This is a genomic window from Enterococcus aquimarinus, from assembly GCF_001885765.1.
Lineage (GTDB): Bacteria > Bacillota > Bacilli > Lactobacillales > Enterococcaceae > Enterococcus_I > Enterococcus_I aquimarinus.
Genome location: NZ_JXKD01000005.1, coordinates 1 through 57,671, shown reverse-complemented (window position 1 = coordinate 57,671; position 57,671 = coordinate 1). Strand labels below are relative to the sequence as shown.

Below are 57,671 nucleotides of genomic sequence, written 5' to 3'. Positions count from 1 at the left end.
CCACACGAATCGGCATAAATAAGTTTTTCCCTTTAATGCCTGTTTCTTTTTGAACGGCTTTAATCGCTGCCTTCACTGTTGGTGCATCAACGACTTCCATCGTTTCTAATTGCGCTTTAAACGCTTCTAAAACCACAGGAACACTCTCACCTGCTAACACTTCTTTCGCCGCCTCATCTAACACAGGATGATCCGTAAAGAATAAGTTTGATAATTCAACAATCTCAGCTGCAAAACTCATTTGTGGTTGGTACAACGCCACAATTTTTTGAATCCAAGCAAAACGTTCTGGACTTAATTCTGCTTCCAAACGACCTTCAGTAACGAGATAAGGAATCGCCATCTTCGTTAAGTCTTCAAGATCCATTTGTTTAATATAATGATTGTTAATCCATTCTAATTTCTTCGCATCAAAAGCAGCTGGTGATTTGCTGAGGCGATTAGCGTCAAACATTTCAATTAATTGCGCAGGTGAGAAAATTTCTTCTTCACCAACTGGCGACCAACCTAGTAACGTAATGAAGTTAAACATCGCTTCTGGTAAGTAACCTAGTTCACGGTATTGTTCGATGAATTGTAAAATCCCACCATCACGTTTACTTAGTTTTTTACCTGTTTCTGAGTTAATAATTAACGTCATATGACCAAATTGGGGATAATCCCACCCAAATGCTTCATAAATCATCATTTGTTTTGGCGTATTGGCAATATGATCATCGCCACGTAAAACGTGTGTAATTTGCATTTCATGATCGTCCACTGTTACTGCAAAATTGTATGTTGGCATGCCGTCACGTTTCAAGATGACAAAATCACCACCGACATTATCCGATTCAAAAACAATTTCACCTTTTACAAGATCATCAAAACGGTATTCTGCGTTTCTTGGTACGCGGAAACGAACAACAGGCTGAATGCCTTCTGCTTCTTTTGCCATTTGTTCTTCGACTGACAACTGGCTGCAAGTACCACTGTAACGAGGAATTTCGCCGCGGCTACGTTGTGCTTCGCGTTCTTCTTCTAATTCTTCTTCCGTACAGTAACATTTATAGGCACGGTTACTCGCTAATAGTTGATCAATCAGTGGTTGATAAATTTCCTTACGCTCAGATTGACGGTAAGGTGCGTACTTGCCAGGTTTTTCCGGTGATTCATCCCACTCAATACCTAACCATGCTAAGTTTTCTAATTGGCTTTTTTCACCTTCGTCAATATTACGTTTTAAATCTGTATCTTCAATGCGAATAATAAACTCTCCACCATGACGACGAGCAAATAAATAATTAAATAGAGCTGTCCGAGCATTACCAATATGTAAGTGTCCCGTTGGACTTGGTGCGTAACGCACACGAATTTTTTTCATTTTCTTCATCCTTTGTCTAACAATTTGTGTGATACGTTTGATTGATCACTACTTGACTGAATTGTACATTTTATCTGGCCATTAGTAAAGGCACAAGACTAGAATTCCACGCGAGATTAGGCGTTTTGAGCGCTATTTTATCCTTCAAATAACCGCTTTTTGTTATTTACTCTCTTCGCTCGGATTCGTTATTCCCCGTCTAGAGTGCGCGGGACGAGCAAAAATCATCCGCCCTGCGGCTGTTTGGAGAGCACTTGTGACGATTACTTGAATTTGTTCATTCATGTAATGTTGCCCGTCTTCTACCACAATCATCGTCCCATCATCTAAATAAGCGACTCCTTGTTGTCTTTCCGTTCCCGCTTTGACAACGACGACTTCCATCGTTTCGCCCGGAATCACGACCGGTTTCACTGCGTTCGCTAAGACATTAATATTTAAGACCGGAACATTTTGGAATTCGGCTACTTTATTTAAATTGTAATCGTTCGTGACCACGACGCCATCAAGTAGTTTCGCTAGTTTTAATAACTTACTATCGACTTCCGTAATCTCTTCAAAATCACCTTCATACATTTCCACGGTAATGCCTTCTTCTTTTTGCAATGCATTTAAAATATCTAACCCTCGACGGCCACGTACCCGTTTTAAGTTATCGCCAGAATCAGCAATGTATTGTAGTTCATATAAAACGAAATTCGGAATTAACAGTGTTCCTTCTAAAAAACCTGTTTTCGCGATATCATAAATCCGACCATCAATAATGACACTCGTATCTAAAATTTTGTACTTGCGAAAATGATCATCCACTTTGCGATCCAACATCTGATGATCGACATCTTGTTCCGCTTTTTTGTTCTTTGTCGTGAAAATCTTGAGCCACTCTTCCATCCGAGTCGTTCCCACTTGAAAACCTAAATAACCAAACAACAACATCAAAACGACCGGAATGACGCCATTAATAAATGGTACTTTCCAGGCAAAGAAAGGAATAGACAAGGTGACCGCTAAGACTAGCCCGATAATAGAACCGATTACTCCAAATAATAAGTAAGTCAGACTTAACTCACTTAGTCTTTTTTCAATTTTGTTAATACTGGCTGTAATATAGTTAACGACGAGTAGAGAAAATAAAAAAGAAATAAGTGCACCGATGATACTATTCGTTATCGTATTATTCAGCCATTCATTTTGGGCATAACCTAAAGCTAACCATGCCGTTGGTAGTAATGAAATCCCTAAACTCGCTCCTGCTACAATCAGCAAGGCACGAATGACGCGTTTTTGCATACTCAAACCTCCTATAATTTTATTTTATCTTTATAACTAACGCTAAAGAGCAAGAGAGTGTGTTCGCTTTCTTTGCTTGCTCTTTAGACGAGTATACCATGACTATTTAAATACTTTTCTTAAGGCTTCTTCTAATGTTGCCACCCCAACCACTTCAATATCTTTAGGTGGTTTCCAACTTGCGAGATTGTTTTTAGGCAAATAGACTTTCTTAAACCCTAATTTTTGAACTTCTTTGACGCGTTGTTCGATTGAAGTCACGCGCCGGATTTCTCCCGTCAAACCGATTTCTCCAATAAAACATTCGGTCGCACTCGTCCCTTTTTCTTTATAGCTCGAAGCAATACTAATCGCGGTAGCTAAATCGATTGCCGGCTCATTCAATTTCACACCACCAGCAGCTTTTAAATAAGCATCTTGATTTTGTAATAATAAGCCCGCTCGTTTTTCGAGCACTGCCATAATCAGCGATACGCGATTAAAATCGAGCCCGGTCGTGGTCCGCTTGGCATTACCAAACATGGTAGGTGTAATCAAAGCCTGAATTTCAACTAAAATGGGCCTTGTGCCTTCCATTGCGACGACAATCGCCGAGCCAGTTGCACCTGCTAATCGTTCTTCTAGAAAGACTTGGGAAGGATTCGAAACTTCGACTAAACCACCGCCGTGCATTTCAAAAATACCAATCTCATTTGTCGAACCAAAACGATTTTTAACGGCTCGTAAAATCCGAAAGTTTTGATGCTGTTCCCCTTCAAAATACAAAACGGTATCCACCATATGCTCGAGCATCCGAGGTCCGGCAATAGACCCTTCTTTGGTGACATGACCTACAATAAAAATAGCAATGCCATTGGTTTTTGCAATTTTTAATAGTTCCGCCGTTGTTTCGCGTACTTGACTGACACTGCCTGCCGCACTCGTAATATCCGGTTGGGTCATCGTTTGAATCGAATCAATCACCACGTAATTCGGTTGAATGTTCTCAATCGCTTGTCGAATATCATGCATATCCGTTTCACCATACAAATAAAATTCATCCTTAATCGCGCCCAAACGCTCCGCCCGCATTTTGATTTGTTCCGCACTTTCCTCTCCCGAAACATACAAAACCGTGCCTCCCGTTTCCGCCAACTGTTGTGAAACTTGAAGCAAGAGCGTCGACTTCCCAATTCCAGGATCACCGCCAAGTAGCACCATTGATCCTGGAACGACGCCGCCACCTAGAACCCGATTAAGTTCTTCCATTTTTGTCTTCACTCGTGGTTCTTTGCGAGGAACCACTTCGTTTAGCTTCATCGGTTGCATTTTTTGTCCCGTTAACGTAGTCCGGCTCCGACGATCACTTTTATTTTCAACTTTTTCCTCTACCAAAGAGTTCCAACTGTTACATTGCGGACATTTCCCCAAATAACGAGGAGAGATATAGCCGCAATGTTGACACTCAAATTGCGTCTTTACTTTTTTTGACAAATTGACTCCTCCTATTCTTGATTAGATGAGCCAAATCCGCCTGTCCGTTCACCAAGACTCTCATCTTGATCGGCTTTTAAAAATGGTAAGAAAATGCCTTGACCAATTTTCTCTCCTTTTTTAATTTGGACATCTTTTAGACCAACGTTCGTAAATTGAAACATAATATGTCCTTCATTTGCGGGGTTATTGTAGTAATCACTATCAATCACGCCTACACCATTACTTAAAACCAAGAAGCGTTTCAAAGGATTACTTGATCGATTGGCTAATTGCAAGAATTCTTCTTCTCCCATATACGCTTTAATTCCCGTAGGAACGAGAACGGGTTTGATAGCTTTTTCTATTTTTTGTTCCGCGCCAATGCGTCGACTAAACCATTGTTTCCAAATACTGGGAATCACCATATCTTCAGCAGCTGCAAAATCATATCCAGCTGCTTGATGCGTTGCTCTTTTTGGTACTTCAATTTCTTTATTTTGATAAGCGGTAACCACTTCAAATCCACGTTTTTTCATGTCTTTCCTCCAATAAAATAGTACTCCTTATTTTACCATAACTTCGTTCGAATTTAGACAATCCCTTCAAATAGTCTAAATTTTTACTAATATTTAGATAATTTGAAAGTGAGATGAATAAAACATGACGAAATGATAAATTACGAGTACAATAGGAAAAAGGATTTTACTATCAAATTCGTATGAGGTGAAGAAATGCGTCAATCGTTACAATCTGCTAAACGAATCGTCATCAAAGTCGGAACCAGCTCTTTAATTCATCCTAATGGCATGATTAACTTAGCTGCCATTGATGAATTAGCTTTTGTGCTAACCGACTTAAGAAATAAAGGAAAAGAAATTATTTTAGTCTCTTCCGGCGCTGTTGGCGTTGGGATGCACCAATTAAACTTGTCAAAACGGCCAACTTCTATTCCCGAACAACAAGCGGTCGCGGCTGTGGGGCAAGCGGCCTTAATGAATATTTATAACCATCGCTTCATCAGCTACAGCCAACAAACGGCCCAGATTCTCTTAACTCGGGACGTCATCGAATTTCCTGAAAGTCGCCAAAACGTTATCAACACACTTGAACAACTGCTTGCCATGGGAATCATCCCCATTATTAACGAAAACGATACAGTCGCTGTTGATGAATTAGATCATTCAACGAAGTTTGGTGATAATGATCAACTCTCTGCTATTGTTGCGCAACTGATCTATGCCGATGTCTTAATCATGTTATCTGACATTGATGGCTTTTATTCTGATAATCCTTCCACTAATCCGGATGCCGTCCTTTATCCACATGTTCCCGCGATTACACAAGAAATCATGGAAAAAGCCGGTGGATCGGGTAGTATTTTTGGTACAGGTGGAATGAATAGTAAATTAAAAGCCGCGCAACGTATTTTTGATATCAATCGTGCAATGGTGCTCGCCAATGGAAAACAACCAAAAATTATTTTTAATATTTTAAATGGGGATGAAATTGGCACACTCTTTAAAAAGGGGGAAAAATAAAATGACCGATTTAATCCAATTAGGGAAACAAGCAAAAAGCGCAAGTTCACAACTTGCCTTACTTGAAACGAGTCGAAAAAATGATTTACTTGAAAAAATGGCAACTGCGTTAGAAGAACATATTCCAGCCATTTTAGAGGCGAATGAAAAAGACTTATCACGGGCTGCTGATTATGGGATTAGTGACACGATGCAAGACCGCTTGCGTTTAACTAAACAACGTATTATGGATATGTCCGCCGGGATTCGTCAAATCGCGACATTGCCTGATCCGATTGGTGAAGTTGACAAAATGTGGAAAACCGTTGATGGTTTAATGATTGGGCAACAACGCGTACCCTTAGGTGTGATCGGAATTATTTATGAATCACGTCCAAATGTCACAACCGATGCTGCGAGCCTTTGTTTTAAATCAGGAAATAGTGTGATTCTACGCGGAGGAAAAGAAGCCATTCATTCGAACCAAAAATTAGTGGCTATTCTGCAAGACTCCTTGATAGAAAATGATTTCTCGCCGTACGCTATCCAACTCATTACTGATTCTTCTTATGAAGTTGCCAATGAATTTATGCGTTTAAATGACTATTTAGACGTACTCATTCCACGTGGAGGAGCGAATTTAATTCGTCGCGTCAAAGAAAATGCGACTGTCCCCGTCATTGAAACAGGAACAGGCAATAATCATATTTACATTGATTCCGATATTGATTTACAAATGGCTTTAAATATCGTAGTAAATGCGAAAGTCCAACGACCTTCTGTTTGTAATGCCATCGAAACGATTTTAGTCCATGAAGCGATTGCTCCTACTTTTTTACCGGCTATTGAAACAGTCTTACTAGCAGAAAATGTGGCCTTACGAGGCGATGAAAAAGCCCTCACGTATTTAACGAACGCGACACTTGCGACACAAGAAGATTTTGAAACAGAATATTTAGAGTTAATCTTAGCAATCAAAGTCGTGTCTTCGTTAGATGAAGCACTGAATCATATTAATCAATACAGCACTAGACACTCTGAAGCGATTATTACTAATAACTACTTTGCTTCCCAACGCTTTTTAAATGAAGTCGATGCAGCAGCCGTTTACGTCAATGCTTCCACACGCTTTACCGATGGCTTTATGTTTGGCTTTGGAGCAGAAATTGGTATTTCGACGCAGAAACTTCATGCCAGAGGACCGATGGGCTTGAATGAACTTACTTCCACAAAATATATTGTTTACGGTAATGGACAAGTCCGTTCTTAAAATAAAAAACGACAAGTATGATTCCGTTCAGAATCATACTTGTCGTTTTTGGATTACCCTAATGCGACATCCAAAATCATCATCACGATAAAACCGAGCATCGTGCCAAAAACACCAAAGTGACGGTGTCCTTCAGTTGAAATTCGCGCTTCCGGGATCAACTCTTCGACTACCACATAAATCATCGCGCCTGCCGCAAACGCCAAGGCATACGGTAAAATAGATGTCATTTGTGTCACTAGTAGCGCACCCAATACTCCTGCAATCGGTTCAACTAGTCCTGAAGCTTGTCCATGAAAGAATGCTTTTTCTCGACTAAGTCCTTCTTGTTGTAAAGGAATTGAAACCGCTGCGCCTTCTGGGAAATTTTGAATACCCACACCAATTGCGAGTGCTACCGCTCCGAAAACGGCTACGCGTGGATCATCCGCACTCGCTGCAGCTCCAAATGCTACTCCTACAGCTAATCCTTCAGGAATATTATGTAGCGTAATCGAGAAAACCAATAGAATGGTTCGTTTAAAGTGACTCGGGATTCCTTCTTCTTCATGATTTGAGCCAAAATGAATATGTGGTAAAATTTTATCTGCCGCATATAAGAACAAACCGCCTAACCCAAAACCAATCGCCACCACTAACCAAGCAATATCGCCATTTTGCTCAGCCTGCACAATGGCTGGATCTAACAACGACCAAAAACTCGCTGCGATCATGACGCCAGAAGCAAAACCTAACATGAGGCTTAAGACATTCCGATTTAACGTACGAAATAAAAAAACTAACCCCGCTCCCGCAGCCGTCATCAAATAAGTAAACCCCGTCCCTACTAATGCTTGCTGCCAAGGCAGTAATCCCATCAACCAATCCATGATTTTCTAACACTCCTTTTTGACTTTCCATCATTTTCTTCTATCATATCATAATTTCTAGAAATCGCATTCTTTTTTTAGGTAGTCCGAATTCTTAAGTAAATTCAAGTATCTTTCCGTCATTTACTTGAAAGTTTCAACTATTACTACTATAATGCAAAGAGACCTTTGGCAATGAAAAGGCAATAAAAATTAAAGTGAGGAAAAAAATTGATTACAGTAAGTGATGTTAGTTTGCATTTTTCAGATCGCAAACTTTTTGATGATGTAAATATTAAATTTATCCCTGGAAACTGTTATGGTTTGATTGGTGCAAATGGTGCTGGTAAGTCAACTTTTTTAAAAATTTTATCTGGAGAAATTCAACCTTCAACCGGGAACGTGATTCTTGGTCCAGATGAACGTTTAACGGTATTAAAACAAGACCATTATAATTATGATGACTATAGTGTAATGGAAACCGTAATTATGGGGCATAAAACGCTCTATAATGTCATGAAAGAAAAAGATGCTATTTATATGAAAGAAGATTTTAGTGATGCCGATGGTCTGCGTGCCGCAGAACTAGAAGGCGAATTTGCCGAACTCGATGGTTGGGAAGCAGAACCAGAAGCTGCAGTCTTATTACAAGGATTGAATATCCCTGAAGATTTACACCATCTTCAAATGAAAGAATTAAATGCGGGCCAAAAAATTAAAGTGCTCTTAGCGCAAGCGCTCTTTGGTAAACCCGATGTGCTATTACTCGATGAGCCGACTAACGGCCTTGATATCCAATCAATCGCTTGGTTAGAAGAATTTTTAATTAACTTTGAGAACACCGTTATCGTCGTTTCCCATGACCGTTACTTCTTAAACAAAGTATGTACGCACATGGCGGACTTAGATTTTGGAAAAATTCAACTATTTGCTGGTAACTATGACTTTTGGTTAGAATCCAGTCAATTAGCACAAAAATTACAATCACAACAAAATGCTAAAAAAGAAGATCAAATCAAAGAATTACAAGAATTTATTGCTCGTTTTAGCGCTAACGCTTCAAAATCAAAACAAGCAACGTCTCGTAAAAAAACCTTAGAAAAAATCACCTTAGATGATATTAAACCTTCGTCCAGACGTTACCCGTTCGTTGGCTTTAAACCAGAAAGAGAAATCGGCAATGACTTACTCCAAGTCGATAATCTCAGTGTGACAATTGAAGGCAAAAAAATCTTAGACAACATCAGCTTTACGCTGAACAAAGATGATAAAGTTGCTTTCTTAGCAAATGACGACATTACGACAACAACCTTATTTAAAGTACTCATGGGTGAAATCACTCCCGACTCGGGTACGGTTCGTTGGGGTGTCACAACAAGCCAAACCTATTTACCGAAAGATCCAAGTGCTGAATTTGATAATGACTTGACGATTGTTGATTGGTTACGTCAATACGCAAGTAAGGAAGAAGACGACAATACGTTCTTACGTAGCTTCTTAGGACGCATGTTGTTTTCTGGTGATGAAGTCTTGAAGAAAGTCAATGTATTGTCTGGGGGAGAAAAAGTTCGTTGTATGTTATCTAAAAACATGTTATCAAAAGCGAATGTCCTTGTTTTAGATGATCCAACGAATCACTTAGACTTAGAATCGATTACTGCCCTAAATGATGGCTTAATTGCATTCTCAGGTTCGATTTTATTCGCTTCTCATGACCATCAATTTATCCAAACGATTGCGAACCGTATTATTATGGTTTCAGATAACGGCGTAGTCGATCGCGCTGATACAACATATGATGAATTTTTGGAAAATAAAGATGTTCAACAACGTGTCGCAGCCTTATATGCCTAATAAAAACCCATTGAAGTTGTCACTTCAATGGGTTTTTGCTTACTATTTATATCCATCACATCAACATACGATGAACTCACTTGCTGCTTACCTTTATTCAGTGCTTAAGAATAGTCATCACGAGGAGATAAAGAAGAAAATTTGTTGTACTCTTTAATAAAGAGTAACTCAACCGTTCCACGTGCTCCACTCCGGTTTTTCTCAATAATCACTTCAATCACATTATTATTACTTTGTTCCTCTTCTTCTTCATCACCTTCGCGTTGATAATAATCGTCACGATATAAAAATGCAACAATATCCGCATCTTGCTCAATCGAACCCGATTCTCGGATATCACTTAAGACTGGGCGCTTATCTTGACGTTGTTCAACACCACGCGATAATTGAGACAAAGCAATTACAGGAACTTTTAGTTCTTTGGCTAACGTTTTTAACTGCCGAGAAATTTCAGAGACTTCTTGTTGGCGGTTTTCGCGTCCCGTTCCTTCAATCAATTGTAAGTAATCAATTAAAATAAGCCCTAGATTGCCTGTTTCTTGTGCTAATTTCCGACATCTAGCACGGATTTCTGAAATTTTAATCCCCGGTGTATCATCAATATAAATACTTGCACGCGATAAACTCCCCATCGCAACAATTAAATTACGCCATTCTTCTTCGTTCAATTGGCCCGTTCTTAGATGGCTTGCTTCAATTGAACCTTCCGCACAAAGCATCCGATTCACTAAAGATTCCGCACCCATTTCTAGACTGAATATCGCAACCGTTTTATCTGTTTTTGTGCCAACGTTTTGTGCAATATTCAGTGCAAAGGCCGTCTTACCTACGGCCGGACGCGCTGCTAAAATAATCAACTCTTCTTTTTGTAACCCCGCTGTCATTTTATCGAGTGCCTGATAACCAGTAGGTAGACCTGTAATTTCTTCATTATTTTGTGCTAACCGATCGATTGTTTCTATTGATTGATTCAACACATCTGCAATGGACTGAAAACCCGTACTGTTCCGTTTTTCAGATACTTCTAAAATACTACGCTCTGCTTCATCAACAATCGCTTGAACTTCTTCTCCTTGTTCAAAACTTTTCACCACAATCTGATTAGCCGTTTGGATTAACTGACGTAAAAGAGACTTATCATCAACGATTTTAGCATAATAACTAACACTCGCAGAAGAAGGTGTTGATTGACTCAACTCACTTAGATAGCTAATGCCACCAATATCTTCCAAAGCATTACTTTTCTCAATTTCTGCTTTTAGCGTCACTAAATCGATGGCTTCTCCCCGATTGCTTAATTGAATCATGCTTTGAAAAATAATTTGATGACTTCTGCGATAAAAAGAGCGCGGAGTAACAATTTCCATCGCATCAATTAATGTATCACTATCAAGAAAAATGGCACCTAATACGGCTTGTTCTGCTTCAATATCTTGTGGTGGAATCTTATCTTGCCAAACTTCATTCATGCTTTTCTCTCCTAATTTCCTTGCTACTATTTCTTTACTGTCGAGGATTGCGGCAAATAAATACGGATGACAAAGAAAAAGCGATTTTATTCCCTTAAAAGAGCAGGAAATTTATCGCCCTCTTCGTATCTCGTCGATTGTTACCCTTGTACCACATGAACGTTAATAATCGCCGTTACTTCATGATGCAATTTAGCTGGTACTTTCGTATAACCTAAACTACGAATTGGTTGTTTTAAATCTAATTTGCGTTTATCAATTTTAATTTGATATTGTTTTTGCAAAGCATCGGCAATTTGTTTCGACGGAATTGAACCAAATAAGCGACTGTCTTCCCCCGCTTTTGCTTTAATTTCAACAACCGTTCCTTCTTTTTCTAACATTTCTTTCAAAACTTGAGCTTCTTTTAAAATTTCAGCTTCTTGTTTCGCTTTTGCTTTATTTTGACCCGCTACTTGAGCTAAACTTTCTTTTGTCGCTTCAACCGCTAATTTATTTTTAATTAAATAATTTTGCGCATAGCCTGTTGGAACTTCTTTTACGTCCCCTTTTTTGCCTTTTCCTTTAACATCTTCTAAAAAAATAACTCGCATATTATCGCTCCTATTCTATCATTCATGTATACTTTATATTTCAGAAGGAAAAAACCTTCATTTAGCTCTCCATTTTCAGTCAGATGACCAATGATATCTTCTAGCTTTTTTATTTTATAAAGAAAGAATACATTCATTTTAGCACATTTTTATGAATTCTGGGATACTGTCTTTTTTTGTTTCACGTGAAACAAAAAAAGACCTCACCTATTGTGAGATCTTCGTGATTAATTTTCTTCGCCTACGAATGGAAGTAATCCCATAATACGTGCACGTTTAATTGCAACAGTTAATTTGCGTTGGTTTTTCGCTCCTGTACCTGTTACACGACGTGGTAAAATTTTTCCACGCTCAGAAATAAATCTTTTTAATAGTTCAATGTCTTTATAATCGACATGTTCGATATGGTTTGCTGCAAGATAGTCGACTTTACGACGTTTGCGCCCGCCTCTTCTTTGTTGTGCCATCCTTATTTCCCTCCTATCAATTTCTTAGAATGGTAAATCATCGTCTGAAATGTCAATTGACGAGCCACCAAATGGATCTGATGTGTCTCGATCAAAATTCGGCATTCCGGTTGTTTTTTGATTCGATTGGTTTTGATTGTTACTGTTCCCAAAGCTCGGTTGATTTTGACTAAAATCTTCACTATGTGCTGAACGACGTTGTTCATTGGCTGCGCGAGATTCTAATAACTGGAAGTTTTCTGCTACGACTTCTGTAACATAGACTCTTTGACCTTGTTGATTTTCGTAATTTCTTGTTTGAATACGACCTGTTACACCAATCAGAGAACCTTTTTTAGCATAGTTCGCTAAAATCTCTGCAGATTTCCGCCAGATCACACAATTAATGAAGTCTGTTTCTTTCTCACCATTTTGGCTTGAAAAATTACGGTTTACTGCAAGAGTAAAAGTTGCTACTGCCGTGCCGCTTGAAGTATAACGCAAATCAGGGTCTTTGGTTAATCTACCTACTAATACAACATTATTAATCAAAACTGATCATCCTCTCATCGTTTTGTTTCACATGAAACAATTTTATGCTTCTTCTCTGACAATCATGTGACGAACGATATCGTCGTTGATTTTAGCAAGACGATCAAATTCATTGATTGCACTTGCGTTTGATGGAGCAGAAACTTTAACGATGTGATAAATACCTTCACGGAATCCGTTAATTTCATACGCTAGACGGCGTTTTTCCCAATCTTTTGACTCGATAACTTCAGCTCCGTTATCTGTTAAGATTGAATTGAAACGGTCGATTAATACAGTTTTTGCTTCTTCATCAATGTTTGGTCGAATAATATATAAGATTTCATATTTCGCATTTTCCATTGATTTCACCTCCCTATGGACTTAGGCTCCTTCTTTTTGAAAGAGCAGAGAAAGTGGTCATAAATGACTACTCACGGAAAATAATTATACACGTTTGTTTTGCCATATGCAAGTGTTTCAACTGATATCCCTCGAAAATAATTGTCATTATAGCTAATTTACGCTAAATCAAAGCAAAAATTTCTCATTCGGACGTGAATGAGAAATTTTTTGCTATCATTTATTCTTCGACAATTGGATTTTCCTCTACTTCTACCACAACTTCGGGTTCACTTTCAACCGTCGCCATAGTAATGACTTTCGCATCGTCTTCCATCTTAATTAGACGAACACCTAATGTCGCACGTCCTGTTTGTGAAACAGAAGCTGCATGGAAACGAATCATAATCCCTTTATCGGTAATTAATAAAATATCTTCTTTCCCTGAAACCGTCGTTAAACCTGCTAATGGACCATTTTTTTCAGTGATATTAGCGGTCTTGATTCCTTTACCACCACGACCTTTAATCGGATAAGCTGAACCTAACGTCCGCTTACCATAGCCATTTTCGGTAATTACTAGGACTTCGTCCCCTTCTCGGATAATCGCAGCACCAATCACATAGTCATCCGCTCTTAAACGCACACCACGCACGCCTGCTGCCGTCCTCCCCATATCCCTTACAGCTTCTTCTTGGAAAGTCACACTATAGCCTGTATGCGTTCCGATGATCATCACATCTGAGCCGGTTGTTTTCAAAACGTTGACTAATTCATCGTCTTCTTTAAGACCAATGGCAATCAGTCCGTTACTGCGAATATTCGCAAACGCGGTAACAGAAGTCCGTTTGACCACACCTAGACGTGTTGTAAAGAATAAGTACCCTGTCCCAGCTTGGTCTTCTTTTGTTACAGGAACGATTGTTTGGATTTGCTCGTTGGAGTCAATTCCTAATAAGTTGATGACTGGAATTCCTTTTGCCATCCGACCATATTCTGGAATTTCATATCCTTTTGCTCGATAAACCTTCCCTGCATTCGTAAAGAATAAGAGCGTATCGTGTGTGGAGCAAGAAATTAAGGTTTGAACATAATCTTCTTCGTGAACACCCATTCCTTGGACGCCACGACCACCCCGACGCTGTGCTCGGAATTCCGTATTGGCTACACGTTTAATATAGCCGTTGTTCGTTAACGTAATCACGATTTCTTCTTCTTCAATTAAATCCTCATCTTCTAGACTCAAGACTTCTCCTACGAGTAGCTCCGTTCGACGAGCATCGCCGAAACGCTCACCAACTTCATGAAGTTCGGTTTGAATGATTTCAAGTACCCGTTCTGGTTTCGCTAAAATATCGGCTAAATCAGCAATTAATAATAATAATTCTTGGTATTCATTTTCAATTTTATCCCGTTCTAAGCCTGTTAAACGACGCAAACGCATGTCTAAAATCGCTTGGGCTTGACGATCTGAGAATGAAAAACGGGTAATTAAAGTTTCCTTTGCAATCGCATCGGTATTCGAACCACGAATGATCGCAATAATCTCATCGATATGGTCTAAAGCAATACGTAAAGCTTCCAAAATATGAGCCTTATCTTCTGCACGTTGTTTATCAAAAGCAGTTCGGCGAGTCACGACTTCTTTTTGGTGTTCAATATAATTTTCTAAAATCCGTTTGACACTTAAGACTTTCGGAACACCATTTTCGATTGCTAACATATTAAAACCAAATGATGTTTGTAACGAAGTCATTTTATATAAATTATTTAAAATAACGGAAGCACTCACATCGCGACGAACATCAATGACAATCCGCATACCTTCTCTTGAAGACTCGTCTCTTAAATCCGTGATACCTTCGATACGTTTCTCCCGGTGTAATTCCGAAATCCGTTCGATTAATTTAGCCTTATTCACCATGTAAGGTAATTCCGTCACTAAAATTCGTTCACGACCATTCGCTTTTTCGATAATATCCACTTTCGCACGAATAATAATGGATCCACGACCGGTTTCATAAGCGCGACGAATTCCTGATTTCCCCATGACAAGACCTGCTGTTGGAAAATCTGGCCCAGGTAATACTTCCATGATTTCAGCTGTCGTAGCATCCGGGTTAGCCATTAAGACATCAATCGCTGCAATCACTTCATTCAAGTTGTGCGGCGGAATATTAGTTGCCATTCCTACGGCAATTCCCGTTGTACCGTTAACTAAAAGATTGGGAAAACGAGCGGGTAAAACTTCTGGTTCACGCTCGGAATCATCATAGTTACTCTTAAAGTCGACCGTTTTTTTGTTGATATCACGCAACATTTCAAGCGCTAATTTACTCATCCGCGCTTCGGTGTAACGCATCGCAGCCGCGCCGTCTCCATCAACTGAACCAAAGTTTCCGTGTCCATCCACTAACATGTAGCGGTAACTAAACGGTTGCGCCATCCGAACCATCGATTCATAAATCGCACTATCACCATGGGGATGATATTTCCCCATAACGTCTCCCACAATCCGGGCAGACTTTTTATGAGGCTTATCAGGCGTTACGCCTAGTTCATGCATACCGTATAAAATACGACGATGCACAGGTTTTAAACCGTCTCGGACATCCGGTAAGGCACGAGAAACAATAACACTCATGGCATAATCGATGAAGGATTCTTTCATTTCACTTGTTAGATTAATTTCCTGAACATTTTTTTGATTATCTTCCAAAACTCTTTCCTCCTCGATTCATTAAATATCTAAGTTCTTCACGTAATGTGCATTTTCTTCAATAAAAGCACGACGAGGCTCTACTTTGTCTCCCATTAACATTTCAAACACTTGATCCGCTTCAATCGCGTCATCAACTGTTACTTGTAACATTAGTCGTCTTTCAGGATCCATCGTCGTTTCCCATAATTGATGATCATCCATTTCTCCTAGCCCTTTGTAGCGTTGCACACTGATTTTGGGAGAAGCTGGTAGCGCATCGACTACGGCTTGTAAACGTTCTTCTGCATCTTTTCCGGGTTGAATATACGTAATGTTTTTCCCTTGCTTGACACCGTATAGAGGCGGTTGGGCAATATAAACGTAACCGGCTTCGACGACTGGACGCATATAACGGTAGAACAACGTCAGTAATAATGTTCGAATATGCGCACCATCGACGTCCGCATCGGTCATAATGACTAATTTATGATAACGAGCTTTTGCGACATCAAAATCGGAGCCAAAGCCCGTTCCCATTGCTGTAAACAACGCTCGAATTTCTTCATTGGCTAATATTTTATCCATTGACGCTTTTTCGACGTTTAAAATTTTCCCACGAATCGGTAAAATGGCTTGATATTCTCGGCTGCGACCTTGTTTTGCAGATCCACCGGCCGAATCTCCTTCGACGATGAATAATTCGCTTTTTACTGGATCTTTACTCGAACAATCCGCTAATTTCCCAGGTAAATTACTAATTTCTAACGCGCCTTTACGACGGGTCACTTCCCGCGCTCTTTTCGCAGCTAAACGAGCTTTAGACGCAAGAATTCCTTTTTCGACAATTTGACGACCGACTGTTGGATTTTCCATTAGGAATTTTGAAAAATGTTCAGAAAAAAGACGATCCGTAACGGTTCTAGCTTCAGAATTTCCTAATTTTGTTTTGGTTTGTCCCTCAAATTGAGGATCTGGATGTTTAATCGAAATCACGACTGTTAACCCTTCACGGACATCTTCTCCCGTTAAGTTTTCGTCGTTATCTTTCATTATTTTTTGCTTCCGCGCATAATCATTCACGACACGAGTTAACGCCGTTTTAAAGCCTGACTCATGCGTTCCACCTTCGTAAGTATGAATATTATTCGCAAAGCTAAGTAAATTCGTATGGTAACCATCGGTATATTGTAAAGCGACTTCAACAATAATTCCTTGTTGTTCCCCTTCTACAAAAACGGGTTCTGGGAATAAAACTGTTTTGTGGCCGTTTAAATGCTCCACGTAACTTTTAATTCCGCCTTCAAAATAAAATTCTTTTAAAATAGGTTCATCAGGACGGCAATCTTTAATCGAAATATTTAATCCCCGATTCAAAAAGGCTAATTCTCGAATACGAGTCGCTAACTTATCAAAATTGAATTCAGTTGTTTCGGTAAAGATTTCTGAATCCGGTAAGAAGTGAACCTCTGTTCCGTGAAGCGTTGTGTCACCAATGATGGTTAAATCAGAATCTACCGCTCCTCGATTAAATTTTTGATAATGGATTTTTCCGTCTTTGTAGACTTTTACTTCCAGTATCTCAGATAAGGCATTGACGACAGAAGATCCAACCCCGTGGAGTCCTCCGGAAACTTTATATCCGCCACCACCGAATTTTCCTCCTGCATGAAGAACGGTAAAGACCGTTTCTACCGCGGGACGTCCCGTTTTTTCTTGAATCCCTACAGGAATTCCACGACCATCATCAATCACCGTAATACTATTATCTTTTTCGATTATGACTTCGATTTTAGTCGCAAAACCGGCTAGTGCCTCATCGATAGAGTTATCGACGATTTCCCAAACTAAATGATGTAATCCTTCTGAACTGGTAGAACCAATATACATTCCTGGACGTTTTCTTACTGCTTCTAAACCTTCTAGCACTTGAATCTGACTTGCATCATATTCTTTGGCGCGCTCGGCTAAATTTTTTTCTTCTTCAGTCACTCAGTCTTCTCTCCTTTAATGAAACCTTGTTGAACATAATAAATTTCTGGTTCAAGCGTCATTTTATGTTTTAGATGTTCTAAAGTTGTCGTCGTTAAAAAAGTCTGAACTTTCCCTTCGATTGTTTTTAGTAGATGGAGTTGACGTGAATCGTCTAATTCACTCATCACATCATCTAGTAAAAGAATCGGGTACTCGCCAGTCTCTTCGTAAATCAAATCAATTTCTGCTAACCGAACACTTAAGGCGGTTGTTCTTTGTTGTCCTTGTGAACCAAAAGTTTGGACATTTTTCCCATTAATCAAAAAAAATAAATCATCACGATGAGGACCGACCGTTGTCATTTGACGAAACCGTTCCTTTTCACGATTTTTAGCTAATATCTCTGTAAATTGCTGTTGAATCGCACCTAAATCCATTTGGTCCACCAACGGGATACTCGCAACATACTCCAATTGAAGTTGCTCTTTCCCTTGACTAATTTGGCTGTGTAATTGATTCGCCCAATGTTGCAATCGTTCAACAAAGTGTTTCCTAGCGATAAAAATCTTACTGCCAAATTCCACCAGTTGCTCAGTTAAAATATCTAAATATAATTCGTCAGTCTGTTTCTTTTCTGCTAATTGTTTTAAATAGTGGTTCCGCTGTTTTAAAATTTTTTGATATTGCACCAAATCATATAAGTAAATCGGATTGATTTGGCCAATTTCCATATCTAAAAAACGGCGCCGTAGTTGTGGACTGCCTTTTACTAAAGACAAATCTTCTGGCGCAAATAAAATGACATTCATTTGGCCAATATAACTACTCAACTTCTTTTGCTCAATATGATTAACTTTTGTTTTACGTCCTTTTTTCGTTAATAAAATTTCTAAAGGCAAATTCGCATGTTTTTTTTGAAGCTCGCCTTTGATGTAGGCACTTTCTTGATTCCAACCAATCAATTCTTGTTCCTGAGACGTTCGATGGCTACGCGTCATGGCTAAAACAAAAATACTTTCAAGTAAGTTTGTCTTTCCTTGAGCATTTTCTCCTAAAAAAATAACCAATCCTTTACGAAAGGTTAGATGGACATCTTCGTAATTACGAAAATTCTTCACATGGAGTTCATTCAGTCTCATCGTTTTGACCGTATTGTTTCATAAAAAATATACCCTCTCCAGGTATCTCAACTGTCATGCCTGCATATAATTTTCGACCTCGACGATTCTCAGGCTCTCCATCGACAAAAACAGTATTTTCAGCTAAGTACCATTTTCCTTGCCCACCGCTGCTAATGATATTGGCTTCTTTCAGCATTTGCGTAAGTGTCATATATTCGGTTTTTAAAAAGATATTCATTTTCATTATTAACCCTCAATTCTCTACGGAGTACATGATTCTATTATACTCCTAAAATGGAAATAAAACAAATTTCGCCTGTTAAATATGCTTTTTAGCAACTTTAGATTCTTTTAGAGAAATTCATTAAAAAACGAAAAAACGGCTTAAAATCGATTTTAAGCCGTTTTTTCATTTTCAGTTGCTGTTTCAAAAATTTTCTAGAACCTTGAAAATAACTCTTAATTCGTGCGAACTGGTGTAATTAATTGGACAAATTCGCCTTGACCTTCAGACGGTTCTAAAATAAATGGACGGATCGCTGAAATAAATTGGATTTTAATCGTCGTATCGCCAAATGCTCGTAAAGCAGCCTTCATATAGTCTGGATTGAAAGAAATATCTAATGGTTCTCCTGAAACATGATTATAATTGAGACTTTCTTCTACCTTACCGATTTCCGGTGAATTTCCATATAAAATGACACCATCGCTTGCAATATGGAGACGAACAATGTTATTGCGACCTTCATGTGACAATAAAGATGCCCGATCAATGGCCGATAAAAATTCTTTGCCTTCAAATTCAATGACTGTATTAAAGTTCGTTGGGATCAAGCGATTCGTATCAGGATAAGCTCCTTCTAATAATCGGGAATAAAATTTCATTGTTTTCGTTTCAAATAATACTTGGTTATCCATAATACGAATTGTAATGACTTCTTCCTCATCCGTGAGTGAACGTGAAAGTTCGGTTAAACTTTTTCCAGGAATCACAATATCAAAAGCATCGTTCGTATTTTCTAGCGGAATTTTTCGTTGACTTAAACGATGTGAGTCGGTTGCAACAGCTAGTAATGTTTGATTGCTTAAGACAAAATGAACACCTGTTAAAATAGGGCGACTTTCATGTTGCGAAACTGAAAAAACTGTTTCACTAATAAGTTTATTTAAGACGTGTACGGGAATTTGAATTTGGTTTTGCGTATCAATGACTGGTAAATGTGGATAATTATCGGCATCTAAACCATTTACTGTAAAGTTTGCTTTACCAGATGTAATTTCAACTTGATTTTGTTCAATTACTTCTAAGGTAAATTCATCTTCAGGTAAACGACGAATAATTTCACTAAAGAAACGCGCTTGTAAAACGATTGAACCGACTTCTTCAATTTTCATTTGTGCTTGTTCATTTTCAACACTTAAAAAAGATTCAATAGAAATTTCAGCATTACTTCCAGTTAACGTAAGTCCTTGATGACTTAAATCAATTTTAACTCCTGTTAGGATATTAATTGTTGTTTTAGCAGCGATCGCTCGTTGTACGGTTTGTAACTCTTGAATAAACGTTCCTCGATGAATCGTAAGTTTCATGATGGTATCTCCTTTTAGTTATATATTAGTAATAAAAAATTAGTAGTAGTAGTAGGTCAGTGAATATTGTGGATAACATCCGATTAGACTAGGGAGACAAAGTTTTCCACCTGTGCATAAGGTGTGGAAAACTTTGTCTCATTTAGTAGAGTTATTCACATTAGCTAAAAATGATTTCTTTGATTTCTGCAATCTCATTTTGAATCGTGAGGTCTTGTTTCATCAAGCGTTGAATTTTTTCATGCGCATGAATCACCGTTGTATGATCTTTGCCACCAAATTCTGCCCCAATTTTAGGTAAAGAATTATCAGTGAGTTCTCTTGAGAGATACATGGCAATTTGTCTTGGAACAACGATATTTTTAACCCGTTTTTTGCCTTTTAAATCTTTAATTTGAAGATGATAATATTTGGCAACATCTTCTTGAATTTTTAAAATCGAAACTTGACTTAAATGTTGACTTGATTTGAGTGCTTTTAAGGCTTCTGCGGCTAGACTTGTTGTAATATCAACACTTTGAATGGCTGCAAAGGCTTGAACACGCACTAATGCTCCTTCTAATTCACGAATATTTGAATCAATTTGTCCCGCAATGTAACTCAATGTATCATCAGGGATTTCTAGGTTCTCTGCTTCGGCTTTTTTTCTTAAAATAGCGGTTCTTGTTTCTAAATCAGGTGGCGTGATGTCAACCGATAAGCCCCAGGCAAAACGTGAAACGAGTCGTTGAGGAAGTGTAGGGATTTCATTAGGTAAACGATCACTCGTTAAGACAATTTGCTTGTTGTTACGATAAAGTTCTTCAAACGTATTAAAGAATTCTTCTTGAGTTCCTTCTTTGTTGACCAAGAATTGAATATCATCGACTAATAATAAATCGACGGTACGGTATTCATTACGGAATTCTTCCATGCGATTTTTTTGAATCGAAGTAATAAAATCATTGGTAAAATTCTCACTACTGACATATTTAATTTTAGCATGAGGACGTTTTAACAGCATTTGATGACCAATCGCGTGCATCAAATGCGTTTTTCCTAATCCTACTCCGCCATAGAAAAATAGTGGATTATAAATGGAACCCGGATCTTCTGCGACGACTAGCGCTGCAGCATGGGCCATTTGGTTCCCTTTTCCAATAACAAAAGTATCAAAGGTGTACTTATTATTCAACAAGGCTTTACTATGATTGCTTTCTTCGATGACTTCAGGTTGTTTTTCTTTCTGCCCTTTCATAAGGGATTCCGCTTCATCTGGTGTGACGAAAATGGGAAGAATTTCTTCCCCACTCATCATATAGAAGGTTTCTAAGATTTTGCTTGCTAGATTTTTTTCCCAGTAATTTTTTTGAATCATGGTTGGTACTTCAATAATGAGTTGTTTATTTTGAAAGGATAGAGGTTTTGCAGGTTCAATCCAAGTATTATAGCTAACTGGATTCATCTCTTTGCGATAACTATCCTGCAATTCTCTCCAGATTGTTTCAAGAGATGGCATATTTTGTCCTCCTGTACGAATTAGATAAAGATAGATAGTACTAATTTAGCATGAATGACAAAAGTTTTCCACAGAAACAAGAAAATAAAAATAAATTTCTCATAGTATCCACAGTGTGCAAAAAAACCAAAGAAAGTTATACACACGCAAGATAACTACTTTTCCACAAAGCAATATTTTTGTGCATAACTACCGATTGTAAAAAGTTGTTAACAGGCGTAACGGGAAAAATGAAGCTGGTATAACAAGTTTTTTGGATAGTTATGCACAAATAAAAACAGGGATGTGCATAACTTATTTAGGCTTGTGGAGATGTTGATAACTACCAAAGAAGTCCAGGATAACTAGTAGACTATTTTTGTGTCACGCACAGGCTGATGAACGCCTATCCCAGCGTATGTGGATAACTGAAGAAGGGTATTCTATCAATAGAATCCATTTTTTTATTGACAAAAGGTTACTCCGTTCGTTATAATATCAAGGTATGTCGAAAAGTATCGATAGCAATTCCTTTTTGGAGGTGAAAAGTATGAAAAGAACATATCAACCAAGTAAACGTAAACATTCAAAAGTTCACGGTTTCCGTAAACGTATGAGTACTAAAAACGGCCGTCGTGTGATCGCTAGCCGTCGTCGTAAAGGCAGAAAGGTTCTTTCTGCATAAGCCACTGCAAAACAGTGGTTTTTTTTATACACTTTTTTAAGGAAAAGGTCCTACCTTTTCCTTAATTATGGTATGATTGACAAGTGAGTATCAAAGTAGAAGGAAATGATGAAAAGGCATGAGAAAGTCATACCGAGTAAAGAAAGAAAAAGAATTCCAAAAGGTTTTTACGACGGGAAAATCATCAGCAAATCGTAATTTTATCGTCTATGTGCTGCCAAAAGAAAATCAACCTCATTTTCGAATTGGGATTTCTGTTGGAAAGAAAGTCGGCAATGCGGTAAAACGTAATGATGTGAAAAGAAAAATTCGGGCGAGTATTTTTGAGTTGCGGGAAGAGATTCAACCGGACCTCGATTTTATTGTGATTGCTAGGCCATCTGTTTCGACATTAACCTCTCAAGAAGTATACTCGAATTTAAAACATGTATTAAAGCTTGCAAAAGTCATGAAATAGCTTAAGGAAGGAATTATTCGTGTGAAGAAAAAAAAGCAACTATTATTGATGACAACAATGCTCGTTTTTGTTGTGGTGTTATCTGCTTGTGGAACAAGTGAAATTTCGGCTTCGAGTACTGGCGTATGGGAAAAAATTGTTTACCTGTTTGCTCAAGCGGTCAAAGGACTTTCGATTGGCGGGAGTCGCGGAATCGGAATTATTTTATTTACGCTTATCATCCGTATCATTTTATTACCATTAATGCATTTCCAAACAAAAAGTATGCGTAAGACGCAAGAGCTACAACCAAAAATTAAACAATTACAGCAACAATATGCGTCTAAAGATGTTGAAACGCAACAAAAATTCCGTGAAGAACAACAAAAATTGTACGCGGAATATGGCGTAAATCCTTATGCAGGTTGTTTACCATTACTCGTTCAAATGCCAATTTTAATGGCCATTTATCAAGCGATTTCTCGGGTACCTGAATTGCGTGAAGGAAGCTTTTTATGGTTAAAAATATTAGGGGAGCCAGATCCTTATTTTATTTTACCGGTTTTAGCAGCTATTTTAACGTTTGCTAGTACTTATTTATCAAGTATGAGTCAAGTAGAATCAAATGCGAGTTTGAAAGTAATGAATTATGTTATGCCTATCATGATTTTCGTGATGGCGGTTAATTTACCAAGTGCGTTATCTTTATATTGGGTTGTCTCCAATGCTTTCCAAGTCGTTCAAACGCTCTTAATTAATAATCCTTTTAAGATTATGAAAGAGCGAGAAGAAATGGCTAGAAAAGAAAGAGAACGTGTGAGAGCTTTAGAAAGAGCACAAAATCCAAAGAAAAAAAGAAAAAAGTAAGATAGTCAAAATAGTCATTGAGGTAGAGGGGAGTTAAAGAGATGCCAGTTTATGAAGGAACGACCATTGAAGCTGCAATTCAACATGGTTTAAAGCTTTTAGGAGTAACGAAAGAGCAAGTTACGATCAAAATCTTAGATCAAGGTAAAAAAGGATTTTTAGGAATTGGGAAAAAAGAAGCTCAAGTTTCTTTAGAATTAAAGGAAGTCGAGCAACAAACAACTGAAATATCCCAAACAATCGTCGAAGAAGAAAAGCCAGCAAACGAAGTCTCGCCTGTCACAAGAACTCAAACACTTGAATCCTTAGACAATGAGGAAGCCTTAAAACAATTAGCGATTTATTTAGCGGAAATAACGAAACAAATGGATGCCCCCGCAACGGTGACCATGAGCCATGAAGATCATTTAATTGTTTTTCAATTAGATACGGAAAAACAAGGCTTATTGATCGGAAAACATGGAAAAATGTTAAATGCGATTCAATATCTAGCACAAGTCTTTATTCACCGGGTAGCAAAAAACAAGTTATCGATTGTGGTGAATGTCGGGAATTATCGCGAGAAACGTCAAGCTATCTTACAACGTTTAGCAGAACGTACAGCAGAAAAAGTGGATCGTACTGGTCGTCCAATTTTTCTAGAACCAATGCCTGCTTTTGAGCGCAAACAAATCCATGCGGCATTAAGTAAGAAAGATTACGTTAAAACACATTCGGAAGGTGAAGAACCTTATCGTTATTTAGTCGTTGAACCAGCTAAAAAATACTATTAAAATAAGAAACAATAAAAAGGCAGCAAATACCTCACGTATCTGCTGCCTTTTTTGTTTGGAAGAATTGTCGACGACTTAGCCTCCGATGGTCGCGGGTTTAAATTGAACGATAGTACCATAGGCAAAAATTTGCAGTGATGCCGCTTCTCTGGTTCCTACTTGTTCATAGGAAAAATGACAATTAATAATCGCATCGGCACCGTATTCATGTGCTTTTTCTTTTAGTTTGATGATAATGTCGTGGAAAAGAGTATCCGTGTCAGTGTCACTTGCAAATAAATGGATTTTTTTTTCATCCGTCGCAAAAACAAGATCGCGGACGAGATAAGAACGATTGACGTTTCCAGTAGATAATAAAATATGATCGAGTGGATTTTGATCCGTAGATGAATAACGTTGTTTCATGAAGATCCCTTCTTTCTCTATTACTCCCTTCATTCTACTGTTTTTTTATCATTTTCGCAAAAAATAAAAAAGAAGGCTTACTTGTAAAGATAAAAAAAATATGCTAATCTATGACAAGAATTCAATCAGACTAGCAGTCAAAGTGCAACGTCTACTTCTTAATTCGTTAAGGGGTGGAGTGGGCACTTTTTTTGTGCAAAAAATGAGGAGGAGTTTTCATTGGCAAAGTTTACCCAAGAATTTGATACGATTGCAGCGATTTCTACGCCACCTGGTGAGGGAGCCATCAGTATTGTTCGTTTGAGTGGCGATGAGGCGATACAGATTGCGGATCGTATTTATCGTCAAGGACAAAAACGGCTGCAAGAAGCGCCGACACACACGATTCACTATGGTCACTTAGTAGATCCTGTAAATGAACAATTAATCGATGAAGTCATGGTTTCAGTGATGCGTGAACCTAAGACGTTTACGAGAGAAGATGTCGTCGAAATTAACTGTCACGGTGGGATTGTTGTTGTAAACCAAATCTTACAACTCCTTTTGCGACAAGGTGCTCGTTTAGCAGAGCCGGGTGAGTTTACGAAGCGCGCCTTTTTAAATGGCCGGATGGATTTATCTCAAGCAGAAGCGGTGATGGATCTGATTCGTGCGAAAACCGATCGTGCGATGCATTTAGCCTTAAATCAATTAGATGGACGATTATCGACGTTAATTCGTGCCTTACGTCAAGAAATTTTAGCGACCTTAGCCCAAGTGGAAGTCAATATTGACTATCCGGAATACGATGACGTTGAAGAGATGACAACGCAATTGTTAATCGAGAAAACACAGCAGGTTCGCCAGCAAATTGAGACGTTATTAAGGAGTGCACAACAAGGAAAAATATTGCGTGAAGGACTAAGTACGGCAATTATTGGTCGACCAAACGTTGGGAAATCAAGTTTATTAAATTATCTATTACAAGAAGAAAAAGCGATTGTGACTGATATCGCGGGAACGACACGCGATGTCATCGAAGAATATGTCAATGTTCGCGGTGTACCGCTTAAATTAATTGATACTGCAGGAATTCGGGAGACCGAAGATGCCGTTGAAAAAATTGGGGTACAGCGGAGTCGAAAAGCGTTATCGGAAGCGGATTTGATTTTATTAGTTTTAAATCAAAGTGAAGAACTAACGATAGAAGATAAACAAATTATCGAAGCGAGTGCGACCAGTAAACGGATTATTTTATTGAATAAAACGGACTTGCCAGCAAAATTAGATCGAAAAGACCTCAAATCTCTCGTAGGAGAGACTCCTATTTATTCAATTTCTGTTTTAGAAAGTGAAGGACTAGACGCCTTAGAAAACGCTATTGCAATGCTATTTTTTGCTGGAGAAACGGGTGAAAAAGACGCCTCTTATCTATCGAACACTCGCCACATTGCTTTACTAGAAAAGGCAGTTCAAGCTTTAGATGAAGTGATGACTGGGATTGAAGCAGGGATGCCGGTCGATCTTGTACAAATGGATATGACGCGTTGCTGGGATTATTTAGGAGAAGTTGTCGGCGATAGTGTACAAGATGAACTCATCACACAATTATTCAGTCAATTTTGCTTAGGGAAATAAGGAAGGAAGAACCAATTCATGAATTTTTATCAAGGAGAAACATATGATGTTATTGTTGTAGGCGCTGGACATGCAGGTTCTGAAGCCGCACTGGCAGCAAGTCGTATGGGCTTAAAAACGATGCTCATCACATTAAGTTTAGAAATGGTCGCGTTTATGCCTTGCAATCCTTCGCTTGGAGGACCAGCTAAAGGCGTTGTTGTCCGTGAAATTGATGCTTTAGGCGGTGAGATGGGAAAAAACATCGATAAAACCTATATTCAAATGCGGATGCTTAATACGGGTAAAGGTCCGGCCGTTCGTGCGCTCCGTGCACAAGCCGATAAGCATGCCTACGCTACTCAAATGAAAGCAACGATTGAAAAAGAAGACAATTTAACGCTTCGTCAAGGCATTGTGGATCGCCTGATTGTGGAAGATGGGATTTGTCGTGGCGTCATTACTTCTACTGGTGGCATGTATCGTTCAAAAGCAGTGATTATTACTGCAGGAACAGCTTTGCGTGGCGAAATTATTATTGGCGAATTAAAATATTCATCTGGGCCGAATAATTCCCAACCATCGATTGCGTTAGCGGATCATTTAAAAGAACTAGGGTTAGAAATTGAACGCTTTAAGACAGGTACGCCTCCAAGAATAAAAGCGAGCTCAATTGATTATTCCGTAACGGAAATTCAACCGGGAGATGAAGAAGCGAATCACTTTAGTTTTAGTACCCCAGATAGTGCGTACTTACAAAATCAAATTCCATGCTGGTTGACGTATACAAATCCTTCAACACACCAAATTATTCAAGATAATTTACATCGCGCACCGATGTTTACTGGCTTAGTTGAAGGTGTGGGTGCACGTTATTGTCCGTCAATTGAAGATAAAATTGTTCGTTTTGCCGATAAAGACCGTCACCAGATCTTTTTAGAACCTGAAGGCCGTCAAACGGAAGAAGTCTATGTACAAGGACTGTCTTCTTCTCTACCAGAAGATGTCCAAATGGATGTCTTACATTCGATTGCGGGCTTAGAGAACGCACAAATGATGCGCACAGGCTATGCGATTGAATATGACGTTGTCGTCCCTCATCAATTACGCCCTACATTAGAAACGAAGGTTATTGAAAATCTATATACAGCTGGACAAACAAATGGAACAAGTGGTTATGAAGAGGCGGCGAGCCAAGGATTAATGGCGGGGATTAACGCGGCCTTAAAAATCCAAGGAAAAGAACCACTCGTGTTAAAACGTAGCGATGGTTATATCGGCGTGATGATTGATGATCTCGTGACAAAAGGTACGACCGAGCCGTATCGCTTATTAACCTCTCGTGCGGAATACCGTTTGATTTTGCGTCATGACAATGCTGACTTACGTTTAACGGAACTGGGCTACGAGATTGGTCTTGTGAAAGAGGAACAATATGCTGCTTATCGCAAGAAAAAAACAGCGGTTGAAAAAGAAATGCAACGATTGAAAAAAATTCGCATGAAACCGACGAAAGAATTCCAGGCGTTCCTAGCAACGATTGATTCTGCAGCCTTAAAAGATGGTATTTTAGCGAGTGAAATTTTGCGCCGACCTGAAATTCGCTACAATGATTTACTAGCCTTTATTCCAGCAGGAGAAACATTAACGAATCGCGAAATTGAGCAACTTGAGATCCAAATTAAGTACGAAGGCTACATCAAAAAAGCGATGGAAAAAGTGGATAAATTGAAACGAATGGAAGCGAAACGAATTCCAGAACGGATTGATTATGCAGCGATTAATGGTTTAGCAACAGAAGCACGTCAAAAACTACAAAAAATCCAACCAGAAACGATTGCACAAGCGAGTCGTATTAGCGGCGTGAATCCCGCAGATTTGAGTATTTTAATGGTCTATATCGAAAATGGAAAAATTGCGAAAACAGCGGAGTAATGATTCGTTAATGTTATTTTTTGGAGATACTCTTTCGAATAAAATCATTATTTAAATAGCGATTATTTTTTATTTTTTGTACGAAAATCGAACAAGCCACTATTCAACCCATGATGTTGGGAATTGAATAGTGGCTTGTTTCACGTGGAACAACTTTTAGATTTTATCTAATGCTTGAGTCAAATCAGCAATAATGTCATCAATATGTTCTAGTCCAATCGATAAACGAATCGTTTCTGGTTTAATTCCTGCAGCGAGTAACTCCTCTTCAGAGAGTTGAGAATGCGTCGTGGAGGCAGGATGGATAATTAATGATTTAGCATCACCAACGTTGGCCAATAAAGAGAATAATTCAATATGATCAATGAATGCTTTACTTGCTTCACCACCGGCTTTTAAGCCAAAGGTGAAAATAGCACTTGAGCCTTTCGGGAAATATTTTTGAGCCAACTCGTAGTAAGGATTACTTTTCAGTCCTGGATAATTGACCCAAGCCACTTTTGGATGATTTTCCAAAAACTCTGCTGCTTTTTGGGCATTTTCAACATGTCTTTCTAATCGAAGCGAGAGCGTTTCTAACCCTAATAATAATAACCATGAGTTAAAAGGTGAGGCGCAAGCACCTGTATCGCGTAAAAGGACTGTCCGCACACGGGTAATATAAGCAGCAGCACCGACATCTTTGACCCATGAAATCCCATGATAACTTGCGTCTGGTTCCACAAGACGCGGGAATTTACCATTATCCCAGTTAAAGGTTCCGGCATCAATAATCGCGCCACCCATTGCTACGCCGTGGCCGCCGATATATTTGGTCGTGGAATAGACAACGATATCGGCCCCGTATTCAAAAGGTCTAAACAAATAAGCTGTCGCAAACGTATTATCAACAATTAAAGGAATACCCGCTTCATGCGCAATTTGAGCAATGGCTTCAATGTCTGCAATGGTAATATCCGGATTTCCTAAAGACTCGAGGAAAATGGCTTTCGTCTGCTCGGTAATCGCCTCTTTAACATTCGTTGGTTCATCTGCATCAACAAAAGTAGTCGTAATGCCAAATTCTGGTAGGGTATGCGCAAATAAGTTATACGAACCACCGTAAATGCTTTTAGCAGAGACAATATTGTCGCCGGCGGAAGCAATATTTAAAATCGCATACGTAATGGCTGCCGAACCAGAAGCGGTAGCGACTGCCCCAACTCCACCTTCAAGTAAAGCCAGGCGCTCTTCTAAAACAGCAGTCGTGGGATTCGTAATTCGAGTATAAATATTCCCAGCATCACTTAAATTAAACCGATTGGCTGCTTGTTCTGCACTGTCAAAAACGAAAGATGTCGTTTGATAAAGAGGGACACTTCGGCTTCCTGTTTCCTGATCAATTGTTTGGCCACCGTGTAATTGAATTGTTTCGAAATGTTGTTTTGTCATATTGTTTTCCTCCTCAGATAAAAGTTTTTATTTTGATGTCTGACCCCAGACAGTTTCCGTAATGTCGTTGATTAACTGAATTTTTTGCCATTGGGCTTCCTCTGTTAAAATATTGCCTTCTTCGGTAGAGGCAAAGCCACATTGTGGACTAAGATAAATTTGTTCTAATGGAACGTACTGACTGGCTTCGTGAATCCGTGAAATGATGCTTTCTTTTTCTTCTAACTCCCCAGATTTACTTGTCACTAAACCTAAAACAACTTTCTTGCCTTCAGGTAAAAATCGTAACGGTTCAAAATCACCGGCACGTTCGTCATCGAATTCTAAAAAGAACGCATCGACATGTTCATTCGCTAAAAGTGTGTTTCCAATGGGTTCATAACCACCAGCCATCGCCCATGTGGAGTGATAATTTCCCCGACAGACGTGAGTGGTCACAATCAAATCTTCAGGTAAATCTGCGATGGCTCCATTGTTTAGGCGTAAGTAGACTTGTTGTAATGCATCTAAAGCTGATTGATCGAGGTTTAAAATCTCAGCATAAGACGTATCAACAAAAAATCCCCATGTACAATCATCTAATTTAAGATGTCGACAACCAAGTGCATAAAGCTGTAAGATGGTTTCTCGATAAGCTTGAATAATATCTTCGTACAACGCTTCATGATCTGCATAATAACGATCGATTTTAGCGGCATTATCTTCTCTCACAAGTTCGGCGTATAGTTGTGCAGGTGCAGGGATACTTTGTCGTATATGCTTGGCGTCGACTAGTTGCGTGAGGAATGTAAATTCTTCAAAAACAGGATGATTGGGATTGTAACGAATTTGATCGACTAACCACGCAGAGTCTGGTCTTGTTTCTTCCCCGTGAAAAAGATATCCTTGCTCCTTCACTGTATGCTCAACACCATTCAATCCCCAGAAAAAATCTAAATGCCAGTAACTACGACGAAATTCACCATCACTCACATATGTCAATCCAACGTCTTTTTGTTTCGCGACAAGTTCCGTAATGGTTTGATCTTCAATTTTTTTTAAGTCAGAAAGAGAAATCTCGCCTTTTTGGTAGGCATCCCTCGCCACTTTCAATGCTTCTGGGCGTAAAAAGCTCCCGACAATTTCACTACGACTGACAATATTTTGACACATCCGTCATTCCTCCTTTAATTTAAAAAACAAAAAAATCCTTAGAAAAGACAACTGTCTCTTCTAAGGATGTATGAATACATGGTACCACCTTAATTCGTAAAAGTTTCCACTTTTACCTCGATCAATACGGCTCAAATAAGCGATATTGCTGTTTTTTTAACGGGAACCTCCGTGTACTTCTAAAAAAATTCGAAGTACCCACTCAAAAGCCATTTTCAAATGAGGAATGTTTCGCTTCTTCTCAGCTACCGAAGCTTTCTGTTAGAAAATTCTTATCATTTTACTTTCTTTCTCATAGTGTTTTAATATTTGTAAGACCAATCATACCGCAAAAAAATCATTTGTCAATTAAAAAAGGTAAAAAAGTTTTTTAAATCAATCGATTGACAATTCTATTTAAATATTATAACTTGATTAGAAATTCACGAAAAAAATGATTTTTTAATGAAGGAGGAACGATGATGTCGCTAGAAAATGGAGAAATTCAAGTAAAAAAATGCTTGTTGAAGGAGAAAGTCATTCAAATCAACCCTTCAAGTCATCCATCCACTCAGCCTATAAAAATTGGAATTGTTAATTTAATGCCGCAAAAAGAAGTCACGGAAGAACAATTATTTGGATTATTAGAAAAAAGTCAACAATCAATCGCCGTTTATTTAATAAAAATGGGGTCTTACGAGAGTACAACGACTAAAAAAGAACATTTAGAAACCCATTATTATACAATACAAGATCTTAAAGATCAGTCTTTTGATGGCTTTATCATTACCGGAGCACCAATCGAGACCATTCCTTTTGAAGAAGTGGATTATTGGTCTGAGCTAACCGAAATAATCGAGTGGAGTCAAACGCAAAGTCATTCAACGCTTTATATCTGCTGGGGAGCCATGGCAGGCTTGTATTATTCTTATGGTGTCGATAAATACCTGTTGAAAGAGAAGCTTTCAGGTGTCTTTAAGCAAGAAGTGAATCAAGCACATCCTCTCGTTCAAGGATTCCCGACAACGTTTTGTTATCCGCAATCACGCTATACGCAAGTCAAACAAGAGCAACTTGCCCAATGTCCTTTAACAGCGGTCGCTTCAAGTCAGGAACTAGGTCCGACCATTCTAGCTTCTGAAAACTTGAGAGCGATTTACATCTTAGGTCATTTGGAATATGCTAAAGAGACGTTAAAAAACGAGTATATCCGTGATTTATTGAAAGGATTAAATCCGAATGTGCCTGAAAATTATTTTAAAAATAACGATCCAAATGAGAACATTACCCCTTGTTGGCACGCGGAGTCAGTGTTATTTTATCAAAATTGGTTAGCACAACTAGTGAAGAATAAAAGAAAAATATAATACCAGTAGTTAACTTTGAAGACACCCGTTCATGATTCCTTCATCAAGAGAGAGAAATCTATTTTATTAGAGTTTAAAAATATAAAAAGTGAAACGAATGCTTATTAATAGTAAACGTTTCTCTTTTTTATTGGTTAAAGATAAAAATGTATGCGTTTTATATTTTTTTGATTTTTAAAGAAAAGCTATTGACAAATTACCAGGATAATTTATACTTATGTTGTGGTTACTACCAGATAGAAAGGTTTAATGGTCTCAATTTTAAAATAAAAAGGACAAGCAGACTAATCATTTTTTATCGCTTTTATTTTTATTTCTTCAATTGAGTATCAAAAATTATTTTATCTTTAGCAAACGGCATTCTTTTTTTGAATCAAAATGAAATCGTTATCTTTTCTTAAAGGTAAGTAACAGATTAAATTGGTTGCTATCGAGATAGCAAATCAGTCAGGAGGAAAAAGATTATGGCAATTATTGGTGTACGGATTGATGGTCGATTGATTCACGGACAAGTGGCAAATTTATGGACGAACAAATTGAATATTACTCGTATCATGGTGGTGGATGATGAAGTCGCTCAAAACGCAATTGAAAAAAGTGGATTAAAACTAGCGACACCTGCGGGAGTAAAATTGAGTATTTTACCGATTGAAAAAGCTGCACAAAATATTTTAGCAGGGAAATATGATTCACAACGTTTGCTCATTGTTGCTCGTCGTCCAGATCGCTTATTAAAATTAGTCGAACATGGTGTGAAGTTGGAAGAGATTAACGTGGGAAATATGTCTCAAACTCCTGAAACACGCTCGATTACGAAATCGATTAATGTTGTAGACGAGGATGTAGAGGCATTTAAAAAATTAGATGAGAAAGGAGTACGCTTGGTTTCACAAATGGTACCAAATGATCGGATTGAGCAATTTATGAGTCTGTTAAACAAATAAGGAGGGAAAATTACATGGCGATTCAATGGTGGCAGATATTATTATTATCATTATATGCAGGGTATCAAATTCTCGATGAATTACAGTTTTATTCTTCAATCAGTTCTCCCGTTTTTGCAGGTTTCTTTGCAGGGCTTGTGATGGGCGATTTAAAAACAGGATTATTAATTGGGGGTGCCATGCAACTAACCATTTTAGGGGTTGGGACGTTTGGAGGGTCATCACGGATTGATGCCAACTCTGGAACGGTTTTAGCAACAGCATTTTCTGTGTCACTCGGTTGGGATCCTGAACAAGCGATTGCGACAATTGCGGTTCCAGTAGCAGCATTAATGATTCAAATGGATATTTTAGGACGCTTTACGAATACGTATTTTGCGCACCGGATTGATGCTCACGTTGAAAACTTTAACTATAAAGGGATTGAACGAAATTATTTAGCAGGTGCGATTCCATGGTCTCTTTCTCGGATGTTGCCAGTATTTTTAGCATTAGCTTTTGGTGGCGAATTAGTTGAAAGTGTCGTGGCGATTTTAAACGGTGATTTAAAATGGTTAGGAGACGGGTTGTCTGTGGCAGGAGCAGTGTTACCTGCTGTCGGGTTTGCAATTTTATTACGTTATTTACCAGTAAAAAAACACTTCCCTTATCTCGCATTAGGCTTTGTTATCACGGCCTTATTAACGACCGTATTTGGTAATATTCAGTTCTTAGGTGGAAGTGTGGCAACGGTTGTCGAAGAATTTTCAGGTATCTTTAACGGATTGCCAATGTTAGGAATTGCAATTATTGGTTTTGCATTAGCTGCAATTAGTTACAAAAATAATATCGGTGGACCAGTAGCACCACAAGGAGCTTCACAAGCATCTGTTGAGGGGGAAATCGAAGATGACGAAATCTAATTATAAATTAACAAAAGAGGATTTTAAACAAATTAACCTTAGAAATATCCTGACATTCCAATTAGGATGGAACTATGAGCGGATGCAAGGATCTGGTTACTTATACCATATTTTACCGCAGCTTCGTAAGATGTACGGTGACGGGACAGAAGAATTAAAGACAGCAATGAAAGCGCACTCGCAATTCTTCAATACCTCGAACTTTTTGAATACGATTGTAACAGGTATTGACTTAGCGATTGAGGAAAAAGAAGGTATTGATGGCATTGATACGGTTTCAGGGATTAAAGCTGGTTTAATGGGACCTTTTGCGGCAATTGGGGATTCCATTTTTGGGGCATTAATTCCAACTATTTTTGGAGCACTAGCAGCAAATATGGCGATTCAAGGGAATCCTGTCGGCATTTTCATCTGGATTGCGGCTCAATTAGCAGTGATTGTATTCCGTTGGAAGCAATTGGAATTTGCTTACAAAGAAGGTGTGAGTTTGGTAACCACGATGCAACATCGCTTAACTGCTTTAACTGATGCGGCAACGTTAATGGGAGTATTCATGGTAGGAGCCCTTGTGGCAACGATGATTAATGTGAAAATTGCTTGGGCACCAAGTTTAGGGGATGTAACATTAAACATCCAAAATAACTTAGATATGATTTTACCGCGTTTATTCCCAGCAGCAATCGTTGGCTGTGTGTACTGGTTACTAGGTAGAAAAAATATGACAGCAACACGTGCGATTTTCATCGTATTATTTGTTTGTATTGCTTTATCGGCATTAGGTGTGATTTCGAAATAAATAATAGTAGGAGCGTAATATAAATGAGCCAATTAGTTTTAATCAGTCATGGGACGTTTAGTGAACATTTAAAACAGAGTACTGAAATGATTATGGGACCACAAAGTAATATCCATTCAGTCTGTTTATTACCTGCAGAAGGGCCCAAAGAATTTCAAGAAAAATTGGAATCCGTGCTTCATAACCTGGATGATTTTACCATTTTTTGTGATTTAGCAGGAGGAACGCCATGCAATGTGGCAACCCAATTGTTAATGACAGGGTGGTCATTTGAATTATATTCAGGAATGAATATGCCAATGATCATCAGTTATATTAATGGTGAGATGATTGGCTCAAAAGGCGACATTGTCGAAGAATCAAAGGCAGGGATTTCACTTATAAATGATCGCTTAGCTGCGATGACGGATGATGAAGACGAAGACGAATAGTAACAAAGAGACAACCACTTGCTGAGCGTTCTTTCTTAGCAGGTGGTTTCTTTCATAATATTTTTATGAATAAATAAAAATAAGAGAGAACCGCGATAATAAACCTTTTTAAAGTTGACTATCATTTTTTAATATAGTAAACTCATATTGTGGTAGTAACCAGTTAATTTTTAAAAAGGATGACGATGGAGGGATAAAAATGTATCAATTAACGAAAGAAGAACTAGCGAGGTTGGGCGCTGAAATTACGACTAGCGAGATTCATCAACAGCCCAAATTATGGCAAGAAACGTTAGAAAATTATGAAAAGGCCTACGAACGAGTAACGTCATTTTTAGCGAGCGTGAAAAAAAATACAACGAGTCGTGTGCGAGTTATTTTTACCGGTGCAGGCACTTCTCAGTATGTGGGTGATATTTTAGTACCTTATTTGAATGAATACGGCGATCACGAGAACTTTTTATTTCAAAGTGCTGGAACGACCGATATTGTTGCCGCACCGTTACAATATCTCAATCCCGATGATACGACGATTCTAGTTTCATTTGCACGTAGTGGGAATAGCCCGGAAAGTGTCGCAGCGGTCAAACTAGCCAATCAACTCATTAAAAATAGTTATCATATTACGATTACTTGTGCGAAAGAAGGTGCATTGGCAAAAGCTGCTCTTGGAGATGAACGCAACTTATTATTACTGATGCCAGAAGACTCCAATGACAAAGGGTTTGCCATGACGGGGAGCTTTTCATGTATGACATTAACCGCACTACTCGTCTTTGATTCCCGTTATTCATTACTCGAAAAAAGTAAACATGTACAAAATATGCTGACGCTAGGTCAAGAAGTCTTGCAGCGCGAAGCTGAGATTAAATCATTTGTCGATCGTGAATTTGATCGGATTGTGTATCTAGGATCTGGGAGCTTAGCAGGACTTGCGCGCGAAGCTCAATTAAAAGTATTAGAGTTGACCGCAGGAAAAATCACGACCGTGTTTGACTCTTCGCTCGGATTTCGTCATGGCCCCAAATCGTTTGTGAATGAGAAAACCTTAATTTTTGTTTTTATGAGTAATCAACCCTACACGCGTCAATATGACTGCGACATCTTAGAAGAAGTGAGTGGCGATCAGATTGCTGCTGGAGTAATCGGTATCGGTCAACCAGGAACAATCGACTTTTCAGGGGAATGTTTTGAAGTTGTAACAGGGACTGACTTGTTACCCGATGGCTATCTTGCTTTAGTAGATGTTCTGTTTGCCCAAACGATTTCGCTATTGTCATCCGTAAAAGTTGGCAATACACCAGATACGCCTTCACCGACTGGAACGGTGAATCGAGTCGTTAAAGGTGTTACGATTCATCCATATGAACAATAAAAAAACAAATGAGATAGGAGAGACAAGATGTTATATTTAACGCAAGGAAAAAAAGCAGCAATGGACCGACTATCCACAAAAGACGGACGTATTGGCGCCCTCGCAATCGATCAACGAGGTGCGATGAAGAAAATGATTCAAGCTTTTGGGGAAGAAGCGACAGGGGAGCAAATCGAGGCATTTAAGACGCTTGTCTCAGAAGAACTAACGCCTTATGCATCATCGATTTTGTTAGACCCTGAATATGGTTTACCAGCTACCCGTGCACGTCATGAAGAAGCAGGGTTGTTGTTAGCCTATGAAAAAACAGGTTATGATGCTACGACTCCTGGAAGACTCCCTGATTTACTAGAAGATTGGTCTGTTATTCGTTTGAAAGAACAAGGAGCAGATGCGATAAAGTTCTTACTTTATTATGATGTCGATGAAGATCCGGCGATTAACCATAAAAAACATGTGTTTATTGAGCGTCTAGGAAGTGAATGTTTAGCAGAAGACTTACCCTTTTATTTGGAACTGTTATCTTATGATGCGACCATTTCCGACAATCAATCCGTCGCATTTGCTCGAGTGAAAGGACACAAAGTCAATGCGATGATGCGTGAATTTTCGAAACCACAATATAAAGTTGATGTCTTAAAAGTGGAAGTTCCGGTGAATATGAATTACGTCGAAGGCTTCGCTGAGGGTGAGGTTGTTTATACCCGTGAAGAAGCACTGCGCTTATTTAAAGAACAAAGCGATGCTACGAACTTACCATTCATTTTCTTGAGTGCGGGCGTTTCGGCAGCGTTATTCCAAGAGACACTAAGATTTGCGAAAGAAGCCGGTTCGACTTTTAATGGAGTATTATGCGGTCGTGCAACGTGGAAAAATGGCGTAGAGCCGTTCATTAAAGAAGGAGAAGCAGCAACTCGAGAATGGTTACAAACACAAGGACGAGAGAATATTGAGTCTTTAAATCGCGTCGTCGCACAAACGGCGAGTTCGTGGCATGATAAAGTGAAAATATGTGATTAGTGAAAAAGAAGGGGATGAAAACAGTCGCTGTTATCATTCCCTTTTACTAACGAGAGGAGCCTAAAAATGACGACTTTTGAAATAAAAGAAGAATTTATGTTAGATGGAGAGCCATTTAAAATCTTATCGGGAGCCATTCATTATTTTCGAATTCATCCTGATGAGTGGTATCATTCCTTATACAATTTAAAAGCGTTGGGATTTAATACGGTTGAGACGTATGTTCCTTGGAATATGCATGAAAAAGAAGAGGGAACCTTTACATTCACTGGATTTAGTGATGTGGTCTCTTTTATTCAATTAGCGCAAGAAGTTGGGCTATATGTTATTTTACGACCGACTCCGTATATTTGTGCCGAATGGGAATTTGGTGGATTACCGGCATGGTTGCTAGAAAAAAACTGCCGTATTCGTTCCAGTGATCCGGTATTTTTAACCTATGTACGTCGTTATTACGAGGAATTGTTAGAAAAGGTCGTTCCCTTACAAGTGACTCATGGCGGTCCGATTTTGATGATGCAAATTGAAAATGAATATGGTTCATATGGGGAAGATAAGGACTATTTAAAAGCGATTAAGCAAATCATGGAAGATTGTGGTGTCAATGTCCCATTCTTCACTTCAGATGGTTCTTGGCTAGCAACATTACGCGCAGGTAGTATGGTCGAAGAAGGCGTGTTACCAACTGGGAATTTTGGCTCAAAAGGCAAAGCTAATTTTGCAGAATTAAAGAAATTTCACGAATCTTATCACAAAAAATGGCCACTGATGTGTATGGAATTTTGGGATGGGTGGTTTAACCGCTGGGGAGAACCCATTGTGACGAGAGAAACCGATGAATTGGTCGAAGCATTAAAAGAAGTGTTGGAAATCGGTAGTGTGAATCTGTATATGTTTCATGGAGGAACAAACTTTGGCTTTATGAATGGCTGTTCAGCTCGTGGAACAAGAGATCTCCCACAGATTACCTCGTATGATTACGGGGCGCCACTGGACGAGCAGGGGAATCCGACTGAAAAATATTATGCGATTCAAAAAATGGTTCATGAGATGTTTCCTGAAATCGTTCAGATGGAGCCACTCATTAAAACGAGTTTCGCTTTAGAGAATGTCCCATTGACGAACAAAGTGAGTCTCGTATCCGTGATTGATGAGATCAGTCAAAAAGTAACATCGAAGTATCCGCAAACGATGGAAGAGTTGGGACAAGCATATGGCTATCTTTTTTATCGAACGACCTTGCAAAAAGAGATGGATAATCAGCGATTACGTATCATTGATGGGCGTGACCGTGCGCAAGTTTTTGTAAATGGTGAGCATATTGCGACCCAATACCAAGAACAGATTGGGGAAGATCTCTTTGTTTCTTTGATAGACGAAGAAAATCAATTAGATATTTTAGTTGAGAATATGAGTCGCGTCAATTACGGACATAAATTGTTGGCCGAGACGCAGCGCAAAGGGATTCGCCAAGGGGTGATGAGTGATTTGCATTTTATGTTAGAGTGGGATCACTATTGTTTGTCATTTGATAAACCGTTCACGATTGATTTTTCACAAGAGTGGCAAGCGGGGCAACCAGCTTTTTATCAATATCGTTTCACATTAGAAGAATTAGCGGATACGTTTATTAACCTACAAGAGTTTGGTAAAGGGATTGTACTAGTAAATGGCCATCATATTGGACGTTTTTGGCATAAAGGTGCCCAGCAGTCATTGTATATTCCAAAAGGGTTTTTACAGAAAGAAAATGAAGTGATTATTTTTGAAACGGAAGGCAAGTTTGCTGAAACATTACGTTTTACAAAAACGCCGCAATACGACTTAGTAGAAACGTCTTTATATGAAAGATAATGTCTGATAAAACAATCAATCGTCCGCTGTCGATTGATTGTTTTTGTTTCACGTGAAACAATAAAAAAGTCGCGAAATCATCAATAGAAATCGGACTTTCTCTTGCATGATTGCTAAATTTACGTTAAAGTAAGAACGAATCTGTGAAACATTCCCTGTTTCACGAAAAAGAAAGGAAAAAGCGATGCTACCTGAAGAATTTAAACAACAATTACACGAACAAGGCATCGAATTAAGTGCGCAACAAATGCACCAATTCGAAAGCTATTATGAACTACTCGTATCTTGGAACGAAAAAATGAATTTGACGGCAATTACAGAAAAAAAAGAAGTCTATTTAAAGCATTTTTATGATTCCATTACACTAGCACTCGCAGTCGATTTTAATCCCAAAGCCTCTTTATGTGATGTTGGTTCAGGAGCGGGCTTCCCGAGTATTCCGTTAAAAATCATTTTCCCTGACTTAAAAGTCACGATTGTGGACTCTTTGAACAAGCGGATAACCTTTTTAACACACTTAGTGCAATCATTGCAGCTAGAAGGGGTCTCTTTGTTCCATGATCGGGCTGAAACCTTTGGCCAGTCAAAAGAGCAACGGGCTAGCTATGATTACGTGACGGCGCGTGCAGTCGCTCGTTTGAATGTCCTTGCAGAGCTCTGTTTGCCTCTCGTTAAAAAATCAGGCTATTTCTATGCACTAAAAGCGACGAAGAGTGATGAGGAGCTGCAAGAGGCGCAGTCAGCCATTGCTTTATTAGGCGGGAAATTTGTAGAAGATAAAGTGATTCATTTACCCTTAATTGGCGATGAACGTCATATCTTAATGATTGAAAAGAAAAAAGAGACACCAAATAAATACCCAAGAAAACCAGGAATACCAAATAAGCAACCACTAAAATAGGAGGCGTATCCATGGCACGTATTATTTCTGTTGCAAATCAAAAAGGTGGCGTAGGAAAAACGACGACTACTGTTAATCTAGGCGCGAGTCTTGCGTTTGTTGGAAAGAAAATTCTTTTAGTTGATAGTGATGCTCAAGGAAATGCGACGAGTGGAATGGGCATTCGCAAACCAGACGTGACACATGATATTTATGATGTATTAGTCAATGAAGTACCAATTCAAGATGCGATTTACCCAACGTCTCGAGAAAACTTAGATATTGTACCTGCGACGTTACAATTAGCCGGAGCAGAAATTGAATTAACCTCGATGATGGCACGAGAATCCCGTTTAAAGATGGCGTTAAACGAAGTGAAAGATCAATATGACTTTATTCTTATCGATTGTCCACCTTCTTTAGGTCACTTAACCATCAATGCTTTTACAGCAAGTGATTCGATTTTAATTCCCGTCCAATGTGAATATTACGCCTTAGAAGGGTTGAGTCAATTATTAAATACCGTTCGCTTAGTCCAAAAACACTTTAATCCTGAGTTAGAAATCGAAGGTGTTTTATTAACAATGTATGATGCCCGCACGAACTTAGGGGCAGAAGTGGTGGAAGAAGTTCGCCGTTATTTCCAAGAAAAAGTATATGATACGATTATTCCCCGCAATATTCGTTTATCAGAAGCTCCAAGTCATGGGATGTCGATTATTGATTATGATATCCGTTCAAAAGGAGCCGAAGTGTATCAAGCGCTAGCAAAGGAAGTGTTAACTCGTGAAAAATAAAGGGAAAATTTTAGGCAAAGGAATTGACGCTTTATTTCAAGATTTAGCGAGTTTAGAAGAAGTCGATGTCAAAAAAGAATCCGTAATTGAAATTTCATTAAATGAGTTGCGTCCCAATCCTTACCAACCCAGAAAAACATTTGATGAAAACTCCTTAAAGGAATTAGCAAGTTCGATTGCTCATTCAGGAGTGTTTCAACCGATTATTGTGCGTGAATCAGCCGTTAAGGGGTATGAAATTATTGCGGGTGAACGTCGTTTCCGTGCATCTAAATTAGCACAAAAAGAAACGATCCCGGCCATTATTCGTGACTTTGATGAAGAAGCGATGATGCAAGTAGCCGTTTTAGAAAATTTGCAACGAGAAGATTTAAATGCGTTAGAAGAAGCAGAAGCTTACGAAATGCTCATGACGAACTTAAAGTTAACTCAAGCAGAAGTGGCGGCTCGTTTAGGGAAAAGTCGGCCGTATGTCGCAAACTATTTACGGTTGTTGACCTTGCCGAAATTGGTCAAAGAAATGCTACAAGATGATCGGTTATCAATGGGACAAGCACGAACACTTCTAGGTTTAAAAAACAAAGAACAAATGTTAAAATTAGCTAATCGTTGCGTCAAAGAAAATCTAACCGTGCGTCAACTTGAACAGCTAGTTTCTGCGATGAATGATGATAAGTCGAAAAAGAAAGTTTCGCGTATTATTCAAGAAAAACCTTATTATTTACGTGAGAGCGAAGAACAGTTGATGGACAAATTTGGAACAAATGTCGAAATTCATGAGAAAAAAGGCAAAGGGAAGATTGAAATTGAGTATCTTTCCCAAAGTGATTTAACGCGAATTCTCGATTTGTTGAACATTTCTTTTGACGAAGCATAAGCAATAAAGGAGTCGTTTAGAATGTATGATTTTGGCGATATTGTAGAAATGAAAAAACCGCACGCGTGTCAGACGAATCGGTGGGAAATTATTCGAATGGGTGCTGATATCAAAATTAAGTGCGTCAAATGCGGCCAAATGGTCATGATGCCTCGGCGTGAGTTTGAGAAAAAAATGAAGAAGATTTTAGAAAAAGCATAGGAAAGAGTGAAGAAGAGATGGCATTAACAGCAGGAATTGTCGGCTTACCAAATGTAGGGAAATCGACGTTATTCAATGCAATTACGAAAGCAGGAGTCGAAGCAGCAAATTATCCATTTGCGACGATTGATCCCAATGTAGGAATGGTAGAAGTGCCAGATAGCCGCCTACAACGTTTAACAGAATTAGTGAAACCAAAGAAGACAGTCCCAACAACATTTGAATTTACGGATATTGCCGGAATTGTGAAGGGTGCGAGTAAAGGGGAAGGACTAGGAAATCAATTTCTTAGCCATATTCGCCAAGTCGATGCGATTTGTCATGTCGTTCGCTGTTTTGATGATGACAATATTACGCACGTTGAAGGACGGGTTAATCCATTAGAAGACATTGATACGATTAATTTAGAATTAGTCTTAGCCGATTTAGATTCTATTACGAAACGGCATCAACGAGTTGCTAAAATGGCGAAAGCCAGAGACAAAGATATTTTAGCAGAGCTTGCGGTTTTAGAAAAAATCAAACCTGTTTTGGAAGAAGGACACTCTGCGCGCTCCATTGAATTTACCGAAGACGAAGAAAAAATTGTCAGAGGGTTGTTTTTATTAACGACAAAACCTGTTTTGTACGTAGCAAACGTTGGGGAAGATGAAGTGGCAGATGCAGACAGCAATCCATACGTTCAACAAGTCCGTGAATTTGCAGCGAGCGAAAATGCGGAAGTCATTGTTGTTTGTGCCCGTGCGGAAGAAGAAATTGCTGAACTTGATGAAGAAGACAAAGCCGATTTCTTAGAAGCCCTAGGGATTGAAGAATCTGGCTTAGATCAATTGATTCGTGCAGCCTATGATTTACTAGGATTGGCAACATACTTTACGGCAGGTGAGCAAGAAGTTCGTGCTTGGACGTTTACCAAAGGCATCAAAGCACCTCAAGCAGCCGGTATTATTCACTCCGATTTTGAAAAAGGATTCATTCGTGCCGAAACTGTTTCTTTTGAAGACTTAAGTGAGTATGGTTCAATGCAAGCAGCGAAAGAAGCCGGACGTGTTCGTTTAGAAGGAAAAGAGTACATCGTGAAAGACGGCGATGTTATGCTGTTTCGTTTTAACGTCTAATCATAAAACAAGAATCAACTAAGCGTCAAAGGCAAAGAAGGGGGCAATCGAGAATGGATCCAGAAATAGTACGAAATTACGTCGCTGAAAATCGGGCGTTAGAACAAGAATTAACGAAGAAAAATCAACAATATATTTTTGACTTAAAAAAATCGTTAGCAGCAGCGAATTTATCGGAAGAAGAAAAAGCCGTGGCGTTACATGATATGTTACCGCTACTAGTGCAAGAACAAAAAACAGGTCGGACGGCACGTCAGTTATTTGGGACAGTTTCTGAAAGAACCGAAGCCATTTTGAATAAACCAGAAGAAGTCAAAGAGACGAAACCAGTGTTTATGTGGTTGGATAATGCCTTATTGATTTTAGGGGTATTTGGTTTAATGCTTGGCACAATGGGATTGTTTTTCAGAAATAGCGTTGAAGTTTACGGTTTAATCACGTTGTTCCTCATGGCAGGATTTGGGGGCTGGGTCTTTTATTTGATGTACAAATATGTGTATCAATATGAACGACCAGGTGCTGATAAGAGCAAGCGGCCAAAATTATGGAAGATTTTATTGATTTTAGGAGGCGCGTTTTTAGCTTGGGTCTTAATTATTGGAGTCTCAGCACTCATCCCACCATTTATTAATATTATCTTACCACCATTAGGCTTAGTGATTGTCGGTGGTTCAGCACTAGGAATTCGTTATTATTTAAAGAAAAAATATAATATCGTTGGTAGTTTAGCTTTACCAAGAGCAGATGTTCCTAAAAAATAGTCGATGACTAAACATCTACACTGCGAATATCGAATATTATGTTAACGAGAATCTCCCGAAATAAGCAACCTTTGCTTACTTTGGGAGGTTTTTTTGGTTTTTAAATCCATCAATCGTTCACGTGTTGATAAGCATTATTATCGGCAGTTTCCGAATGATTTAATGAGTAAGTTTTAATGTTCTGATTGGATAGTTGACTTCTGAATAAAATTTTGCTATTTTGATTAGCAACACAAAAAACGAGGAGTGGTTACGAAAATGTCCAACTGGGAAACAAAATTCGCAAAAAAAGGATTAACGTTTGATGATGTCTTATTAGTACCAGCAGAAAGTCACGTATTACCAAATGATGTTGATTTAAGTATTCAATTAGCAAAAAATATCAAATTAAATATTCCAATTATGAGTGCCAGTATGGATACCGTAACAGATAGCAAGATGGCGATTGCGATGGCGCGCCAGGGTGGTTTAGGCGTCATTCATAAAAATATGAGTGTGGCAGAACAAGCGGATGAAGTTCGGAAAGTTAAACGTTCTGAGAGCGGTGTGATTATTGATCCATTCTTCTTAACACCGGATCATTTAGTTGCCGATGCTGAAAAATTAATGGCTAATTATCGTATTAGTGGTGTACCAATTGTTGAAACGCTCGAAAACCGTAAATTAGTTGGGATTATTACAAACCGCGATGTACGTTTTGTGACCGATTATCATATTCCAATTTCAGAAGTGATGACAAAAGAACACTTAGTCACAGCGCCAATCGGTACGTCGCTGAAAGATGCTGAAAAGATTTTACAAAAACATAAAATTGAAAAACTCCCAATCGTGGATGAAGCCGGACGTCTAAGTGGTTTAATTACCATTAAAGATATTGAAAAAGTAATTGAATTCCCGAATGCTGCCAAAGATGAACATGGACGCTTATTAGTTGCTGCCGCAGTCGGTGTGACAAGTGATACGTTTGAGCGAGCAGAAGCCTTACTCGAAGCAGGAGCAGACGCGATTATTATCGATACAGCTCATGGTCATAGTGCAGGAGTCTTACGGAAAATTTCCGAGATTCGTGCGCAATTCCCACAAGCCACGTTAATTGCCGGAAATGTTGCGACAGCTTCTGGAACGAAAGCTCTTTACGATGCCGGAGTAGATGTCGTAAAAGTCGGAATTGGACCAGGTTCTATTTGTACGACCCGTGTAGTAGCAGGAGTTGGTGTGCCTCAATTAACAGCGATTTATGACGCAGCATCTGTGGCTCGTAAATATGGCAAAACGATTATTGCAGACGGTGGGATTAAATACTCAGGTGATATCGTAAAAGCATTAGCTGCGGGTGGTCATGCTGTCATGCTAGGTAGTATGTTAGCAGGAACGGATGAATCACCAGGTGAGTTCGAAATCTATCAAGGTCGTCGTTTTAAAACGTATCGTGGGATGGGTTCATTAGGCGCGATGGAAAAAGGCTCAAGTGATCGTTACTTCCAAAGTGGCGTTAACGAAGCGAATAAGTTAGTCCCTGAAGGAATCGAAGGTCGAGTTGCTTATAAAGGTAGCGCGGCGGATATCTTATTCCAAATGATTGGTGGTTTACGCTCAGGTATGGGTTATGTAGGAGCAGGTGATTTAGAACAGTTACGCGAAGAAGCTCAATTTATTCAAATGAGTGGCAACGGTCTAAAAGAATCGCATCCACATGATGTTCAAATTACAAAAGAAGCACCAAACTATTCAGTAAAATCGTAAGAAAAAAACAAGGTGTGACAACAGTCGTTTTTCGAAAGAGTAGACTGTTGTCACACCTTTTTCTGATGCCTATCATTAAACGATTCCTATCTTTTTCTTGATTGACAATTCATCGTTTTAATAGTAATCTTACGATGTGGTAGTAACCAGTTTGAGAGTGAAAAAGAGGTGAGTCGAAATGGAAAAAGGGATGATTAAACAACCTTTATATAATCAATTAGTTGATTTATTAAAAGAAAAGATTGAAATGGAAATGGAAGCCAATGACATGTTACCCTCCGAACGAGAGTTAACCAACCGTTATGGGTTAAGTCGTACAACCGTCCGTTTAGCACTGCAAGAATTAGAAAAACAAGGCTATATTTATCGTCAACATGGCAAAGGCACGTTTGTTTCAGATTTAAGTAAACAAGTGACGAATTTATCGGGCTCGTATAGTTTCACAGAACAAATGCGCTCCTTAGGTAAAACACCTGAAACAAAAATTTTAGAATTTGAAGTGGTAGAAGCCAATAAATATCTGGCTGGCCGATTGGGTGTATCGTTAGGTGAAAAATTACTTAAGTTAAAACGTTTGCGTTTGGCAGATGGACAACCGATGATGTTAGAACGCTCTTATTTACCAGCTAAAAAATTTTTGACGCTGACAAGGGAATTACTGGAGCAAAAACCGCTCTATGATTTATTTTCCCAAGAATTTAATCAAACGATTCGCGTAGCAAATGAAGAGTTTTTTGCTACGATCGCTAAGTCAAAAGATGCGAGACAATTGCAAATTATTGAAGGATCTCCTGTCTTAAGTTTAAGACGGACAACGTATAATACGGAAAATGAAATTATCGAATTCACGTTAAGTGTCGCGCGTGCCGATCAATTTCGTTATCGGATTGCTCATGTACGAACACCTGAAAATTAGTCTATTTCCATTAGTCAATAAAAACTATTTTGATCAATTTATCATAATAGCTATCACAAAAACCCTCAGGAATATTTTTCCTGAGGGTTTTGTTTGATTATGAATGACTTATCTATCAAATTTTACGAAAATCATGACGACTAAAATATTGATATAAGGGACGGATATTTGATTCCATCAATTCCTCGGCCGTGACGAATTGGTATCCTTGCTCTCTAAGATTATCAATGATTCGTGGTAGTGCATCAACAGTAGAAGGCTGAATGTCGTGCATTAAGACAATACCACCTTCAGAAGCTGTTTGATCAATCATCTGAATGGTTGCATTTTTTTGTTTCGAATGCCAATCCATTGAATCAATATTCCATTGAATAATCGGTTTACCAATGATCGCTGCCACATCGGCATTTACGGCTCCATAAGGTGGTCTAAATGTTCGTGGTAAAACGCCGGTTGCTTCAAAAATGGCGCGATCGGTTTGCTGGACTTCTTTTTCAATCGCTTCTTTTGAAAGATTTGTCAAAAGTGGGTGAGAGTAGGAATGACTACCGACTTCATGACCTTCTTCATGCATTCTTTTCACTAGATCAGGATGCTTTTTCGCATTTTGACCAAGTAAAAAGAACGTAGCTTTGACGTTTTTTTCTTGTAAAACATCTAAAACGTTAGTTGTGGTATGCGGCATAGGGCCATCATCAAAAGTTAACACAATATATTTTTGATTAGGATCTAGTCCCGTTGCTTCTTCATTTAAGAATGCGGGATTGACTAATTCTTTTTGAATAAACGGTTGGATCTGTTGATACGATAGTGTGATTTCAGTAACGCCGGTTTCATTTTCGGGAAGTACAACGTGTAGAGCATCGGGTTGATACGTCATTTTTGTTTCCCAATTAATTCGAGGTAAATTTAACACTGCGTCAATCACATCATTTGGATTTTCAGCATCATCTAAAATTTGTTGTTGAATCACTTGTTGGATACCAAGTAGATTGGCGTCTTCGACAATTAATTCCTCAATCGTAACAGCTTGTTCCGTTTTTTGATTGATGTAAGTAGGCTCATCTTCAACGGTCCCGATATTTTTAAAAGTAGTAGTATCGACTTGCCATTGATACGTATCAACCATCACACTATAAGAAGCCAATTTCTCCGTATAGTTTTCGGAACCAATCCTGCCGATGAGGATTGTGTGTTGGTTTCCTTTATATTTTTTCGCGGCTTGATTCATTAAGGTAGACATTCTTTCTTCGATGTTCTCAATAGGTAAGCTATCTTTTTCTTTTGGGATATAAGTGACTTTAGTCAGATTATTTTTTTCAGTAATCATTTCGTTCGTTTCAAAACCGCTTTGTACTTGTCTTTGTTGATTTTTTTTCAGTATTTCTTGTGTTTCGGACGCAATTTTTTCATTCATTCGTTGTTGTTCTAAGAAGTATAACAGGCCAAGACCTGAGCCAATGATGATGGCTGTTAATAGGGAGAAGAAAACAAAACGCGAATACATTTTTTTTGATTGTTTTTTTTGTTGAAGTTGTCGTCGTTCACTCCTATTAGTCGCAGGAGTTATTTTTTTATCGATCACTCTAAGCACCTCTAACATCATTATTCTTAATATTAATAATAATGTAACACTTTTGTAATATAAGCTCAATAAAAAAAAGATTAATCTTCGTATAAGAATTTCCTTATACAAAGATTAATCGGATGATTATATTTTTTCGATACGTGTGATGCCACCCATATACGGAACAAGGACCTCAGGCACGGTAACCGTTCCATCGGCATTTTGATAGTTTTCTAAAACAGCTGCAACGGTTCTACCTACTGCTAAACCAGAGCCGTTTAAAGTATGAGCGTAGTGAATTTTCCCTTGATCATCACGGTAGCGAATCATCGCCCGGCGTGCTTGGAAATCTTCACAGTTCGAACAAGAGCTAATTTCACGGAAAGTATCTTGTGCTGGAATCCATACTTCTAAATCATACGTTTTCGCAGCTGAAAAACCCATATCTCCGGTGCATAATGTTAAAACGCGATAAGGTAATTGTAATTTTTGCAAAATACTCTCGGCGTCGGCGGTCATTTGCTCTAAGGCTTCATAAGAATGTTCCCGATCGCTGAATTTAACCATTTCTACTTTATTGAACTGATGAAGACGGATTAAACCACGAGTATCGCGACCAGCGCTTCCTGCTTCTGAACGAAAAGCGGGACTCAAGGCAGTTAAAGAAATCGGTAGCGAATCTTGTTCTAAAATTTCTTGACTATAGTAATTCGTTAACGGTACTTCAGCGGTTGGAATTAAAGTGAAATCAGTATCCGCCAATTGGAAAACATCTTCTTTAAATTTCGGGAATTGTCCTGTACCAAACATTGATTGGCTATTAACGATATAGGGCGTCATCATTTCAGTGTAGCCATGCTCGTAAATATGTTGATCTAACATGAAGTTATATAATGCCCGTTCGAGACGAGCACCTAAGCCTTTGTAGAACACAAAACGGCTACCAGTAACTTTTGCGCCGCGCTCAAAGTCTAAAATCCCTAAGTTTTCCGCAATTTCCCAGTGTGGTTTAGCCTCAAAATCCAATTCTCCGGGAGTACCCCAACGACGTACTTCAATGTTGTCTTCTTCATCTTTTCCAACCGGCACGCTTTCATGTGCTAAATTTGGTAATGTAGTAGCAATTGCTTGTAACTCATCATCAATCGCTTGCAAACGAGTATCTAAGTCTTTGATTTGTTCACCGACTGCTTTCATTTCGGTAATTTTATCCGTCGCATCGACTTTTTCCCGTTTTAACGTCGCAATCGCACCAGAGACCTCATTGCGATATTTTTTCAGTTCTTCTGTTTGTACAAGCAACTCGCGACGCTTTTCATCAAGTGCTAAAAAGTGGATCAATACTTCAGGGGCCACACCACGCGCGATTAACTTTTGCTCGACAAGTTCCATATTTTGGCGAATCATTTTGATGTCTAACATTTTATTTTTCCTCCTCAAATTAGTAAATAAAATAAAAAAAACTATTCCATCCCTCGCTATAGCTTGGGACGAAATAGATTATTCGCGGTACCACCCAAGTTCGACAATTTGCCGCCCTTGTTTCTCTCGTAACCTGAGAAGTAGGTCTTTCTTTCAAAAGAAGCATGATAAGAATTGGATTCGGTCTTGTTCTATACTGATTTTCACCAACCATCAGCTCTCTATTGAAATAGAAACACTACGTACTAGATTCTCTGCTTGAATATTCATTTTATTTGCTTTAGCATAGCGGAAAACGGCTCTTTCGTCAACTATTCTCTGATTTTTTTGTACGTTTCACATGACTAAGTGGTAAATGGATGATAAAGGATGTCCAATCTTGATTTGATTGGGCATAAATGTAACCGCCATGTAACGCAATAATGCTTTGTGAAATGGCAAGCCCTAAGCCAGTACCACCCGTTTCTTGTGATCGTGACTCTTCCACACGGTAAAAGCGATTGAAAAGAGAATCTAAGGAATGCTTAGGGATCATCTTCCCATTGTTTTTCACACGAATAATCGCCTCAGTTCCGACTTTTTCAATCTCAATCAAGATTAGAGTAGCTCCTTTACCATACTTCAACGCATTTGTAATTAAATTGTTAAACACCCGAACTAATTTATCCGTGTCACCATCCATTAATAACTGTGGCGCACTGGTCACTACTTGAATGTCAATTCCCTTCCGACTGGCTTCTAATTCAAATTCAATGGCGAGTTGTTCCAAAAGTTGTACCATATCAAAGTTCATTGTATGAATCGGAACACCAGGTTGGCGAACTTTGGTATATTCGAATAAATCTTCCACTAAAGAAGTCATTTGTTTAGCTTTTACATAAGCGGTATGCGTGTATTTTAATAGATCTTCTTCAGAACGATATTGTCGATCTTCAATTAACCCAAGATAACCAATAATAGATGTTAAAGGTGTGCGGATATCATGGCTCACATTTGTAATTAATTCATCCTTCGATTGTTCAATCCGACGCTCTTCTTCAATGGCTGCGACCGTACTGTCGACGAGACCGTTAATACTCGTGACAATCCGACTTAAATCACCACTAAGTTCAAATGGGATACGGTGATCATAATTCCCGCTGGCAATGTAATGCAGCTCAGTAATAATATGCCGTAATTGCATTTGACGGTAACGACGAATTAAGCGCCAATATAAAATTAAAGTATCAAGAATAATAAAGAGAGGAATGACTAAATTTCTACCACTTAAAAAAATTGTCGAATCAAAATTTCGCACAAAACTATTTCGCGTTTCAAAAATAGCATCATTTAATGAAGGAAAATGATTCACAATCGAAGAAAAGATGACAATAATCGCAATGTTAAGTAAAATTAACAAAACAATTGTGACGATTGCTTCTGCAAAAAGTTCACTAATCTCCTTTGAGGTCAATGTGATTCGTTTTCGTTTTTCTATTTTGTTATTTGGCATCTATTTTATATCCAACTCCCCAAACGGTTTGAATGATTTTTTCGCCACCAGTAGCTTCTTCTATCTTATCTCTCAAATGACTCACGTGAACCATCACTGTTTTTGCGGAAACGACACTTTCTTGTTTCCATACCCGTTCAAAAATTTCATCGGCACTAAACACACGATTTGGATGAGACGCTAGAAGATAAAGAATTCCAAATTCTAATGCAGTCAGTTGAATATCTCCGCCATCCAATGTTTTTACTTCATGAGAATCACGATTAATAATTAATGATCGAACTTCTAAAATATCGGGTTGTTCACTGGCAGCAGTCATCTTTGTCCGACGTAATAACGATTTGACCCGAGCCATGACTTCAAGTGGATTAAATGGTTTTGTAATATAATCATCTGCGCCTGCAACCAGCCCTTTAATTTTATCCATATCAGTTGTTTTTGCTGTTAACATAATAATTGGAATTTGTGATTCTTTACGAAGCGCTTTAACAACTTGCATGCCATCTAATTCAGGCATCATGATATCTAAAATTAATAAACCGATATCGGGTGTTGAACGAACGTACTCCATGGCTTCTTTGCCATCGTAAGCTTTTACTGCTTCGTATCCTTCATTATGAAGATAAATACTAATTAACTCTACAATTTCTTTATCATCATCTGCTACTAATATTTTCATAAGACAACCTCCTAATAGTTTTATCTAACCCTATATTATCAAAAAAATGAATAAATAGATAAAATAACTATCAATCTTTAGATAATATAAGAAATTAAAAGAAAAAACAAAGGACAAACGAGCAAATTAACGAACGTTATTTGTTTTTATAAGGATATAAGGGTTTATTTTACGGATAATAACGGATGAAAACGAAGTGGTTGATAGAAGAAAGGGCTCTAAATAGAAACGTTGATTTATCAACGTTCTAGCTATTGACTCGGCTGTAGAAAATTGGTATATTATTAACTGTTGAAGCAAGACGTATAAATATAGAACTGTAGCGTATCACTTTTAAAAAGAAAGATAAAAAAACAATTGACAAATAACAATGTTATTTGTTAGTATATAAAAGTTGCTGATAGCACAGCAGATAAAAAACTTTTATTAAATATTAAAAAGTTGTTGACATTAATCTGTTAAGGTGATAATATATAAAGGTTGCTAAAACAACGNGTGAGAGCAGGACGTCGCCACGCGAATTTGATTCATAATTTAATGAAAAAAATTCAAAAAAATGTTGACAAACATTCGTATAACTGATAAGATATAAGAGTTGTTAACGCAATATTTTAGACCTTTGAAAACTGAACAAAGCAAGCAAAACGAACCAAAAGTGTAGGACGCTTCTATTTAGATAGAAGTGAACATTACAAGCAAGCAATTTAGCTAGCAAAATTTTTGAGCTTAACAATCGAAAGATTGTTTCAACTTTTTAATGAGAGTTTGATCCTGGCTCAGGACGAACGCTGGCGGCGTGCCTAATACATGCAAGTCGAACGCTTCTTTTTCATCGAACTTCGGTTCATCGGAAAAGAAGAGTGGCGAACGGGTGAGTAACACGTGGGTAACCTACCCATCAGCGGGGGATAACACTTGGAAACAGGTGCTAATACCGCATAATCTTTTTCTCCGCCTGGAGAGAAAGTGAAAGGCGCTTTTGCGTCACTGATGGATGGACCCGCGCTGCATTAGCTAGTTGGTGAGGTAACGGCTCACCAAGGCCACGATGCATAGCCGACCTGAGAGGGTGATCGGCCACACTGGGACTGAGACACGGCCCAGACTCCTACGGGAGGCAGCAGTAGGGAATCTTCGGCAATGGACGAAAGTCTGACCGAGCAACGCCGCGTGAGTGAAGAAGGTTTTCGGATCGTAAAACTCTGTTGTTAGAGAAGAATAAGGATGAGAGTAAAAAGTTCATCCCTTGACGGTATCTAACCAGAAAGCCACGGCTAACTACGTGCCAGCAGCCGCGGTAATACGTAGGTGGCAAGCGTTGTCCGGATTTATTGGGCGTAAAGCGAGCGCAGGCGGTTTCTTAAGTCTGATGTGAAAGCCCCCGGCTTAACCGGGGAGGGTCATTGGAAACTGAGAAACTTGAGTGCAGAAGAGGAGAGTGGAATTCCATGTGTAGCGGTGAAATGCGTAGATATATGGAGGAACACCAGTGGCGAAGGCGACTCTCTGGTCTGTAACTGACGCTGAGGCTCGAAAGCGTGGGGAGCAAACAGGATTAGATACCCTGGTAGTCCACGCCGTAAACGATGAGTGCTAAGTGTTGGAGGGTTTCCGCCCTTCAGTGCTGCAGCTAACGCATTAAGCACTCCGCCTGGGGAGTACGGTCGCAAGACTGAAACTCAAAGGAATTGACGGGGGCCCGCACAAGCGGTGGAGCATGTGGTTTAATTCGAAGCAACGCGAAGAACCTTACCAGGTCTTGACATCCTTTGACCACTCTAGAGATAGAGCTTTCCCTTCGGGGACAAAGTGACAGGTGGTGCATGGTTGTCGTCAGCTCGTGTCGTGAGATGTTGGGTTAAGTCCCGCAACGAGCGCAACCCTTATTGTTAGTTGCCATCATTTAGTTGGGCACTCTAGCGAGACTGCCGGTGACAAACCGGAGGAAGGTGGGGATGACGTCAAATCATCATGCCCCTTATGACCTGGGCTACACACGTGCTACAATGGGAGGTACAACGAGTCGCCAAGCCGCGAGGCTGAGCTAATCTCTTAAAACCTCTCTCAGTTCGGATTGTAGGCTGCAACTCGCCTACATGAAGCCGGAATCGCTAGTAATCGCGGATCAGCATGCCGCGGTGAATACGTTCCCGGGCCTTGTACACACCGCCCGTCACACCACGAAAGTTTGTAACACCCGAAGTCGATGAGGTAACCTTTTTGGAGCCAGTCGCCTAAGGTGGGATAGATGATTGGGGTGAAGTCGTAACAAGGTAGCCGTATCGGAAGGTGCGGCTGGATCACCTCCTTTCTAAGGAATTTGTTTGACGCAATGATGTTTCATCATTTGCCAATCAAACATCACGGAAACTACACATCGTTTGCTCTTTGTTCAGTTTTGAGAGGTTTACTCTCAATTTAATTGTATTTTGCTCATTGAAAACTGGATATTGAAGAAAAGAAATATAACAAACCAAGAACATTGTGTTGGATGATTGTTACATGATTCCAATTACTTTATTTATTTTATCTTTGATCGCGTTTCTATCGCTAGAAACAACGTCAAAAACCCAACCGTAAGGTTGAGAAGGTTAAGTGAATAAGGGCGCATGGTGGATGCCTTGGCACTAGAAGCCGATGAAGGACGGGACGAACACCGATATGCTTTGGGGAGCTGTACGTAAGCTTTGATCCAGAGATTTCCGAATGGGGAAACCCAACATCTTTTATAGGATGTTACTTTTCAGTGAATACATAGCTGATTAGAGGTAGACGCAGAGAACTGAAACATCTAAGTACCTGCAGGAAGAGAAAGAAAATTCGATTCCCTTAGTAGCGGCGAGCGAAACGGGAACAGCCCAAACCAACAAGCTTGCTTGTTGGGGTTGTAGGACTCCGATATGGTAGTTTTTTCAGATAGTCGAAGGATTTGGAAAAGTCCGTCAAAGAGGGTAAAAACCCCGTAGACGAAATTTGGAAAGCACCTAGGAGGATCCTGAGTACGGCGGAACACGAGGAATTCCGTCGGAATCCGGGAGGACCATCTCCCAAGGCTAAATACTCTCTAGTGACCGATAGTGAACCAGTACCGTGAGGGAAAGGTGAAAAGCACCCCGGAAGGGGAGTGAAATAGATCCTGAAACCATGTGCCTACAACAAGTTAGAGCCCGTTAATGGGTGATAGCGTGCCTTTTGTAGAATGAACCGGCGAGTTACGATTATCTGCGAGGTTAAGTCGAAGAGACGGAGCCGTAGCGAAAGCGAGTCTGAATAGGGCGAATGAGTAGGTGGTCGTAGACCCGAAACCAAGTGATCTACCCATGTCCAGGTTGAAGGTGCGGTAAAACGCACTGGAGGACCGAACCCACGTATGTTGAAAAATGCGGGGATGAGGTGTGGGTAGCGGAGAAATTCCAAACGAACTTGGAGATAGCTGGTTCTCTCCGAAATAGCTTTAGGGCTAGCGTCAGATTTTAAGAATGATGGAGGTAGAGCACTGTTTGGACTAGGGGCCCGTCTAGGGTTACCGAATTCAGATAAACTCCGAATGCCATACATTTATATCTGGCAGTCAGACTGTGAGTGATAAGATCCATAGTCGAAAGGGAAACAGCCCAGACCACCAGCTAAGGTCCCAAAATATATGTTAAGTGGAAAAGGATGTGGGGTTGCACAGACAACTAGGATGTTGGCTCAGAAGCAGCCATCATTTAAAGAGTGCGTAATAGCTCACTAGTCGAGTGACCCTGCGCCGAAAATTTACCGGGGCTAAACATATTACCGAAGCTGTGGAGTGTACGTATGTACACTGGTAGGAGAGCGTTCTAAGGGCGTCGAAGGTAGACCGTGAGGACTGCTGGAGCGCTTAGAAGTGAGAATGCCGGTATGAGTAGCGAAAGACAGGTGAGAATCCTGTCCACCGTATGACTAAGGTTTCCTGGGGAAGGCTCGTCCGCCCAGGGTTAGTCGGGACCTAAGCCGAGGCCGATAGGCGTAGGCGATGGACAACAGGTTGATATTCCTGTACCCGTTGTTTTTGTTTGAGCGATGGAGGGACGCAGTAGGCTAAGAAATGCAGACGATTGGAAATGTCTGTCCAAGCAATAAGTCCGAGTGAGAGTCAAATGCTTTCATTCATTAAGGACAAGTTGTGATGGGGAGGGAAATTTAAGTACCGAAGTTTCTGATGTCACACTGCCGAGAAAAGCTTCTAGTTAGAAAACAACGGCCCGTACCGTAAACCGACACAGGTAGTCGAGGAGAGTATCCTAAGGTGTGCGAGAGAACTCTCGTTAAGGAACTCGGCAAAATGACCCCGTAACTTCGGGAGAAGGGGTGCTGTTCGCAAGAACAGCCGCAGTGAATAGGCCCAAGCGACTGTTTATCAAAAACACAGGTCTCTGCAAAATCGAAAGATGAAGTATAGGGGCTGACGCCTGCCCGGTGCTGGAAGGTTAAGAGGAGTGCTTAGCGCAAGCGAAGGTACGAATTGAAGCCCCAGTAAACGGCGGCCGTAACTATAACGGTCCTAAGGTAGCGAAATTCCTTGTCGGGTAAGTTCCGACCCGCACGAAAGGCGTAACGATTTGGGCACTGTCTCAACGAGAGACTCGGTGAAATTTTAGTACCTGTGAAGATGCAGGTTACCCGCGACAGGACGGAAAGACCCCATGGAGCTTTACTGTAATTTGATATTGAGTGTCTGTACCGCATGTACAGGATAGGTAGGAGCCGTAGAGATCGGGACGCTAGTTTCGATGGAGGCAATGGTGGGATACTACCCTTGCGTTATGGCCACTCTAACCCGCATCACTAATCGTGATGGGAGACAGTGTCAGATGGGCAGTTTGACTGGGGCGGTCGCCTCCTAAAAGGTAACGGAGGCGCCCAAAGGTTCCCTCAGAATGGTTGGAAATCATTCGTAGAGTGCAAAGGCAAAAGGGAGCTTGACTGCGAGAGCTACAACTCGAGCAGGGACGAAAGTCGGGCTTAGTGATCCGGTGGTTCCGCATGGAAGGGCCATCGCTCAACGGATAAAAGCTACCCTGGGGATAACAGGCTTATCTCCCCCAAGAGTCCACATCGACGGGGAGGTTTGGCACCTCGATGTCGGCTCGTCGCATCCTGGGGCTGTAGTCGGTCCCAAGGGTTGGGCTGTTCGCCCATTAAAGCGGCACGCGAGCTGGGTTCAGAACGTCGTGAGACAGTTCGGTCCCTATCCGTCGCGGGCGTTGGAAATTTGAGAGGAGCTGTCCTTAGTACGAGAGGACCGGGATGGACTTACCGCTGGTGTACCAGTTGTCTCGCCAGAGGCATCGCTGGGTAGCTATGTAGGGAAGGGATAAACGCTGAAAGCATCTAAGTGTGAAGCCCACCTCAAGATGAGATTTCCCATTTCTTTAAGAAAGTAAGATCCCTGAGAGATGATCAGG

At 39.4% G+C, this 57,671-nt stretch carries 48 protein-coding genes, 2 rRNA genes and 1 other annotated feature (1 of these 51 running past the window's edge); of the genes, 27 read left to right on the top strand and 23 right to left on the bottom strand.

Annotation, left to right across the window (positions count from 1 at the left end):
- From gltX to RU93_RS05135, 4 genes are all read right to left on the bottom strand, one after another.
- Positions 1-1,363 carry the 5' portion of a glutamate--tRNA ligase gene (gene gltX, locus RU93_RS05150; RefSeq protein ID WP_211272559.1) on the bottom strand. The gene continues 95 nt to the left of window position 1, outside the view, so the window shows 1,363 of its 1,458 coding nt (coding positions 1-1,363); the start codon lies at positions 1,361-1,363; its stop codon lies off the left edge, out of view.
- 162 nt (positions 1,364-1,525) lie between these two features.
- The gene (locus RU93_RS05145; protein ID WP_071874546.1) at positions 1,526-2,653 is read right to left on the bottom strand and encodes a PIN/TRAM domain-containing protein; all 1,128 of its coding nucleotides are present in this window, start codon (positions 2,651-2,653) and stop codon (positions 1,526-1,528) included.
- Positions 2,654-2,755: 102 nt separating this feature from the next.
- Positions 2,756-4,126, bottom strand: coding sequence for a DNA repair protein RadA (radA, locus tag RU93_RS05140; protein WP_071874545.1), 1,371 nt, complete (start codon positions 4,124-4,126; stop codon positions 2,756-2,758).
- 11 nt (positions 4,127-4,137) lie between these two features.
- The gene (locus RU93_RS05135; protein WP_071874544.1) at positions 4,138-4,644 is read right to left on the bottom strand and encodes a dCTP deaminase/dUTPase family protein; all 507 of its coding nucleotides are present in this window, start codon (positions 4,642-4,644) and stop codon (positions 4,138-4,140) included.
- Between the two features lie 195 nt (positions 4,645-4,839).
- Here RU93_RS05135 and proB point away from each other — a divergent pair, with 195 nt between their 5' ends.
- Positions 4,840-5,646, top strand: a complete 807-nt coding sequence (proB, locus tag RU93_RS05130) for a glutamate 5-kinase (protein ID WP_071874543.1) — start codon at positions 4,840-4,842, stop codon at positions 5,644-5,646.
- 1 nt (position 5,647) lies between these two features.
- Positions 5,648-6,895 carry a glutamate-5-semialdehyde dehydrogenase gene (locus tag RU93_RS05125; protein ID WP_071874542.1) on the top strand — a complete coding sequence of 416 codons (1,248 nt, stop codon included), beginning with the start codon at positions 5,648-5,650 and terminating at the stop codon, positions 6,893-6,895.
- A 53-nt stretch (positions 6,896-6,948) separates the two neighbouring features.
- Here RU93_RS05125 and RU93_RS05120 read toward each other — a convergent pair whose 3' ends face one another.
- The gene (locus RU93_RS05120) at positions 6,949-7,767 is read right to left on the bottom strand and encodes a ZIP family metal transporter (protein ID WP_071874541.1); all 819 of its coding nucleotides are present in this window, start codon (positions 7,765-7,767) and stop codon (positions 6,949-6,951) included.
- 207 nt (positions 7,768-7,974) lie between these two features.
- On the opposite strand from RU93_RS05120, the gene RU93_RS05115 reads away from it, so the two are divergent.
- Positions 7,975-9,597, top strand: coding sequence for an ABC-F family ATP-binding cassette domain-containing protein (locus tag RU93_RS05115; RefSeq protein WP_071874540.1), 1,623 nt, complete (start codon positions 7,975-7,977; stop codon positions 9,595-9,597).
- 104 nt (positions 9,598-9,701) lie between these two features.
- Here the strand turns inward: RU93_RS05115 and dnaB are convergent, their stop codons facing one another.
- From dnaB to dnaA, 11 genes are all read right to left on the bottom strand, one after another.
- The gene (gene dnaB / locus RU93_RS05110) at positions 9,702-11,066 is read right to left on the bottom strand and encodes a replicative DNA helicase (protein WP_071874539.1); all 1,365 of its coding nucleotides are present in this window, start codon (positions 11,064-11,066) and stop codon (positions 9,702-9,704) included.
- A gap of 140 nt (positions 11,067-11,206) precedes the next feature.
- Positions 11,207-11,659, bottom strand: a complete 453-nt coding sequence (rplI, locus tag RU93_RS05105) for a 50S ribosomal protein L9 (protein ID WP_071874538.1) — start codon at positions 11,657-11,659, stop codon at positions 11,207-11,209.
- Positions 11,660-11,886: 227 nt separating this feature from the next.
- Complete coding sequence (rpsR, locus tag RU93_RS05100) at positions 11,887-12,126, bottom strand: 30S ribosomal protein S18 (protein ID WP_071874537.1); 240 nt, start codon at positions 12,124-12,126, stop codon at positions 11,887-11,889.
- A 24-nt stretch (positions 12,127-12,150) separates the two neighbouring features.
- Positions 12,151-12,657 (bottom strand): single-stranded DNA-binding protein, encoded by a 507-nt coding sequence (gene ssb / locus RU93_RS05095; protein WP_071874536.1) that lies wholly within the window; start codon positions 12,655-12,657, stop codon positions 12,151-12,153.
- Positions 12,658-12,699: 42 nt separating this feature from the next.
- Positions 12,700-12,999 carry a 30S ribosomal protein S6 gene (gene rpsF, locus RU93_RS05090; RefSeq protein ID WP_071874535.1) on the bottom strand — a complete coding sequence of 100 codons (300 nt, stop codon included), beginning with the start codon at positions 12,997-12,999 and terminating at the stop codon, positions 12,700-12,702.
- 220 nt (positions 13,000-13,219) lie between these two features.
- On the bottom strand, positions 13,220-15,697 hold the full coding sequence (gene gyrA / locus RU93_RS05085; protein ID WP_071874534.1) for a DNA gyrase subunit A: 2,478 nt from the start codon (positions 15,695-15,697) through the stop codon (positions 13,220-13,222).
- A gap of 21 nt (positions 15,698-15,718) precedes the next feature.
- Positions 15,719-17,668 (bottom strand): DNA topoisomerase (ATP-hydrolyzing) subunit B, encoded by a 1,950-nt coding sequence (gene gyrB / locus RU93_RS05080; RefSeq protein ID WP_071874533.1) that lies wholly within the window; start codon positions 17,666-17,668, stop codon positions 15,719-15,721.
- Complete coding sequence (gene recF / locus RU93_RS05075; protein ID WP_071874532.1) at positions 17,665-18,789, bottom strand: DNA replication/repair protein RecF; 1,125 nt, start codon at positions 18,787-18,789, stop codon at positions 17,665-17,667. The genes gyrB and recF overlap by 4 nt, the downstream gene beginning before the upstream one ends.
- Positions 18,776-19,015 (bottom strand): S4 domain-containing protein YaaA, encoded by a 240-nt coding sequence (gene yaaA / locus RU93_RS05070; RefSeq protein WP_071874531.1) that lies wholly within the window; start codon positions 19,013-19,015, stop codon positions 18,776-18,778. The genes recF and yaaA overlap by 14 nt, the downstream gene beginning before the upstream one ends.
- Before the next feature lie 215 nt (positions 19,016-19,230).
- Positions 19,231-20,361, bottom strand: a complete 1,131-nt coding sequence (dnaN, locus tag RU93_RS05065; protein WP_071874530.1) for a DNA polymerase III subunit beta — start codon at positions 20,359-20,361, stop codon at positions 19,231-19,233.
- Positions 20,362-20,521: 160 nt separating this feature from the next.
- Positions 20,522-21,859 carry a chromosomal replication initiator protein DnaA gene (gene dnaA, locus RU93_RS05060; RefSeq protein ID WP_071874529.1) on the bottom strand — a complete coding sequence of 446 codons (1,338 nt, stop codon included), beginning with the start codon at positions 21,857-21,859 and terminating at the stop codon, positions 20,522-20,524.
- A gap of 529 nt (positions 21,860-22,388) precedes the next feature.
- Here dnaA and rpmH point away from each other — a divergent pair.
- From rpmH to jag, 4 genes are all read left to right on the top strand, one after another.
- Positions 22,389-22,523, top strand: coding sequence for a 50S ribosomal protein L34 (gene rpmH, locus RU93_RS05055; RefSeq protein WP_071874528.1), 135 nt, complete (start codon positions 22,389-22,391; stop codon positions 22,521-22,523).
- Between the two features lie 118 nt (positions 22,524-22,641).
- A complete protein-coding gene (gene rnpA, locus RU93_RS05050) occupies positions 22,642-22,980 on the top strand; it encodes a ribonuclease P protein component (RefSeq protein WP_071874527.1) in 339 nt (112 codons plus the stop codon).
- Positions 22,981-23,001: 21 nt separating this feature from the next.
- The gene (locus RU93_RS05045) at positions 23,002-23,826 is read left to right on the top strand and encodes a membrane protein insertase YidC (RefSeq protein ID WP_071874526.1); all 825 of its coding nucleotides are present in this window, start codon (positions 23,002-23,004) and stop codon (positions 23,824-23,826) included.
- Positions 23,827-23,867: 41 nt separating this feature from the next.
- Entirely contained in the window at positions 23,868-24,599 is a 732-nt protein-coding gene (gene jag, locus RU93_RS05040; RefSeq protein ID WP_071874525.1) for an RNA-binding cell elongation regulator Jag/EloR, read from the top strand.
- A gap of 75 nt (positions 24,600-24,674) precedes the next feature.
- On the opposite strand, the gene RU93_RS05035 is transcribed toward jag, so the two are convergent.
- Positions 24,675-25,004: a heavy metal-binding domain-containing protein gene (locus RU93_RS05035; protein WP_071874524.1), complete on the bottom strand. Its 330-nt coding sequence runs from the start codon at positions 25,002-25,004 to the stop codon at positions 24,675-24,677.
- Positions 25,005-25,223: 219 nt separating this feature from the next.
- On the opposite strand from RU93_RS05035, the gene mnmE reads away from it, so the two are divergent.
- Both mnmE and mnmG read left to right on the top strand, forming a co-directional pair.
- A complete protein-coding gene (gene mnmE, locus RU93_RS05030; RefSeq protein WP_071874523.1) occupies positions 25,224-26,621 on the top strand; it encodes a tRNA uridine-5-carboxymethylaminomethyl(34) synthesis GTPase MnmE in 1,398 nt (465 codons plus the stop codon).
- An 18-nt stretch (positions 26,622-26,639) separates the two neighbouring features.
- The gene (gene mnmG / locus RU93_RS05025; RefSeq protein ID WP_071874522.1) at positions 26,640-28,535 is read left to right on the top strand and encodes a tRNA uridine-5-carboxymethylaminomethyl(34) synthesis enzyme MnmG; all 1,896 of its coding nucleotides are present in this window, start codon (positions 26,640-26,642) and stop codon (positions 28,533-28,535) included.
- A gap of 156 nt (positions 28,536-28,691) precedes the next feature.
- Here the strand turns inward: mnmG and RU93_RS05020 are convergent, their stop codons facing one another.
- Together RU93_RS05020 and RU93_RS05015 are read right to left on the bottom strand one after the other, a co-directional pair.
- Positions 28,692-29,966: an O-acetylhomoserine aminocarboxypropyltransferase/cysteine synthase family protein gene (locus RU93_RS05020; RefSeq protein ID WP_071874521.1), complete on the bottom strand. Its 1,275-nt coding sequence runs from the start codon at positions 29,964-29,966 to the stop codon at positions 28,692-28,694.
- 27 nt (positions 29,967-29,993) lie between these two features.
- Positions 29,994-31,118 (bottom strand): 5-methyltetrahydropteroyltriglutamate--homocysteine S-methyltransferase, encoded by a 1,125-nt coding sequence (locus RU93_RS05015; RefSeq protein ID WP_071874520.1) that lies wholly within the window; start codon positions 31,116-31,118, stop codon positions 29,994-29,996.
- Between the two features lie 59 nt (positions 31,119-31,177).
- Positions 31,178-31,423 (bottom strand) — a binding site (T-box leader).
- Positions 31,424-31,579: 156 nt separating this feature from the next.
- Between RU93_RS05015 and RU93_RS05010 the strand changes: the two genes are divergently transcribed.
- The 16 genes from RU93_RS05010 (at position 31,580) to RU93_RS04935 (ending at position 47,079) form a co-directional block, all read left to right on the top strand.
- Positions 31,580-32,464, top strand: a complete 885-nt coding sequence (locus RU93_RS05010) for a homoserine O-succinyltransferase (RefSeq protein ID WP_071874519.1) — start codon at positions 31,580-31,582, stop codon at positions 32,462-32,464.
- A gap of 464 nt (positions 32,465-32,928) precedes the next feature.
- The gene (locus tag RU93_RS05005) at positions 32,929-33,408 is read left to right on the top strand and encodes a PTS sugar transporter subunit IIB (RefSeq protein WP_071874518.1); all 480 of its coding nucleotides are present in this window, start codon (positions 32,929-32,931) and stop codon (positions 33,406-33,408) included.
- A 14-nt stretch (positions 33,409-33,422) separates the two neighbouring features.
- The gene (locus RU93_RS05000; RefSeq protein ID WP_071874517.1) at positions 33,423-34,310 is read left to right on the top strand and encodes a PTS mannose/fructose/sorbose/N-acetylgalactosamine transporter subunit IIC; all 888 of its coding nucleotides are present in this window, start codon (positions 33,423-33,425) and stop codon (positions 34,308-34,310) included.
- A complete protein-coding gene (locus tag RU93_RS04995) occupies positions 34,297-35,106 on the top strand; it encodes a PTS system mannose/fructose/sorbose family transporter subunit IID (protein ID WP_071874516.1) in 810 nt (269 codons plus the stop codon). The genes RU93_RS05000 and RU93_RS04995 overlap by 14 nt, the downstream gene beginning before the upstream one ends.
- 23 nt (positions 35,107-35,129) lie before the next feature.
- Positions 35,130-35,537, top strand: coding sequence for a PTS sugar transporter subunit IIA (locus RU93_RS04990; protein WP_071874515.1), 408 nt, complete (start codon positions 35,130-35,132; stop codon positions 35,535-35,537).
- Between the two features lie 199 nt (positions 35,538-35,736).
- The gene (locus RU93_RS04985) at positions 35,737-36,912 is read left to right on the top strand and encodes an SIS domain-containing protein (protein WP_071874514.1); all 1,176 of its coding nucleotides are present in this window, start codon (positions 35,737-35,739) and stop codon (positions 36,910-36,912) included.
- 27 nt (positions 36,913-36,939) lie between these two features.
- The gene (gene lacD / locus RU93_RS04980; protein ID WP_071874513.1) at positions 36,940-37,932 is read left to right on the top strand and encodes a tagatose-bisphosphate aldolase; all 993 of its coding nucleotides are present in this window, start codon (positions 36,940-36,942) and stop codon (positions 37,930-37,932) included.
- Positions 37,933-37,998: 66 nt separating this feature from the next.
- Positions 37,999-39,786, top strand: coding sequence for a glycoside hydrolase family 35 protein (locus RU93_RS04975; RefSeq protein WP_071874512.1), 1,788 nt, complete (start codon positions 37,999-38,001; stop codon positions 39,784-39,786).
- Positions 39,787-39,970: 184 nt separating this feature from the next.
- The gene (gene rsmG / locus RU93_RS04970) at positions 39,971-40,687 is read left to right on the top strand and encodes a 16S rRNA (guanine(527)-N(7))-methyltransferase RsmG (RefSeq protein WP_071874511.1); all 717 of its coding nucleotides are present in this window, start codon (positions 39,971-39,973) and stop codon (positions 40,685-40,687) included.
- 11 nt (positions 40,688-40,698) lie between these two features.
- Positions 40,699-41,463: a ParA family protein gene (locus RU93_RS04965; protein ID WP_071874510.1), complete on the top strand. Its 765-nt coding sequence runs from the start codon at positions 40,699-40,701 to the stop codon at positions 41,461-41,463.
- Positions 41,453-42,340, top strand: coding sequence for a ParB/RepB/Spo0J family partition protein (locus RU93_RS04960; RefSeq protein WP_071874509.1), 888 nt, complete (start codon positions 41,453-41,455; stop codon positions 42,338-42,340). The genes RU93_RS04965 and RU93_RS04960 overlap by 11 nt, the downstream gene beginning before the upstream one ends.
- 21 nt (positions 42,341-42,361) lie before the next feature.
- Positions 42,362-42,541, top strand: a complete 180-nt coding sequence (locus tag RU93_RS04955; RefSeq protein WP_071874508.1) for a DUF951 domain-containing protein — start codon at positions 42,362-42,364, stop codon at positions 42,539-42,541.
- Between the two features lie 17 nt (positions 42,542-42,558).
- Positions 42,559-43,659, top strand: a complete 1,101-nt coding sequence (gene ychF / locus RU93_RS04950; protein ID WP_071874507.1) for a redox-regulated ATPase YchF — start codon at positions 42,559-42,561, stop codon at positions 43,657-43,659.
- 53 nt (positions 43,660-43,712) lie between these two features.
- Positions 43,713-44,420: a DUF1129 domain-containing protein gene (locus tag RU93_RS04945; RefSeq protein ID WP_071874506.1), complete on the top strand. Its 708-nt coding sequence runs from the start codon at positions 43,713-43,715 to the stop codon at positions 44,418-44,420.
- A 258-nt stretch (positions 44,421-44,678) separates the two neighbouring features.
- Entirely contained in the window at positions 44,679-46,163 is a 1,485-nt protein-coding gene (gene guaB, locus RU93_RS04940; protein WP_071874505.1) for an IMP dehydrogenase, read from the top strand.
- A gap of 178 nt (positions 46,164-46,341) precedes the next feature.
- Positions 46,342-47,079, top strand: coding sequence for a GntR family transcriptional regulator (locus tag RU93_RS04935; protein ID WP_071874504.1), 738 nt, complete (start codon positions 46,342-46,344; stop codon positions 47,077-47,079).
- A 115-nt stretch (positions 47,080-47,194) separates the two neighbouring features.
- Here the strand turns inward: RU93_RS04935 and RU93_RS04930 are convergent, their stop codons facing one another.
- The 4 genes from RU93_RS04930 to croR form a co-directional block, all read right to left on the bottom strand.
- Positions 47,195-48,664, bottom strand: a complete 1,470-nt coding sequence (locus RU93_RS04930; protein WP_169818091.1) for a polysaccharide deacetylase family protein — start codon at positions 48,662-48,664, stop codon at positions 47,195-47,197.
- A gap of 126 nt (positions 48,665-48,790) precedes the next feature.
- Positions 48,791-50,068 carry a serine--tRNA ligase gene (gene serS / locus RU93_RS04925; protein ID WP_071874502.1) on the bottom strand — a complete coding sequence of 426 codons (1,278 nt, stop codon included), beginning with the start codon at positions 50,066-50,068 and terminating at the stop codon, positions 48,791-48,793.
- A gap of 307 nt (positions 50,069-50,375) precedes the next feature.
- Entirely contained in the window at positions 50,376-51,560 is a 1,185-nt protein-coding gene (locus tag RU93_RS04920; protein ID WP_071874501.1) for a sensor histidine kinase, read from the bottom strand.
- Entirely contained in the window at positions 51,550-52,239 is a 690-nt protein-coding gene (croR, locus tag RU93_RS04915) for a response regulator transcription factor CroR (protein WP_071874500.1), read from the bottom strand. The genes RU93_RS04920 and croR overlap by 11 nt, the downstream gene beginning before the upstream one ends.
- A gap of 753 nt (positions 52,240-52,992) precedes the next feature.
- On the opposite strand from croR, the gene RU93_RS04910 reads away from it, so the two are divergent.
- Both RU93_RS04910 and RU93_RS04905 read left to right on the top strand, forming a co-directional pair.
- Positions 52,993-54,550 (top strand): 16S ribosomal RNA (locus tag RU93_RS04910).
- 278 nt (positions 54,551-54,828) lie between these two features.
- A 23S ribosomal RNA gene (locus RU93_RS04905) occupies positions 54,829-57,671 on the top strand; the annotation flags it as partial.

Excerpts from the sequence above, each read along its gene's own strand:
- guaB (WP_071874505.1), top strand. The coding sequence starts at position 44,679 with ATGTCCAACTGGGAAACAAAATTCGCAAAAAAAGGATTAACGTTTGAT.
- dnaA (WP_071874529.1), bottom strand. The coding sequence starts at position 21,859 with ATGCCATCTCTTGAAACAATCTGGAGAGAATTGCAGGATAGTTATCGC.
- RU93_RS05005 (WP_071874518.1), top strand. The coding sequence starts at position 32,929 with ATGGCAATTATTGGTGTACGGATTGATGGTCGATTGATTCACGGACAA.
- croR (WP_071874500.1), bottom strand. The coding sequence starts at position 52,239 with ATGAAAATATTAGTAGCAGATGATGATAAAGAAATTGTAGAGTTAATT.
- RU93_RS05015 (WP_071874520.1), bottom strand. The coding sequence starts at position 31,118 with ATGTGTCAAAATATTGTCAGTCGTAGTGAAATTGTCGGGAGCTTTTTA.
- RU93_RS05145 (WP_071874546.1), bottom strand. The coding sequence starts at position 2,653 with ATGCAAAAACGCGTCATTCGTGCCTTGCTGATTGTAGCAGGAGCGAGT.
- RU93_RS04920 (WP_071874501.1), bottom strand. The coding sequence starts at position 51,560 with ATGCCAAATAACAAAATAGAAAAACGAAAACGAATCACATTGACCTCA.
- RU93_RS05135 (WP_071874544.1), bottom strand. The coding sequence starts at position 4,644 with ATGAAAAAACGTGGATTTGAAGTGGTTACCGCTTATCAAAATAAAGAA.
- rpsF (WP_071874535.1), bottom strand. The coding sequence starts at position 12,999 with ATGGAAAATGCGAAATATGAAATCTTATATATTATTCGACCAAACATT.
- lacD (WP_071874513.1), top strand. The coding sequence starts at position 36,940 with ATGTTATATTTAACGCAAGGAAAAAAAGCAGCAATGGACCGACTATCC.
- rpsR (WP_071874537.1), bottom strand. The coding sequence starts at position 12,126 with ATGGCACAACAAAGAAGAGGCGGGCGCAAACGTCGTAAAGTCGACTAT.
- rsmG (WP_071874511.1), top strand. The coding sequence starts at position 39,971 with ATGCTACCTGAAGAATTTAAACAACAATTACACGAACAAGGCATCGAA.
- RU93_RS04995 (WP_071874516.1), top strand. The coding sequence starts at position 34,297 with ATGACGAAATCTAATTATAAATTAACAAAAGAGGATTTTAAACAAATT.
- RU93_RS05000 (WP_071874517.1), top strand. The coding sequence starts at position 33,423 with ATGGCGATTCAATGGTGGCAGATATTATTATTATCATTATATGCAGGG.
- RU93_RS05035 (WP_071874524.1), bottom strand. The coding sequence starts at position 25,004 with ATGAAACAACGTTATTCATCTACGGATCAAAATCCACTCGATCATATT.
- RU93_RS05010 (WP_071874519.1), top strand. The coding sequence starts at position 31,580 with ATGTCGCTAGAAAATGGAGAAATTCAAGTAAAAAAATGCTTGTTGAAG.
- RU93_RS04985 (WP_071874514.1), top strand. The coding sequence starts at position 35,737 with ATGTATCAATTAACGAAAGAAGAACTAGCGAGGTTGGGCGCTGAAATT.
- proB (WP_071874543.1), top strand. The coding sequence starts at position 4,840 with ATGCGTCAATCGTTACAATCTGCTAAACGAATCGTCATCAAAGTCGGA.
- RU93_RS05020 (WP_071874521.1), bottom strand. The coding sequence starts at position 29,966 with ATGACAAAACAACATTTCGAAACAATTCAATTACACGGTGGCCAAACA.
- RU93_RS04965 (WP_071874510.1), top strand. The coding sequence starts at position 40,699 with ATGGCACGTATTATTTCTGTTGCAAATCAAAAAGGTGGCGTAGGAAAA.
- serS (WP_071874502.1), bottom strand. The coding sequence starts at position 50,068 with ATGTTAGACATCAAAATGATTCGCCAAAATATGGAACTTGTCGAGCAA.
- recF (WP_071874532.1), bottom strand. The coding sequence starts at position 18,789 with ATGAGACTGAATGAACTCCATGTGAAGAATTTTCGTAATTACGAAGAT.
- dnaB (WP_071874539.1), bottom strand. The coding sequence starts at position 11,066 with ATGAATGAAGTTTGGCAAGATAAGATTCCACCACAAGATATTGAAGCA.
- rpmH (WP_071874528.1), top strand. The coding sequence starts at position 22,389 with ATGAAAAGAACATATCAACCAAGTAAACGTAAACATTCAAAAGTTCAC.
- RU93_RS05125 (WP_071874542.1), top strand. The coding sequence starts at position 5,648 with ATGACCGATTTAATCCAATTAGGGAAACAAGCAAAAAGCGCAAGTTCA.
- jag (WP_071874525.1), top strand. The coding sequence starts at position 23,868 with ATGCCAGTTTATGAAGGAACGACCATTGAAGCTGCAATTCAACATGGT.
- dnaN (WP_071874530.1), bottom strand. The coding sequence starts at position 20,361 with ATGAAACTTACGATTCATCGAGGAACGTTTATTCAAGAGTTACAAACC.
- RU93_RS04975 (WP_071874512.1), top strand. The coding sequence starts at position 37,999 with ATGACGACTTTTGAAATAAAAGAAGAATTTATGTTAGATGGAGAGCCA.
- RU93_RS04990 (WP_071874515.1), top strand. The coding sequence starts at position 35,130 with ATGAGCCAATTAGTTTTAATCAGTCATGGGACGTTTAGTGAACATTTA.
- RU93_RS04935 (WP_071874504.1), top strand. The coding sequence starts at position 46,342 with ATGGAAAAAGGGATGATTAAACAACCTTTATATAATCAATTAGTTGAT.
- rnpA (WP_071874527.1), top strand. The coding sequence starts at position 22,642 with ATGAGAAAGTCATACCGAGTAAAGAAAGAAAAAGAATTCCAAAAGGTT.
- RU93_RS04945 (WP_071874506.1), top strand. The coding sequence starts at position 43,713 with ATGGATCCAGAAATAGTACGAAATTACGTCGCTGAAAATCGGGCGTTA.
- ychF (WP_071874507.1), top strand. The coding sequence starts at position 42,559 with ATGGCATTAACAGCAGGAATTGTCGGCTTACCAAATGTAGGGAAATCG.
- rplI (WP_071874538.1), bottom strand. The coding sequence starts at position 11,659 with ATGCGAGTTATTTTTTTAGAAGATGTTAAAGGAAAAGGCAAAAAAGGG.
- mnmG (WP_071874522.1), top strand. The coding sequence starts at position 26,640 with ATGAATTTTTATCAAGGAGAAACATATGATGTTATTGTTGTAGGCGCT.
- RU93_RS04955 (WP_071874508.1), top strand. The coding sequence starts at position 42,362 with ATGTATGATTTTGGCGATATTGTAGAAATGAAAAAACCGCACGCGTGT.
- yaaA (WP_071874531.1), bottom strand. The coding sequence starts at position 19,015 with ATGAAAATGAATATCTTTTTAAAAACCGAATATATGACACTTACGCAA.